The organism is Streptomyces sp. NPDC058335 (genome assembly GCF_042723915.1).
Lineage (GTDB): Bacteria > Actinomycetota > Actinomycetes > Streptomycetales > Streptomycetaceae > Streptomyces.
In genome coordinates this window covers 235,676-290,047 of the sequence record NZ_JBHXHX010000007.1, presented here as the reverse complement: position 1 = coordinate 290,047, position 54,372 = coordinate 235,676, and the positions used below count along the sequence as shown (strand labels likewise).

56 protein-coding genes and 3 tRNA genes (1 of these 59 running past the window's edge) are annotated in these 54,372 nt (G+C 70.9%); 29 read left to right on the top strand and 30 right to left on the bottom strand.

Annotated features, from left to right (window positions below):
* Positions 1-273 precede the first annotated feature (273 nt).
* Positions 274-1,617, top strand: coding sequence for a transcriptional regulator (locus ACFWJX_RS16140; protein WP_383242643.1), 1,344 nt, complete (start codon positions 274-276; stop codon positions 1,615-1,617).
* An 82-nt stretch (positions 1,618-1,699) separates the two neighbouring features.
* Here ACFWJX_RS16140 and ACFWJX_RS16135 read toward each other — a convergent pair whose 3' ends face one another.
* Positions 1,700-1,912 carry a DUF397 domain-containing protein gene (locus ACFWJX_RS16135; protein WP_383242640.1) on the bottom strand — a complete coding sequence of 71 codons (213 nt, stop codon included), beginning with the start codon at positions 1,910-1,912 and terminating at the stop codon, positions 1,700-1,702.
* Positions 1,913-2,758 (bottom strand): helix-turn-helix domain-containing protein, encoded by an 846-nt coding sequence (locus tag ACFWJX_RS16130; RefSeq protein ID WP_383242637.1) that lies wholly within the window; start codon positions 2,756-2,758, stop codon positions 1,913-1,915.
* A 218-nt stretch (positions 2,759-2,976) separates the two neighbouring features.
* On the opposite strand from ACFWJX_RS16130, the gene ACFWJX_RS16125 reads away from it, so the two are divergent.
* Positions 2,977-3,609, top strand: a complete 633-nt coding sequence (locus ACFWJX_RS16125) for an ATP-binding protein (protein ID WP_383242635.1) — start codon at positions 2,977-2,979, stop codon at positions 3,607-3,609.
* Here ACFWJX_RS16125 and ACFWJX_RS16120 read toward each other — a convergent pair.
* Positions 3,606-4,355, bottom strand: a complete 750-nt coding sequence (locus tag ACFWJX_RS16120) for an HNH endonuclease (RefSeq protein WP_383242632.1) — start codon at positions 4,353-4,355, stop codon at positions 3,606-3,608. The two genes, ACFWJX_RS16125 and ACFWJX_RS16120, sit on opposite strands and share 4 nt — an antisense overlap.
* Before the next feature lie 161 nt (positions 4,356-4,516).
* Between ACFWJX_RS16120 and ACFWJX_RS16115 the strand changes: the two genes are divergently transcribed.
* Complete coding sequence (locus tag ACFWJX_RS16115) at positions 4,517-5,740, top strand: DNA cytosine methyltransferase (protein ID WP_383242629.1); 1,224 nt, start codon at positions 4,517-4,519, stop codon at positions 5,738-5,740.
* On the opposite strand, the gene ACFWJX_RS16110 is transcribed toward ACFWJX_RS16115, so the two are convergent.
* From ACFWJX_RS16110 to ACFWJX_RS16090, 5 genes are all read right to left on the bottom strand, one after another.
* The gene (locus ACFWJX_RS16110) at positions 5,741-6,202 is read right to left on the bottom strand and encodes a very short patch repair endonuclease (RefSeq protein WP_383242626.1); all 462 of its coding nucleotides are present in this window, start codon (positions 6,200-6,202) and stop codon (positions 5,741-5,743) included.
* A 21-nt stretch (positions 6,203-6,223) separates the two neighbouring features.
* A complete protein-coding gene (locus ACFWJX_RS16105) occupies positions 6,224-7,186 on the bottom strand; it encodes a NaeI family type II restriction endonuclease (protein WP_383242623.1) in 963 nt (320 codons plus the stop codon).
* Positions 7,187-7,218: 32 nt separating this feature from the next.
* A complete protein-coding gene (locus ACFWJX_RS16100; RefSeq protein WP_383242620.1) occupies positions 7,219-7,788 on the bottom strand; it encodes a HEPN domain-containing protein in 570 nt (189 codons plus the stop codon).
* A complete protein-coding gene (locus ACFWJX_RS16095) occupies positions 7,785-8,951 on the bottom strand; it encodes a DUF262 domain-containing protein (RefSeq protein WP_383242618.1) in 1,167 nt (388 codons plus the stop codon). The genes ACFWJX_RS16100 and ACFWJX_RS16095 overlap by 4 nt, the downstream gene beginning before the upstream one ends.
* Before the next feature lie 114 nt (positions 8,952-9,065).
* The gene (locus ACFWJX_RS16090; protein WP_383242615.1) at positions 9,066-10,091 is read right to left on the bottom strand and encodes a hypothetical protein; all 1,026 of its coding nucleotides are present in this window, start codon (positions 10,089-10,091) and stop codon (positions 9,066-9,068) included.
* Here ACFWJX_RS16090 and ACFWJX_RS16085 point away from each other — a divergent pair.
* Positions 10,090-10,254 carry a hypothetical protein gene (locus ACFWJX_RS16085; protein ID WP_383242612.1) on the top strand — a complete coding sequence of 55 codons (165 nt, stop codon included), beginning with the start codon at positions 10,090-10,092 and terminating at the stop codon, positions 10,252-10,254. The two genes, ACFWJX_RS16090 and ACFWJX_RS16085, sit on opposite strands and share 2 nt — an antisense overlap.
* 5 nt (positions 10,255-10,259) lie before the next feature.
* Here ACFWJX_RS16085 and ACFWJX_RS16080 read toward each other — a convergent pair whose 3' ends face one another.
* Positions 10,260-11,735: a beta-1,6-galactanase gene (locus tag ACFWJX_RS16080; protein ID WP_383242609.1), complete on the bottom strand. Its 1,476-nt coding sequence runs from the start codon at positions 11,733-11,735 to the stop codon at positions 10,260-10,262.
* Between the two features lie 315 nt (positions 11,736-12,050).
* On the opposite strand from ACFWJX_RS16080, the gene ACFWJX_RS16075 reads away from it, so the two are divergent.
* The 5 genes from ACFWJX_RS16075 to ACFWJX_RS16055 all read left to right on the top strand — a co-directional run bounded on the left by ACFWJX_RS16075 (position 12,051) and on the right by ACFWJX_RS16055 (position 15,495).
* Positions 12,051-12,848 (top strand): class E sortase, encoded by a 798-nt coding sequence (locus tag ACFWJX_RS16075; RefSeq protein ID WP_383242606.1) that lies wholly within the window; start codon positions 12,051-12,053, stop codon positions 12,846-12,848.
* Positions 12,849-12,963: 115 nt separating this feature from the next.
* On the top strand, positions 12,964-13,278 hold the full coding sequence (locus ACFWJX_RS16070) for a DUF6412 domain-containing protein (RefSeq protein ID WP_383242979.1): 315 nt from the start codon (positions 12,964-12,966) through the stop codon (positions 13,276-13,278).
* A gap of 111 nt (positions 13,279-13,389) precedes the next feature.
* Positions 13,390-14,103 (top strand): YidC/Oxa1 family membrane protein insertase, encoded by a 714-nt coding sequence (locus ACFWJX_RS16065; protein ID WP_383242603.1) that lies wholly within the window; start codon positions 13,390-13,392, stop codon positions 14,101-14,103.
* A gap of 138 nt (positions 14,104-14,241) precedes the next feature.
* Positions 14,242-15,099, top strand: a complete 858-nt coding sequence (locus tag ACFWJX_RS16060) for a fumarylacetoacetate hydrolase family protein (protein WP_383242600.1) — start codon at positions 14,242-14,244, stop codon at positions 15,097-15,099.
* Positions 15,100-15,366: 267 nt separating this feature from the next.
* Positions 15,367-15,495: a hypothetical protein gene (locus ACFWJX_RS16055; protein WP_383242597.1), complete on the top strand. Its 129-nt coding sequence runs from the start codon at positions 15,367-15,369 to the stop codon at positions 15,493-15,495.
* A gap of 18 nt (positions 15,496-15,513) precedes the next feature.
* Here the strand turns inward: ACFWJX_RS16055 and ACFWJX_RS16050 are convergent, their stop codons facing one another.
* Both ACFWJX_RS16050 and ACFWJX_RS16045 read right to left on the bottom strand, forming a co-directional pair.
* A complete protein-coding gene (locus ACFWJX_RS16050; RefSeq protein ID WP_383242594.1) occupies positions 15,514-16,026 on the bottom strand; it encodes a heme-degrading domain-containing protein in 513 nt (170 codons plus the stop codon).
* Positions 16,023-17,090 (bottom strand): Gfo/Idh/MocA family oxidoreductase, encoded by a 1,068-nt coding sequence (locus tag ACFWJX_RS16045; protein WP_383242592.1) that lies wholly within the window; start codon positions 17,088-17,090, stop codon positions 16,023-16,025. The genes ACFWJX_RS16050 and ACFWJX_RS16045 overlap by 4 nt, the downstream gene beginning before the upstream one ends.
* A 48-nt stretch (positions 17,091-17,138) precedes the next feature.
* Between ACFWJX_RS16045 and ACFWJX_RS16040 the strand changes: the two genes are divergently transcribed.
* From ACFWJX_RS16040 to ACFWJX_RS16020, 5 genes are all read left to right on the top strand, one after another.
* Positions 17,139-18,308 (top strand): ROK family protein, encoded by a 1,170-nt coding sequence (locus tag ACFWJX_RS16040; protein ID WP_383242589.1) that lies wholly within the window; start codon positions 17,139-17,141, stop codon positions 18,306-18,308.
* Positions 18,309-18,437: 129 nt separating this feature from the next.
* On the top strand, positions 18,438-19,244 hold the full coding sequence (locus ACFWJX_RS16035; protein ID WP_383242586.1) for a hypothetical protein: 807 nt from the start codon (positions 18,438-18,440) through the stop codon (positions 19,242-19,244).
* A gap of 176 nt (positions 19,245-19,420) precedes the next feature.
* A complete protein-coding gene (locus ACFWJX_RS16030; protein ID WP_319182556.1) occupies positions 19,421-20,200 on the top strand; it encodes an HAD-IIA family hydrolase in 780 nt (259 codons plus the stop codon).
* Positions 20,201-20,303: 103 nt separating this feature from the next.
* A complete protein-coding gene (locus ACFWJX_RS16025) occupies positions 20,304-20,840 on the top strand; it encodes a hypothetical protein (RefSeq protein WP_383242583.1) in 537 nt (178 codons plus the stop codon).
* Between the two features lie 2 nt (positions 20,841-20,842).
* The gene (locus tag ACFWJX_RS16020) at positions 20,843-21,502 is read left to right on the top strand and encodes a class F sortase (RefSeq protein WP_383242580.1); all 660 of its coding nucleotides are present in this window, start codon (positions 20,843-20,845) and stop codon (positions 21,500-21,502) included.
* Positions 21,503-21,570: 68 nt separating this feature from the next.
* On the opposite strand, the gene ACFWJX_RS16015 is transcribed toward ACFWJX_RS16020, so the two are convergent.
* Positions 21,571-21,644, bottom strand: a tRNA-Lys gene (locus ACFWJX_RS16015).
* Between the two features lie 223 nt (positions 21,645-21,867).
* Here ACFWJX_RS16015 and ACFWJX_RS16010 point away from each other — a divergent pair.
* The 4 genes from ACFWJX_RS16010 (at position 21,868) to ACFWJX_RS15995 (ending at position 26,967) form a co-directional block, all read left to right on the top strand.
* Positions 21,868-23,235 carry a peptidoglycan-binding protein gene (locus tag ACFWJX_RS16010; RefSeq protein ID WP_383242577.1) on the top strand — a complete coding sequence of 456 codons (1,368 nt, stop codon included), beginning with the start codon at positions 21,868-21,870 and terminating at the stop codon, positions 23,233-23,235.
* A gap of 105 nt (positions 23,236-23,340) precedes the next feature.
* A complete protein-coding gene (locus tag ACFWJX_RS16005) occupies positions 23,341-24,450 on the top strand; it encodes an SPFH domain-containing protein (protein ID WP_383242574.1) in 1,110 nt (369 codons plus the stop codon).
* A gap of 133 nt (positions 24,451-24,583) precedes the next feature.
* Positions 24,584-25,189 (top strand): lytic polysaccharide monooxygenase, encoded by a 606-nt coding sequence (locus ACFWJX_RS16000; RefSeq protein ID WP_383242571.1) that lies wholly within the window; start codon positions 24,584-24,586, stop codon positions 25,187-25,189.
* Between the two features lie 122 nt (positions 25,190-25,311).
* Positions 25,312-26,967 carry an AMP-binding protein gene (locus ACFWJX_RS15995; protein ID WP_383242568.1) on the top strand — a complete coding sequence of 552 codons (1,656 nt, stop codon included), beginning with the start codon at positions 25,312-25,314 and terminating at the stop codon, positions 26,965-26,967.
* On the opposite strand, the gene ACFWJX_RS15990 is transcribed toward ACFWJX_RS15995, so the two are convergent.
* The 6 genes from ACFWJX_RS15990 to ehuB form a co-directional block, all read right to left on the bottom strand.
* Positions 26,930-27,006 (bottom strand) — tRNA-Lys (locus ACFWJX_RS15990). The two genes, ACFWJX_RS15995 and ACFWJX_RS15990, sit on opposite strands and share 38 nt — an antisense overlap.
* 92 nt (positions 27,007-27,098) lie before the next feature.
* A complete protein-coding gene (locus tag ACFWJX_RS15985; RefSeq protein ID WP_383242565.1) occupies positions 27,099-27,857 on the bottom strand; it encodes an IclR family transcriptional regulator in 759 nt (252 codons plus the stop codon).
* Between the two features lie 214 nt (positions 27,858-28,071).
* Positions 28,072-28,896, bottom strand: coding sequence for an ectoine/hydroxyectoine ABC transporter ATP-binding protein EhuA (gene ehuA / locus ACFWJX_RS15980; protein ID WP_383242562.1), 825 nt, complete (start codon positions 28,894-28,896; stop codon positions 28,072-28,074).
* Positions 28,886-29,533 (bottom strand): ectoine/hydroxyectoine ABC transporter permease subunit EhuD, encoded by a 648-nt coding sequence (ehuD, locus tag ACFWJX_RS15975; RefSeq protein WP_383242559.1) that lies wholly within the window; start codon positions 29,531-29,533, stop codon positions 28,886-28,888. The genes ehuA and ehuD overlap by 11 nt, the downstream gene beginning before the upstream one ends.
* The gene (gene ehuC / locus ACFWJX_RS15970) at positions 29,530-30,270 is read right to left on the bottom strand and encodes an ectoine/hydroxyectoine ABC transporter permease subunit EhuC (RefSeq protein ID WP_383242556.1); all 741 of its coding nucleotides are present in this window, start codon (positions 30,268-30,270) and stop codon (positions 29,530-29,532) included. Before ehuC ends, ehuD begins: the two co-directional genes overlap by 4 nt.
* Positions 30,270-31,196 (bottom strand): ectoine/hydroxyectoine ABC transporter substrate-binding protein EhuB, encoded by a 927-nt coding sequence (gene ehuB, locus ACFWJX_RS15965; protein ID WP_383242553.1) that lies wholly within the window; start codon positions 31,194-31,196, stop codon positions 30,270-30,272. Before ehuB ends, ehuC begins: the two co-directional genes overlap by 1 nt.
* 96 nt (positions 31,197-31,292) lie before the next feature.
* Here ehuB and ACFWJX_RS15960 point away from each other — a divergent pair, with 96 nt between their 5' ends.
* Positions 31,293-31,787 (top strand): DUF3830 family protein, encoded by a 495-nt coding sequence (locus tag ACFWJX_RS15960; RefSeq protein ID WP_383242550.1) that lies wholly within the window; start codon positions 31,293-31,295, stop codon positions 31,785-31,787.
* On the opposite strand, the gene ACFWJX_RS15955 is transcribed toward ACFWJX_RS15960, so the two are convergent.
* Complete coding sequence (locus ACFWJX_RS15955) at positions 31,768-33,159, bottom strand: amidase (protein WP_383242548.1); 1,392 nt, start codon at positions 33,157-33,159, stop codon at positions 31,768-31,770. The two genes, ACFWJX_RS15960 and ACFWJX_RS15955, sit on opposite strands and share 20 nt — an antisense overlap.
* Before the next feature lie 18 nt (positions 33,160-33,177).
* Positions 33,178-34,128 carry a D-2-hydroxyacid dehydrogenase gene (locus tag ACFWJX_RS15950; protein ID WP_383242545.1) on the bottom strand — a complete coding sequence of 317 codons (951 nt, stop codon included), beginning with the start codon at positions 34,126-34,128 and terminating at the stop codon, positions 33,178-33,180.
* Positions 34,129-34,270: 142 nt separating this feature from the next.
* Between ACFWJX_RS15950 and ACFWJX_RS15945 the strand changes: the two genes are divergently transcribed.
* The 3 genes from ACFWJX_RS15945 to ACFWJX_RS15935 all read left to right on the top strand — a co-directional run bounded on the left by ACFWJX_RS15945 (position 34,271) and on the right by ACFWJX_RS15935 (position 37,044).
* A complete protein-coding gene (locus ACFWJX_RS15945; RefSeq protein WP_383242543.1) occupies positions 34,271-35,059 on the top strand; it encodes a decarboxylase in 789 nt (262 codons plus the stop codon).
* Positions 35,056-35,787 carry an aspartate/glutamate racemase family protein gene (locus ACFWJX_RS15940; protein WP_383242540.1) on the top strand — a complete coding sequence of 244 codons (732 nt, stop codon included), beginning with the start codon at positions 35,056-35,058 and terminating at the stop codon, positions 35,785-35,787. Before ACFWJX_RS15945 ends, ACFWJX_RS15940 begins: the two co-directional genes overlap by 4 nt.
* Positions 35,788-35,880: 93 nt before the next feature.
* Positions 35,881-37,044 carry an LLM class flavin-dependent oxidoreductase gene (locus tag ACFWJX_RS15935; RefSeq protein WP_383242537.1) on the top strand — a complete coding sequence of 388 codons (1,164 nt, stop codon included), beginning with the start codon at positions 35,881-35,883 and terminating at the stop codon, positions 37,042-37,044.
* Here ACFWJX_RS15935 and ACFWJX_RS15930 read toward each other — a convergent pair.
* Positions 37,023-38,870, bottom strand: a complete 1,848-nt coding sequence (locus tag ACFWJX_RS15930) for a putative bifunctional diguanylate cyclase/phosphodiesterase (RefSeq protein WP_383242535.1) — start codon at positions 38,868-38,870, stop codon at positions 37,023-37,025. The two genes, ACFWJX_RS15935 and ACFWJX_RS15930, sit on opposite strands and share 22 nt — an antisense overlap.
* 363 nt (positions 38,871-39,233) lie before the next feature.
* On the opposite strand from ACFWJX_RS15930, the gene ACFWJX_RS15925 reads away from it, so the two are divergent.
* Entirely contained in the window at positions 39,234-40,445 is a 1,212-nt protein-coding gene (locus tag ACFWJX_RS15925) for a M6 family metalloprotease domain-containing protein (RefSeq protein WP_383242532.1), read from the top strand.
* Between the two features lie 51 nt (positions 40,446-40,496).
* Here ACFWJX_RS15925 and ACFWJX_RS15920 read toward each other — a convergent pair.
* The 7 genes from ACFWJX_RS15920 to ACFWJX_RS15890 all read right to left on the bottom strand — a co-directional run bounded on the left by ACFWJX_RS15920 (position 40,497) and on the right by ACFWJX_RS15890 (position 46,970).
* Positions 40,497-40,570: transfer RNA gene (locus ACFWJX_RS15920), tRNA-Lys, on the bottom strand.
* The gene (locus ACFWJX_RS15915; protein ID WP_383242529.1) at positions 40,561-41,172 is read right to left on the bottom strand and encodes a bifunctional DNA primase/polymerase; all 612 of its coding nucleotides are present in this window, start codon (positions 41,170-41,172) and stop codon (positions 40,561-40,563) included. Before ACFWJX_RS15915 ends, ACFWJX_RS15920 begins: the two co-directional genes overlap by 10 nt.
* Before the next feature lie 146 nt (positions 41,173-41,318).
* On the bottom strand, positions 41,319-41,687 hold the full coding sequence (locus tag ACFWJX_RS15910; protein ID WP_383242526.1) for a hypothetical protein: 369 nt from the start codon (positions 41,685-41,687) through the stop codon (positions 41,319-41,321).
* A 316-nt stretch (positions 41,688-42,003) separates the two neighbouring features.
* A complete protein-coding gene (locus ACFWJX_RS15905; RefSeq protein ID WP_383242523.1) occupies positions 42,004-43,344 on the bottom strand; it encodes an AAA domain-containing protein in 1,341 nt (446 codons plus the stop codon).
* The gene (locus ACFWJX_RS15900) at positions 43,341-44,957 is read right to left on the bottom strand and encodes a hypothetical protein (protein WP_383242520.1); all 1,617 of its coding nucleotides are present in this window, start codon (positions 44,955-44,957) and stop codon (positions 43,341-43,343) included. Before ACFWJX_RS15900 ends, ACFWJX_RS15905 begins: the two co-directional genes overlap by 4 nt.
* Positions 44,948-46,069 (bottom strand): hypothetical protein, encoded by a 1,122-nt coding sequence (locus ACFWJX_RS15895; protein WP_383242517.1) that lies wholly within the window; start codon positions 46,067-46,069, stop codon positions 44,948-44,950. Before ACFWJX_RS15895 ends, ACFWJX_RS15900 begins: the two co-directional genes overlap by 10 nt.
* Positions 46,020-46,970, bottom strand: coding sequence for a phosphatase PAP2 family protein (locus ACFWJX_RS15890; RefSeq protein WP_383242514.1), 951 nt, complete (start codon positions 46,968-46,970; stop codon positions 46,020-46,022). The genes ACFWJX_RS15895 and ACFWJX_RS15890 overlap by 50 nt, the downstream gene beginning before the upstream one ends.
* A 189-nt stretch (positions 46,971-47,159) precedes the next feature.
* On the opposite strand from ACFWJX_RS15890, the gene ACFWJX_RS15885 reads away from it, so the two are divergent.
* Complete coding sequence (locus ACFWJX_RS15885; protein WP_383242511.1) at positions 47,160-47,756, top strand: histidine phosphatase family protein; 597 nt, start codon at positions 47,160-47,162, stop codon at positions 47,754-47,756.
* A gap of 28 nt (positions 47,757-47,784) precedes the next feature.
* Here the strand turns inward: ACFWJX_RS15885 and ACFWJX_RS15880 are convergent, their stop codons facing one another.
* A complete protein-coding gene (locus ACFWJX_RS15880; protein WP_383242509.1) occupies positions 47,785-49,242 on the bottom strand; it encodes a tetratricopeptide repeat protein in 1,458 nt (485 codons plus the stop codon).
* A 267-nt stretch (positions 49,243-49,509) separates the two neighbouring features.
* Here ACFWJX_RS15880 and ACFWJX_RS15875 point away from each other — a divergent pair, with 267 nt between their 5' ends.
* Both ACFWJX_RS15875 and ACFWJX_RS15870 read left to right on the top strand, forming a co-directional pair.
* Positions 49,510-49,896, top strand: coding sequence for a hypothetical protein (locus tag ACFWJX_RS15875; RefSeq protein ID WP_383242506.1), 387 nt, complete (start codon positions 49,510-49,512; stop codon positions 49,894-49,896).
* A gap of 64 nt (positions 49,897-49,960) precedes the next feature.
* Positions 49,961-50,830: a spermidine synthase gene (locus ACFWJX_RS15870; protein ID WP_383242503.1), complete on the top strand. Its 870-nt coding sequence runs from the start codon at positions 49,961-49,963 to the stop codon at positions 50,828-50,830.
* 25 nt (positions 50,831-50,855) lie between these two features.
* Here ACFWJX_RS15870 and ACFWJX_RS15865 read toward each other — a convergent pair whose 3' ends face one another.
* On the bottom strand, positions 50,856-51,350 hold the full coding sequence (locus ACFWJX_RS15865) for a hypothetical protein (protein ID WP_383242500.1): 495 nt from the start codon (positions 51,348-51,350) through the stop codon (positions 50,856-50,858).
* Positions 51,351-51,472: 122 nt separating this feature from the next.
* Here ACFWJX_RS15865 and ACFWJX_RS15860 point away from each other — a divergent pair, with 122 nt between their 5' ends.
* From ACFWJX_RS15860 to ACFWJX_RS15850, 3 genes are all read left to right on the top strand, one after another.
* Positions 51,473-52,189 (top strand): response regulator transcription factor, encoded by a 717-nt coding sequence (locus ACFWJX_RS15860; RefSeq protein WP_383242497.1) that lies wholly within the window; start codon positions 51,473-51,475, stop codon positions 52,187-52,189.
* Positions 52,186-53,586: an ATP-binding protein gene (locus ACFWJX_RS15855; RefSeq protein ID WP_383242495.1), complete on the top strand. Its 1,401-nt coding sequence runs from the start codon at positions 52,186-52,188 to the stop codon at positions 53,584-53,586. Before ACFWJX_RS15860 ends, ACFWJX_RS15855 begins: the two co-directional genes overlap by 4 nt.
* 110 nt (positions 53,587-53,696) lie before the next feature.
* Positions 53,697-54,372, top strand: the 5' portion of a protein-coding gene (locus ACFWJX_RS15850; RefSeq protein WP_383242492.1) for a cellulose binding domain-containing protein. The gene runs 776 nt beyond the window's last position; 676 of the gene's 1,452 nt are visible here — the first part of the coding sequence; the start codon lies at positions 53,697-53,699; the stop codon falls past the right edge of the window.

Here is a 54,372-nt window from a genome sequence, read left to right as displayed (position 1 = left end):
GCTCTCTACCACCTCGTGCTCCTTCCTCTTCGGGGTCTTTGAAGCCCGAGGGCGTACGACATGCGAAGTGCTCGGCTGAGTCGGAAGCGGAGCAACTCCCATGAGGCGCGGCGCTCGGACGGTTCACCGGGAACCGCACTCAGTCAACGGCCGTTTGGCGCGGGTTCGGAACGTTTCTGAGGGGTTTCTCTTGCCGAACGACGCTCAGCTGGATGCCCATACGGCGAGTAGCCTCCTGACTACGCCCTGCTGGAGATCGACAGGAGTGATGATGTGTCTGGTCAGCCGTTAGCAGTCCATCCGCTGGCGTTTCTTCGTCACCTGAACGGATGGGGGAAGGCTGAACTCGCCCGACTTATGCGAGCGCGAGGCCTGTTGCTCGGTGTCCCGCTGGCGACCAACCGCACGACTGTGTGGAAGTGGGAGCAGGGGCAGGAACCTGACGCGGACGCTCAGCGTGTGCTCGGCGACCTGCTATGTCTCCCGTACGAGCAGGTACTTGCAGCGGGTTGGCCGCGGTGGCTCCCCGTCTGGGAGGTGAAAGGAATTGCCGCTCCCTGGACCGAGGCCGGTACCGTTGAGGCATTGGCTGATCTGGTTGGGAGTGGCCGCATGGACCGTCGGGGATTTCTCACCATCACTGGCGCCGCACTCGCGGGCCTTGCTGCGGACTGGGCCGAAGCGCCATCAGCGTTCGCCTCAGCGCTCGACGGCGACCGTGTCACGGACCAGATGGTCACAACCATTGAGCTGCGCATCGGCACACTTCGCACGCTCGATGACCAGCTTGGCGGAGCCCGGCTTCTGGAACAGGCGCGGGGCGACCTCGCTTTGATCTCTGGTCTCCTCGCTGCCGGCCGATACACGGAACAAACCAGAAGTCGTCTGTATGGCCTGGCGGCCCAGGTGTCCCATCTGACGGGGTGGATGGCCTACGACGCCGGCTTGCGGTCCGCCGGTCAGCAGTACTACGTAGGCGCCCTCCGTAGCGCCCGAACCGCAGGAGACGATGCCTTCGGAGCTTTCGTCCTAGCGGAAATGGGCGTTCACGTCTCCGAGGCTGGGAGGACAGCGGAGCGGGTCGAACTCATCTCGACTGCCATCGACAATGCTCCCCGGGCCCTGCCTGAGTACACCCAGTCATTCCTCTACCTACACCAAGCTGAGGCGCTCTCACGAGACGGCGATCACCAGAAGGCTGGATCGGCGCTGAATTACGCCGTTTCCCTCTGGGACCGCCGCACGGAAGACGAATCCCCTGACTGGCTCGACTGGTACGGCGAAGCCCAGCTGAAGTCGACAGAGGGCAAGGTCATGCTGCGTTCGGGCCAGGTGGAACGCGCTACCAGCTCGCTGGAGAACTCCGTCAAGAACGCTGCGCCACGAGACAAGGCCGTCCGATCCAGCCGCCTGGCCGAGGCTCGCCTTGCTGGCAACGATCTGGAAGGAGCCCTCGACGCCGCGAACTATGGCGCGGAGCTTCTCGAAGGCAAGGTCAGCTCCATGCGGGCTGTCGACCGGCTGAAGGAGTTCTCCGAACGGCTCGGGCCGCATCAGTCGGTGCCGGCCGTCCGGGAGTTCCAGGAACGGCTGCGGGCGTTGCCCCTCGCGGCCTGAGCTGCTCATGGATGCGCCAACAGTGAAGGTCAAGGGCTCGACCTTCACGTCACCAAACTGGACCGATCGACACAACCCTCGTCTACGATCCCGCGTCGCACCGCACGGAGACACCCACGAACCTTCGCCACGCCTCGGTCGACACCGCGACATGAGGACCGCCAGGAGACTTCGAGTCCCGTACGAGCACACCTGCGGGCAGGAATGCCGTCTCCACGCACTCCGTCGCGTTACCGCCGCTGTACGAGGACTTGAACCAGGCAGGGTCGAAGTCGGGCTGACGACTGAGGGACATTCACAGCTCCTTGCGGGCGCGGTGGATCAAGGACGAGGAGGCCTCCATGTCCAACGCTTGTGCCTGGAGGTACTCGAACGCAAGTCTGTATCGCTTGAGTTCCTCGTCCTTTTCTAGGAAGAGCGAACCTGTGTGGAAGTCGACGTAAACCACGTCGAGGGCCGGTTCGGCTCCGCCGATGATGACGAAGCTTCCCAGCGCGGCGGCGTGGGCGCCCTTGGCGAAGGGCAGAACCTGGAGCGTGATGTGAGGGGACTCGTTCGCCTCAAGCAGCCGGTCGAGCTGATCCCGCATGACCAGAGGTGATCCGACCACACGCCTGATCACCGACTCGTCGAGGATCGCCCACATTCGAAGTGGCTTCGGGCGGGTGAGGACCTCCTGCCTCTTCATGCGGATGTCGACCAGGCGGTCGATCTCCGATGCCTCCAGGGGGATTTCGTTGGCCTTCTGCAGTGCAGTGCTGTAGGCGCGGGTCTGCAAGAGCCCAGGGACGTAGACACAGGCGAAGTGGCTCTCGCGCACGGCCTCGTCTTCCAGCGTCAGCAACAGGTTCATGCTCTCCGGAATGGAGTCGGAGAAGGAACTCCACCAGCCTTGTTGCTTGGCGTTCTTGGCGATGGCGACAACCGCCCGGCGCTCGGCTTCGGTTGCGTCGTACTCGCGGCACAGGGCGTCGACTACGAGCCACTTGACCGGGCCGGCTTGCGTCTCATACCGGCTGACCGTTGCTTTGGAGACACCGACGAGACGCCCGGCCTCCTCAAGAGTGAGCCCCTTGCGAGCACGCAACTTACGCATCATCGCGCCCAGTTGACGGCGGCGGGTAGTGGTCCGGTCGGACATGCGGCTCCTTCGCCATGGGCCGGGCGACAGAGGCCCGGAGATCCCCATCAGGCTAGGCAGCGGGAGGAGGGCCGGCCATCAGATTCACTCGATGGATTCTCGTGAGAAGTTACACTGCGAGAGTTCTCTGTGCCATGCTCCATCCATCGAAAGTCACTCAGAGCATTCGCGTGGATACGGATGGTGTAGTCCTGCGTGACATGGAGGAAGGAGTGGCTATGCCCGGCTACGAATTCGCCGAACCACGGCTTCGATGCGTTCTGCCCTTCGAGGCAGCGCCAGCGGAAGTGGGCCTGTTACGGCGGGCGGCATCCAAGCAACTGAGTCAATGGGGCATGCCCGTAGCGTTCGACGAGGCAGAACTGCTGGTAACGGAGCTGGCTAGCAACGTCGTCAAGCATGTCGGCGAGGGTGTGTCAGCGACGTTGATCCTCGAATGGCGGGGAGAACGGCTACGGCTCGAAGTTCACGACAAGAGTCAGGCACTGCCATCACAAAAGGTCGCGGACTGCGACGAGGTGTGTGGCCGCGGGCTGCACATAGTGGCTTCGTTGGCAGTGGACTGGGGCACGGTTATCACGGCGGCGGGCAAGGCGGTCTGGTGTGAGATCGCCACTAGCTTGGGGTCCGCCTGCCAACGCCTCGAGCGGGCTGCGGCGGCACTGGAGAACTACCAAGGTGTGAGTGGGATCACGGCTCCACAGGCGAGAGGGCATAGTGGAGGACAAGCGGAGTCCGCGGTGGCCCTGATCGCAGACTTGCTCCACTGGACTGCCGCCAGGGGGCACGATCCGGACGACATCCTCGACCGTGCGCAGATGCACTACGAAGCCGAAGTGGATGGCGCCTAGTGAGCATGTTCCTTAACGGGCCTGCGCATCCACTCCCGGAGAGCGGTCGGTGTGCGCCAGGATTCTCCGGGACGGTACCTGTGGCACATGCGGTGGCAATTAGCGCACAGGCATGCCAGGTCGTCGAGCTTGGTTTCCCGCCTTCCCGAGATGTGGAGAGGGGTGACGTGATGCACCTCGATGTAGCCCTCGCCCAGATCTCCGTAGGCACGAGCGAAGTCGAAGTCACACACCTCGCACTGGAGGGAGCCGCCGCGACGCAGTACCTGGTCAATCTTGCGCGCGCGGAGCTTTGGGTCCCGCTCACGAGCGAGCGCACGCCGGACGAGGAGACGCCCTTCGATGGCACTGAGGCCGGTCTCGTCGACTTCGTCGGGCTGCGGGGGAATGAGATGCAGCTCGCCCGTGCCAATGGCGTCTTCGATGGCTTGCGCGGCCTCGAGCATCTCGCTCTCACGCTGGGTGAAGGCTTCGATCATGAGCAGACTGGGCTTGCCGCACCGGGTGGCCTTGCCAGCGTAGTGCTTGTGGTTGGTCATGAAGTCGGTTGTCTTGCGGCTGACGCTGTCGGGAGACCGGAAGCCGGGCAGCGCAAGGGCCTCCGGCCCGTGGAGCGGCAACGAGCGGAGCAGCCCCGACAGCTCGTGTACCTGCGGGTTACTGGTCCGCAGCTCTCGCCAGCCGTTCTTCACAACGAGCGCCCCGGCGAGCAGCAGCTCGTCCTCGGTCCAGGAAGGTATCCGCATGAGTCATATCGTATGAGCGTTCGGTGTGGCGGAGGGGGTGTCCAGCGAACCGCGAGGCGTGCTGCACACTTGGGGGAGTCTCGTTGTCAGTGGGGTCTGTCACCCTCAGTGTTGGCGGATGGCAAAATGTGTCCGCCGCTGTACGGCTGTAAGGAGGGGGCATGACCCGCACCAACCAACCCAACGACCCGGAGCAGGGAATCGAGGAGCCTGAGTTCACCTCGATCGAGATCTGCGCCGGAGCGGGTGGGCAGGCGATTGGACTGCATCAGGCGGGGTTCGGTCACCTTGCCCTGGTGGAGATCGATCCTTATGCAGCCAAGACACTGGAGACGAACGTCGCGATCCACCCTGAGTGGGTCTGGGAGAAGGAAAACTGCGACGTTCTGCCGCCGACGGACGTCAACGACTTCAGCCGAGACGAACATCTGCGGAAGAGCGCGGAACTGCTCCAGCGGCGCGGCCTGGATCTCCTGGCAGGCGGCGTTCCCTGCCCGCCTTTCTCGCACGCGGGCAAGCAGCTAGGCAAGGCCGACGAGCGCGACCTCTTCCCGCGGATGCTGGCCCTCATTGACGAGCTGAAGCCAAGGGCCGTGATGATCGAGAACGTACGGGGGATCATGGACCCGAAGTTCGACGACTACCGCGACTTCATCAAGGCGAAGATCCAGGGAGGCTCGTACCGAGGCGACGATGGCCAGGTGGTCCATGAGGACGGCCTTGGGTACAAGGTGTGCGAGTGGGCCGTTCTGGAGGCCAGCGACTTCGGAGTTCCGCAGCTTCGCCCCCGTGCCATCCTGGTTGCTTTCCACGAAGACGTCTTGAAGGACGTCAAGTACGAGTGGCCAGCTCGAACGCATGATGAACACGTCAGCGTTGCTGAGGCGCTAGAGGTGTCCATGCGCGCCAGGTACAAGCCGTACCTCAACGGTGCTCACGCTGAGCGGGCTCGTACGGCATATGACCGTTGGTTCCGAACGGCGCAGGGCCGTCATCAGGAGCTCCTTGAAAAGGGCGGCGGTATCGCGCCGACGCTGGTCGGTGGATCCAAGAAGCATGGTGGCGCAGATCTTGGTCCCAGCCGAGCAAAGGCGGCGTGGAAGCACCTTGGGGTCAACGGCCTTGGTGTGGCCAACGATCCCGAAACCTGCCTGAAGAAGGGCACCGAGGAGCGTGACCTTTTTAGCGCAGAGGGGCCGATGCTCACGGTGCAGCAGGCTGCAATCATTCAGGGCTTCCCGCCGGAGTGGCAGTTTGCGGGTGGCAAGACAGCGCAGTACCGGCAGGTCGGCAACGCTTTCCCGCCGCCCGTAGCCAAAGCGGTGGGTAAGTCAATCGCAGAGGTCTTGAGGGCCGCACGCGAGAGGGACAACAAGAAGGACTGATTACTGTTCCTGCTTGCTAGTTGAGGGACGCCGCTTGGCAACCTCTGCAGCGATCCTGGCTGCACACTCTGTGGCCGGTTCGTGCTCCCAGAACCGGAGCACCGTCCAGCCGGCTTCCTTCAGCCGCTGGTCGGTGTCCCGGTCGCGGGCGATGTTTCGGGCGACCTTGTCGGACCAGTAGCCTGGGTTGGTCCTTGGTGGCACATAGTGCTCCGGGCAGCCATGCCAGTAACAGCCGTCGATGAAGACTGCGACCTTCGCTGGGCGAAACACCATGTCAGCGGTTCGGCGGAGGTCGGGTAGCGGCCTTGCGGCTACCCGGTAACGCAGCCCCTGGGCATGAACGAGTCGCCGGATCAGCCGCTCAGGCGCGGTGTCGCGGCTGCGGATTGCCTGCATGTTCCGGCGCCTGGCTGCTGATGAAGCCCAAGACCCAGTCGGCGGCTGCCACTCGACTTCCATGAGGTTCCTCGCGCGTTTCGACTACCGGGAGGGCAGCATGGGGGCCGGCCGGTCTGCCTCCTCGTCTGGGCCTACGGCCACCCACCTGCGACCATCGAGTTCGGCCGATGGCCGATCGCCGTGGTGGGGCTGTGCCACGGCAACCCTAAAACTTACAAACTCGCCCCTTTCCGGAACGGGCCCTCCGAGCGCCTCTGCGACAGCTTGGTGGTTGCGAGAGTCACCCGGGATTATATATCCCTCCTCACGCAAAGCTGGGCGGGCTCGGATGCGGTTTTTGTCATCCCGTACCCTGGCCATGTAGTCATGTTGTTGCGCCAACGTTCTGACTACATTGCGATCAATTCTCCGCTGCTGGACTCGGCGGAACAGCTCGTTGACGCGCTTCTGTCCAGACTTGGGGGCGTATAGCGCTTCACGTGTCTCATCGTCCAGATGCAGCAGGAGGTTTTCCTTCAGCGGCTGGAGGTGCCAAAGCCAGTTGACCAGATGCAGATTGGATTTATTGAGCCGGTATTTGTGGTCGCGATTCCCTTTTCGCGTCACAAGGCCGTTGCGGGTGAGTTTTTCCTCGTCAGCGCGAATGAGGCCTGCACTCCACTTACTGGCTCGATCATCTGCCCAGACGACCAGGCAAATTTCACCCATGGCCTCGGGGGGGATCATCCACCCGCCTAGATCCTGCGAAAATTTACAGTCAACGTCTATGCCGGCGATCTCGTAATCCATGTCGCGTCCCTCATCGAACTCAAACCTGCGCTGGAGGTTGATCTCGACAAGAGTTCCTGCGTGAGTCTTCTCTGTCTTATGGAGTTGGCGCCAATCGTAACGACCTGTATTTTCGCCGTCCAGTAGTTGATCAATGGTGTGGCGCAGAACGGCGGCGAACTCTTGTCCGTAAGGATCCATCGCCAGAATGTGCTCGCGAACCTTCTTCAGCTCCACATCGCTGGCAGTCACGCTTATTGCCGTGGTATCAGACATGTCGAAAGGAAGAGTCTCGTCCTGATGAGTTGTCAACGGGGACCTCGCGTGGCGGCGGTTATTTGATCACTGGCGTCGGCTGAAACGCGTAGCAGGCGAGGGAGTTCATCTACGAAAGCAGACCCTTTACGGTAGAGCTCATAGACTTCCTCGAGAGTCTTATTGAGGGTATAGGTTGCGTAGTTGCTGTGAACGAGTTCGTTCCTGACGGACCCCACCTCTAGAAAAGATTGTAGACCCTCACGGATGGGCTCCTTAGCGGCTATCTCAACCTCGATCTCCTTTTTCTGATCCTTGCCAAAGAGCGCCCAGAAAGGGCCAGCTTTTTTGTTGGGCCAGTCAAAGTAGGTGTGGTATTGTCGGTTGATAGCCTTGCGGTCCACCAGGGAAACTATCCCCGGAGCAGTGACATGATCTCGCACGTAGTCCCGTAGATGTAGACATACGTAGTATTCAAATTCACTCGCGGCGGCGAGCAAGAGGACCTTCGGCAGCATCGTTTGCAGAGTTGAGTGGAATGAGGGCTCACGGACCTGGAGCTCAGCCAGCATCTGCTGCTGGTCGTCGTATAGGAGCGCCACTGGTTTCGCGGGCAGGCTCACCGTGACACCTCTTCGATCAGCGTTCGCATGAGACCGTAGGTTGCAGCAAGGCGGCCCCTCACGTTCGCTGTCTTCGTTGACCCCTCTTGCGAGAAAGCGGAAAAGTCATCACTGCGTCCGAAGGCTGCCACTTTTTCGTGATTCAGACTGCTGACATCGTGGCCTTCCGAGCGAAGCTGCTGCGCTGCGCAGTAGACCGACTCGAAAAATAGAGCACTGAACTTCTTACGGCCCGGCCAAAAAGTCCACTCATCCCAGTCTTCGATCATTCTGAGGAACCATTCCCAGTCCCCAGTGATTTGCGTGACCTGGTCGTCAGTGAAGCCTTGGGCCTCTTTGCAGTACGCATTGATGAAGCTGGTCATCGAGCCCGAGTATGAATCCGTGCCCTGGTTCAGTGACAAGGCGCGAAGGATAATTTCAATGTCCCGCATACGGAAATCGGGGTCGGTTGTGCCGAGGATGGCCCTCCACGCCTTGTGCTCATTAAGTGAAAACAAGTTTTCGAAGAATTTCGAGTGGTACAGGCTAGCTCGGATCTCTTGGGTGTTGAGGTTGACACCCCCAGTGTTCAGACGGTTGAACATCTCGAAGATTGATGAGTCGCCGTCTTTTGGGTTGATTTGCTTCACGATTACATTTCGAATCGTTCGAAGGTTGAACTGATTCTGATAGTCGTCAAGAGTGTCGTACGTGAGACGCGAGAATCGGTTTGGTGTTCCATTGGGCAGCTTTGGCAGTTGGAGTTTGAAAGGAGTGAAGAACTCGTCGTCTGCCAGCAGTTCAGGGGTCAGCCCTTTGCCTGAATTTAGTACTTTCCTGAGTTCGCCGCGCTTTTCTTTTCTGGGGAACCGGCCTTTCATGAAGAAATGAACTGTCAGGAGCCGCTGCTGTCCATCTATGACGAGGAAACTGTTCCGGTTTTCCTCGTATAGGAATACCTGAGGTACTGGCAGTCCGAGGATGAGTGACTCAATTAGCTTGGATGCCCGCTTGATGTCCCAAACGTAGTTGCGCTGGAAGCCGGGTGTTTGGATTGCCCCCTGGTCGATGAAGCTATTGATAGTCAGGGTGTTGAAGTCGTTAGGGGACGAGACTATGTCGTACTCGCTGATTTGCTCTTGCTCGTCGTCAGCGTCTGGTTCATCGACAGAGAAATCCATGGACATTACTTGGCGCCCCCTCGATAATTGCGGCCCGCAACCTCTTGATGATATGGCGTCAGGGCGCGACTAGCCTACGTTTTCCAGACCTTGAACTGAAGTGTGGATCAGTGGTCAGCGTCCAGTGGATGGGTGACCGTGACACCCCCCATAAACCACCCCCGATCCACACCAACAAGCACCCCCCCGCCCCGGCGGCCAACCCACCGCCCTCCCCCTCGCCGCCAGCGTCGTCGCGTACTGGGGCAGGAGGTCGGAGTCCCCGGGGGACATGCCCTCCGACGCGGCGAAGGCCTCGTACGAGGGCACCGTTCCCGTCACGATGCCGAGGTTGCCCGTGCCGGAGGCGGCCAGCTCTCGCAGCGACGCTTCTATCACCGCGAGGTGGGTCTCGTGGGACGGGTACTCGTCCGCCAGGGCGGGGTAGGCCGACACCAGCTCCGCCAGTTCGCCCGCCGGCCAGTGCAGGACGGCCACCGGGAAGGGGCGGGAGAGGGCCTCGCGGAAGGTGCCCAGTTCGGCGCGGAGGCGGGAGATCTCGGCCTCCAGCTCCGCCGGGTTCTCCGAGCCGAGGGACCAGACCCGCTTCGGGTCGTGGAGTTCGTCGAGGGAGACCGGGGACGTGTTCAGGGTGTCGGCGAGGGTGTCCCAGTCGTCGTGGGCCGCGCCCAGCATGCGGCGGACACGGTGGCGGCCGAAGAGGAGGGGATGCGTGGCGTACGGCGGCTCCGGTACGTCCGTCAGCAGCAGCCGGGCCGCTTCCGTGAACGTCGCCTCCGCCGCCTCCAGCTCGTCGTGGGACTCCAGGGACTCCGCGACGATCACCCAGGGGGCCGGGTCGCGCGGGGCGGCGGCGCGGATGCCGTCGATGATCGCGCGGGCCTCGGCCTCGTGGCCGTACTCCCACAGGTTCGAGGCCTTCAGGGCGCGGACCAGGTGCGGGGCGTCCAGGACGGCCGGGGACGACAGCAGGCGGTCGTAGAGGGTCGTCGCGGCGGGGCGGTCGCCGGACAGTTCCAGGTGGGCCGCGGCCTGGAGCAGCAGGGCCTCGGCGTCCTCGGGATACAGGCCGGCGGTCCGCTCCAGGCGTGCCGCTTCGGCGGTGTGGTCGACGTTCTCGGCAGGCGTGTCGGGGCGCATGGGTGACACCGTACTGCCGACCGGTGACGAAGAGGAGATAGCCGCAGGCCAGGGGATGGGGACGGGCGGGGAGCCCGGCCTGCGGCCCGAGGGCGTGTGGGGGCGCCCCCTGCACGCCCTCGGCCCGAGGGCGCTGAGCCGGGCGCCCCTACACGCCGCCTAGACCCCCTAGATCGTCACTCCGTCGATCTGCAGCGTCTGCACCGCGCCCGCCGCGAACGGCACGCTCACCGTCTTGCCGGAGAGATACGTGTCCGAGCGGGCCGTGTAGAGGTCGCCGCCGCCCGACGTCGCCGTGTTCCAGCGCGGGACCAGGCCGCCGGAGCCGCCGGTCACGGTGGCGAAGCGGGAGAGGTCGAGGGTCAGGGTCTGGGCCGACGTCGCCGTGTTCGCGGCGACGATGACCAGGCGGCGCGCCGTCCTGTCGTAGGCGGCGACGGCGTAGCTGACGCCGGTGTCGAGGATCGTCATGCCGGGGCGGATGTGGCGGCTGAACTGGGCCATCACGTAGTACTTCGTGGTGACGGCGCCGGGCTGGAGGGTGGCCGCGTCGTACGCGATCATCGCCCAGTTCGTCGACGGGTCCATGACCTGCCAGTACACCCAGGCCGTGGGGTGCAGCCAGCGGAAGTCGTAGAGCAGGTTCTTCGCCATGGAGAGGCCGGTGCCGTCGTTGTCGCCGGTCTCGGAGTTCCACAAGGGCTTGCCGGACGTTGTCACGACGTCCGTGTACAGCAGGTCCCGGCGGCCGCCCGAGCCCTGGTAGCCGTGCACGTTGACCCGGTTCACCAGGGCCTTCGTGGACGCGCTGAAGGAGTTCCAGGTCGTGCGCGAGAGGTCGTAGCTCGTCTCGTCCGACGCGGAGATACGGGTGCCGGTCAGGCCGCGCTTGTCCAACTCGCTGCGCATGTAGGGCAGTACGGCCGCCTGGACCGTGGAGTCCATGTGGCAGCCCTCCTGCGTGCCGGTCGCCGTCCACCAGGACGAGGAGGGTTCGTTGAAGGGGTCGACCGTCGCGAAGTTCACGCCCCAGTTGTTCTTGGCGTGGAGGGCGACGGCGGCCAGGTGGGAGGCGTGCTGGCGGTAGTTCCACGTCTGGAGGTTGTTGCCGCCGTCCGCCGCGCCCGAGGGGTTGTGGTTCTGGCACATCCACCACATGGGGGAGTTGGCGAACAGCTCGGTCGTGGCGCCCCGCGATGTCGCCTTCGTCAGCATCGCCCGCTGCTTGGCGTCCACCGACCAGTTCCACGCGGAGGAGGTGGGGTCCTCGTTGTTCCAGTCCTGCCAGAAGCCCTCGATCTGCTTGAACGCGGGGATGTTGGGGGAGACCGCCATCGACTGGCCGCCGACGCTGTTCCAGCTGCACGCGCCCAGGTTGTAGCGGGCGATGTTCATGCCGAGGCCGGGAAGCGTCCTGCCGCCGTACGCGACCGACTTGGTGGTGAAGAAGATGTCGGCGAAGTCGTCGCGGGCGCCGAAGACGTTCGCCCACCAGGCGAGGGAGGTGCCCCATCCCTCCCAACTGCCGAAGGTGGTCGACGGGTTGACGCCGATCGTCGCGTCGGCGTGGGCCGTGCCTGCGGCCAGGCCCGTGCCGAGGAGGGCGCCGCCGGTGGCCGCCAGCAGGGTTCTGCGTCGGATCATGACTTCTCCGCTTCACTCGACTGAGGACGGGCCGGCCGTCCCGACCGGCGGCGTCCGTGACCGAGTACGGGCCGGCCGTCCCGGGCCGGGTCCGCCACTCGTATCTCGTGCGGGAACGTGAGTTCCTGAGCGCGTCACGAAGCATCGGGGGCGGCGCGTGGTCTTGTCGAGAGTTCTGACACCCCTTTCTCAAACCTGTGGAGGAAGGTTCGAGGGGACGAACAGAAGGACTCCTGGGCGATCGGCCGGGCACGGGTCTGGAGACCTCGCCGCCGCGCGCTTATGGTGCGGGCGGCCCCGGTGAAGGAGGCGCCCGTGCGGGAACCCGTCGTGCACCACGGCGTACGGCGGCGTCGCGAACGGCGTCGCCTACGGCATCGGCGCGCACTGTGGACCGGAGCCGAACTGCTCGTCACGGCGGGGCTGTTGGGTCTGCTCCTCGTCGTCCACCAGTTGTGGTGGACCAACCGCGAGGCCCGCGAGGGCGCCGAGCGGAGAGTGGAGGCCCTGGAGCGGCAGTGGGGCGCGGGCACGGGCGGCGACTCCGGGGCGGCCACGCCGGAATCCGGCCCTCCCGAGCAGGTCACCGGGCGGCCGGAGACGCCGTCGTCCCGCGTCACCTCCGGCCCGCGACCTTCCGTGGCGCGGCCCTCGCCCTCCCAGGCGTACGCCGTCCTCGTCATCCCCCGCCTCCGCGTCCGCGCGCCCGTCGCCGAGGGCACCAGCAAGCGGAAGGTTCTCGACAACGGTTACGTCGGCCATTACGCCCACACCCAACAGCCCGGCCAGCAAGGCAACTTCGCTCTCGCCGGCCACCGCAACACGCACGGCGAGCCCTTCCGCCACCTCGACCGGCTCGAGCCGCGGGACACGGTCGTCGTCGAGACGGCGGACGCGACCTACACGTACGCCGTCGACGTCGTCCTCGCCCAGACCTCACCCCGCGACACCGGCGTGATCCGGCCGGTCCCCCGCTCCCTCACCGTCCCCGGCTACGGCTACGACGACCCCGGCCACTACCTCACCCTCACCACCTGCACCCCCGAATACACCTCCCGCTACCGCCTGGTGGTGTGGGGGAAGCTGGTGGAGGTGCGCGGCCGGACGGCGTAGGGCGGGGCCTTCTCCCCACGCCCCGGTCCGTTCGGGTATAACCGAACAAGGACAGCGGCAACCACACACGGCACACGGCGCCATGCACAGGGAGGGGGCCAGAGTGATCCGCACCATGCTCCGCACCCCCCTCCTCCGCAGATGGCCCGGCCTCGCCCTGCTCCTCGCCGTCCTCGGCCTCGCCCTGCTCGACGCGGGCAGCCTCTCCGCGACCGTCGCCCTCGCCGCGACCACCGCCGCCGGTGCCGCCCTCGCCGTCTGCTCGCTCGCCGCCGCCCGCTGCGCCCCCGCCGTGCCGCGCACCCGGGTGCGTACGGCCATCCGCGACCGGGACCGCCGTACGGCCTTCCTGCCGCAGCGCGATCCCGACGCCTCCGGACGGCCCCGGCCCAGGGCGCCGGGACGCGCCCTGCCGACGGCCGTCGCGTAGGGCACACCAGCCACACGAGCAACCGACATCAACTCCGTGCTCCCGCGCGGGGCCGTCATGCCGCCGTATCCACGTCCCGGCACGACGAGACCCCCGGAGGGCTCCTCACCCATGTCCGTCTTCTCTCTCTTCGTCCACCTCGTCGAGCGGTTCGCCGACCTGCTCGAACCCCTCTTCCACGCCTCCGCGGCCGCCGCCGCGATCATCCTGTTCACCGCGCTCGTACGGCTGCTCGTCCACCCCCTGTCACGGGCCGCCGCACGCGGCCAGAAGGCGCGGGCCGCGCTCCAGCCGCGGATCGCCGAACTGCGCGGCAAGCACGCCCGCGACCCGGAGAGGCTCCAGCGGGCCGTGCTGGAACTGCACGCCCAGGAGAAGGTGTCCCCGCTGTCCGGCTGCCTGCCCAGCCTGCTCCAGGCGCCCGCCTTCCTCCTCCTCTACTACGTCTTCTCGCACTCCACGATCGGCGGCGAGACCAACGGCCTGCTCACCCACCGGCTCCTCGACGCGCCTCTCGGCGACCGCTGGACCGACGCCCTCGCCGCGGGCGGGATGTTCGGCGGGGCCGGGCTCGTCCACCTCGTGCTGTTCGCCGTCGTCGCGGCCGTCGCCACCTTCGGCTACCGCCTCTCCCGGCGCACGACGGCCGCGAACGCGGCGACGGTCGGGGAGGAGACGCCCGGCCTGGGCGCGGTCACCAAGGTGATGCCGTTCCTGTCCTTCTTCACCCTCGTCACCGTCGCCGTCGTGCCGCTGGCCGCCGCCCTGTATGTCGTCACCAGCACGGCCTGGGGCGTGGTCGAGCGCGCGGTGCTCTACCGGTGACGAGGCGATGAGGGCCGTGATGACGGTCCAGTACGTGAACCGGGTCTTGCGGCGTGGACGCCCAGATCGGAGGATCGACCAGTCCTCCGATGGCTGCACCCGTCGGCGGGCGCGCCGCGATCGAGGGAGATTGTGATCATGAAGCTGCTGCGAGTCGGTACGGCGGGTGCGGAGCGTCCCGCGCTGCTCGACGCCCAGGGGACCCTGCGGGACCTGTCGGGCCTGGTCGACGACATCGACGGTGCGCTGCTCGCCGACGTCGAGGCGCTCGGCCGGATCCGCGCCGCCGGTGAGTCCGGCGAGCTGCCCGCGCTGGACGCGACCGGGCTGCGCGTCGGCCCGCCGGTCGCCCGGATCGGCAAGGTCGTGTGCATCGGGCTGAACTACCACGACCATGCCCGCGAGACGGGGTCCGCGGCGCCCGCCGAGCCCGTCGTCTTCTTCAAGGCGGCGGACACGGTCGTCGGGCCGTACGACACCGTGCTCGTGCCGCGCGGGTCCACGAAGACCGACTGGGAGGTCGAGCTGGCGGTCGTCATCGGCCGTACCGCCCGCTACCTGGAGTCGGCGGAGGAGGGGCTCGCGCATGTCGCCGGGTACGCCGTCGCGCACGACGTCTCCGAGCGGGAGTTCCAGATGGACCGGGGCGGCACGTGGGACAAGGGGAAGAACTGCGAGACGTTCAACCCGCTCGGCCCCTGGCTCGTGACGGCCGACGAGGTGCCCGACCCCCAGGCGCTGGGGCTACGACTCCGGGTCAACGGCGAACTGAAGCAGGACGGGACGACCGCCGACCAGATCTTCCCCGTGGGCGAAGTCGTGCGCTACGTCAGCCAGTTCATGGTCCTCCACCCCGGTGACGTCATCAACACCGGGACACCGGCGGGCGTCGCCTTCGGGCAGCCCGAGCCGAAGCCGTACCTGCGGGCGGGGGACGTGGTCGAGCTGGAGATCGAGGGGCTGGGACGGCAGCGGCAGGAACTGAAGCCGGCGTAACGCTCGGCCGGGCGCCGCTGTGCGTGGCCGGACGGCGCTCCGAGAGCAACTGGTGTGCTCCGGAGGGTAGTTGGCGCCACCTGTTCGTCCGATACTGGGGGTGTGCCGAACAACAGCGGAGGGTGGCGGCCACCGGGGTATCGCGGGCCCGGCTGGGAACCTCCCGATGAGCCGCCCTCGGGCCCGCCCCCGCCGCCGCGCCCGCCCGGGAGCGGCGGGCCGGGTCCCGAGGGGCGGTCCCGCTGGAGTGTGCCGGGGATCGTCGCGGTGATCGTGGCCGTGATCTGGACGCTCCTGGCCTACCAGTGGACTCGGCAGAACGACTGCGAGCTGGTCGAGTCGTACGGCCTGGTCCTCTCCCACGGCACACCGGACTTCTGGGAGCGGTGCGGGTGACAGGGCCTCAGCGGCCTCTCAGCGCAAACCCTGGTGCTTCTCCAGGAACTGTTCCAGAGCCTCCACCACGAACCTGTGGTCCTCCAGCTGGGGCAGGCCCGAGACCGTCACCGCGCCGATCACGCCGACGCCCTCGACGTTGATCGGGAAGGAGCCGCCGTGGGCCGCGTACTCGTCCGGGTCCAGGCGCGAGGACTCCTCGAACGTCGTGCCCTTGGCCCGGTGGCGGGAGCCCACCAGGTAGGACGAGGCGCCGTAGCGCTCCACCACCCGGCGCTTGCGGGCGATCCAGGCGTCGTTGTCGGGGGCCGAGCCGGGCAGGGCCGCGTGGAAGAGCTGCTGGCCGGCCCGGTGGATGTCGATCGCCACCGGCGCCTGCCGTTCCCGGGCCAGCTCCACCAGCAGCGAGCCGAGCGCCCAGGCGTCGTCAAACGTGAACTGGCGGAAGACCAGGCGCCGTTCCTGCGCCTGCAACTCCTCCAGGGGCGGGGTGATCTCCGGGGTGAACCTGGGGGTGAACTCGTGCGTCACAGCGACACCGCCATTCCGTCTCGTGCCGAACGGCGGGCCGCCTCCAGGACATCCAGCGCGGCGGCCGCCTCCGCGGCGGTCACCGGATTGGGGCCGCCGTCGGCCAGTGCCTTCGCCACCGCAGCGTAATAGGCCGGGTAGTCGCCGGGCAGGGTCCGTACGGGTCGTCCCCCGCCGGTCAGCGGCGACTCGCCGGAGCCGACGTGCCCCCACAGCTCCTCGGGCTCCGTGCCCCAGCCGGGGCCGGGCCGCTCGCCGTCCCGCAGCGCCGCCTCCTGCGGGTCCAGGCCGTACTTCACATAGCCGGCCTTCGAGCCCAGCACCCGGAAACGCGGGCCGAGCTGGGCGGTCGTAGCGGAGGCGTAGAGGTGGGAGCGGACACCGTTCGCGTGGGTGAGCGCGAGGAACGTGTCGTCGTCGGTCTCCGCGCCGGCGCGGCGGACGACGGACTCGGCGTAGACCTGCGTGACCGGGCCGAAGAGGACCAGCGCCTGGTCGACGACATGGCTGCCGAGGTCGTACAGCAGACCTCCGATCTCCGCCGGATCGCCGGACTCCCGCCAGCCGCCCTTCGGCTGCGGCCGCCACCGCTCGAACCGGGACTCGAAACGCCATACGTCGCCCAGCGCGCCCTCGGCCAGGAGGCCGCGCAGAGTCAGGAAGTCGTTGTCCCAGCGGCGGTTCTGGAAGACGGACAGGAACAGTCCGCGCTTCTCGGCCAGGCCGGCCAGCTCCCGTGCCTCGGCGGCCGTACCGGCGACCGGCTTGTCGACGACGACCGCGAGGCCCGCTTCGAGGGCGGTCCTGGCGAGCGGCACGTGCGTCTTGTTCGGGGAGGCGATGACGATCAGGTCAAGGTCCCCGGAGCGGGCGAACAGCTCGTCGGGGGTGCCGGCGACGCGTACGTCCGGGAACCCGGCGCGGGCCTGCTCCTGCCGCTCTGGGTTCGAGGTGACCACCGTGTCGAGGACGAGGCCCTCGGTGGCGGCGATCAGCGGGGCGTGGAAGACGGAGCCCGCGAGGCCGTAGCCGATCAGGCCCACGCGGAGGGGAGTACCAGTCATGCGACCTACTTTCGCAACGCTGTTGCCAAAGTGCAAGCGCAGGGGAGAATGGGGCGCGTGAACAGGACGAACGGCGGCCCGGTGAGCGGCAAGGACGGCGCGAGCGGCGGGACGGGCGGTGCCGTCGGCGCGAATCTCCTGGCCGTGCGCAGTCACAACGCCGCGCTCGTGCTCGACCTCCTGCGCACGGCCGGACCGGACGGCATCAGCCGGCTCGAACTCGCCGAGCGCACCGGCCTCACCCCGCAGGCCGTCAGCAAGATCACCGCCCGGCTGCGCGAGGAGGGCCTCGCGGCGGAGGCGGGCCGCCGCGCCTCCACGGGCGGCAAGCCGCGCACGGTGTTGCGGCTGGTGCCCGGAGCCGCCCACGCGGTCGGCGTCCACCTCGACCGCGACGCACTGCGGATCGTCCTCACCGACCTCGACGGGAGCGTGGTGGGGGAGCGGCGGGGGCCCCTCGACCTGGGGGCCGGGGCGGATGCGGTGCTGGGGGCCGTCGAAAGCGGGGTCGGCGAGGTGGTGGGGCAGGCGCGGGCCGGGCGTCCCCTCGCCTCACGGCTGCTCGGAGTCGGGGTCGCCCTGCCCGGCCCGCTCGACCACACCCACGGCGTGCTGCACCGCGTCACCGGCTTCCCCGAATGGGACGGCTTCCCCCTGCGGGACGCCCTCGCGCGGCGGCTCGGCGTGCCGGTCGTGGTCGACAAGGACACCAACGCCGCCGCCCTCGGCCTCGCCGTCGGCGGCGAACGCGGCTCCTTCGCCTACCTCCACCTCGGTACGGGACTCGGCGCCGGTCTGGTCATCGGCGGCAGGGTGCACCGCGGCGCCCGCACCGGCGCCGGGGAGTTCGGCCACCAGGTCATCCAGCTGGACGGACCGCCCTGCCCCTGCGGCAACCGCGGCTGCGTCGAGGCGCTCTGCCTCGCGGCCATCGACCGGGGTGACACGGCCGAGGCGGCACGGGTGCTGGGCGCCGCCGCCGCGAACCTCGCCGGACTGCTCGACATCGACCAGATCCTCCTCGGCGGCCGCACGATCACCGCCACGCCGGACCCCTTCGTCCGAGGAGTCGCCGCGGTCCTCGCCGCCCGAGCCGCCCGAGAGGGCTCCCCGGAGCCGGCCGTACCGGTACGACTCGCCAGTGGCGGGGGTGCGAGCGTGGCGGAGGGCGCGGCCCACCTGCTGCTGGGGCCGGTGTTCGGGCGGACGGACGTATGAGGGGAGTAGGAGAGCAGGAGCGTTCTCACCCGGGGGAAGCCCCGCCCCTCCGCCGAACGAATGGATTCGCACGGCCGTGCGGTGCGGCACTCCCCGCCCGGCCACCCCCTCCGGCAGGCTCACGTGGTCATGCGACTGTGCACACCCGTTTCCCTCTGCCTTGCCGCAGCCGCCGTTCTGCTGCCCGTGCCCGCCTTCGCGGAAGCCGGGCCGAGTTGTGCCGGGGCGGACGCCGGGGACTTCCCGCTCACCACCCGTCTGCACGGCGGGCCCGACTCCTACCGGGCCGGGGGCGGCCACGGCACCTGGTTCCTCGACCTCATCAACACCACCCGCGGCACCTGTGCGGGCGTGCACCCGGTCGTCGTCCTCGTCGACTCCGCGCACGCCCTGAAGCCGTCCCAGTTCCACCTGGAGTTCTACGCCGACGGCCGCCCCCACCCCGTCCGCCTGGAGACGACCGACGCGGACGAACTCGTCGGAGCGCTCGCGGACGCCCCCGAGGAACCGGCGGAACCCGCCGAGCCCACGGACCGGTCCACCCCCTTCCCCGGCTTCACCGTCCCCGCGGGCCGGACCCTCACCGTCAAGCTGCGCCTCTCGCTCACCTCGGACGCCGTCCCCAACCAGATCACCGCCAACGCGGCGGTCGTCCAGCGGCAGGGCGACGACGGCGAATGGGTCGGACAGTCGAACGACTACCGCTTCTCCGTCGAGACAGGCGACGAGGACGAGGGCCGGTCCGAGTCCGAGCCCGCCCCCCGTCCTACCTCCGTTCCCTCTCCCGCCCCCACGCCCGACGGCTCCCCCTCCCTCGCCGACGAGGCCCAGGAACTGGCCCTCACCGGTCTCTCCTCACCGGTCGGTGTCCTCGCCGTCACCGCCGCTCTCCTGGCGACGGGCGCCGCCCTCGTACTGGCCCGCAAGCGCCGCTGAGGCGTACGGAGCCCGGCTGCGGCGGCCCCGCGACGGACCCCCGGGCCCACCGCCGTATCGGCTGCTGACCGACGGGTTCCGGATCACGCGGTGCTGATTAGGCTGGGGGCGTCGGTACGCCGTGGTTCCGGCGCCCCCGCCCCTGCCCGTACGACGCACGCCTGGAGACGCACCACATGGCAGACCGCAAGCCCATCGAGTCGTGGCTCACCGACATGGACGGGGTGCTCATCCACGAGGGCGTCCCGATCCCCGGCGCAGACTCCTTCCTGAAGAAGCTGCGCGAGTCGGGCCGGCCGTTCCTCGTGCTGACGAACAACTCGATCTACACCCCGCGCGACCTGCACGCCCGGCTGCGCCGCATGGGACTGGACGTGCCGATCGAGAACATCTGGACCTCGGCCCTGGCCACCGCCCAGTTCCTGGACGACCAGCGGCCCGACGGTTCGGCGTACGTCATCGGCGAGGCCGGTCTGACCACGGCGCTGCACGACATCGGCTACGTCCTCACCGACCACGAGCCGGACTACGTCGTCCTGGGCGAGACCCGCACCTACTCCTTCGAGGCGATGACGAAGGCGGTCCGGCTGATCAACGACGGCGCCCGGTTCATCGCCACGAACCCCGACGAGACCGGACCCTCCACCGAGGGCGCGCTTCCCGCCACCGGCGCGGTCGCGGCGCTGATCACCAAGGCGACCGGCAAGCAGCCCTACTTCGCGGGCAAGCCCAACCCGCTGATGATGCGCACCGGGCTGAACGCGATCGGCGCCCACTCCGAGACGAGCGCGATGATCGGCGACCGCATGGACACCGACGTACTGGCCGGCATGGAGGCCGGGATGCAGACGTTCCTGGTGCTCACCGGCCTGACCCGGCCCTCGGACGTGGAAGGCTTCCCGTACCGCCCCTCGAAGGTGGTCGACTCGATCGCGGACCTCGTCGACCGGATCTGAAACCTGCCGACGGCGAAACGTGCCCCGGACGGAGTAGCGGTGCCCCGCTGGAGATGCGGGGCACCGGTGCGCGGGGGAGCCTCCAGGTACTGGGAGGTTCACGATGGGTCAACTGAAAGTCACACTGTGTGCGGGTGTCGCGGCCGTCACCGCGACACTCACCCCGACGGCGTACGCCGCGGAACCGGCGGGCGGATTCTCGGTGACCCCGTCGACCCCGGCCCCCGGCGACGAGGTCACCCTCAAGGTCACCGGCTGCTCGGTCAAGAAGGCCACGGCGGCGTCGAAGGCGTTCGTCTCCGACGCGCACCTGGTCGGCTCGGGCGGCTCCCTGTCCGGTGAGGCCCGGGTCCGCACCCGGATCGACCCCGGCTCCCACGACGTGACGATCACCTGCGCCGACTTCAGGGTCCAGGGCGCCGTCAAGGTCGTCGCGGCCTCGGCCCGGCCGTCCACGCCCGCGTCCCCGGTCGCCCCGGTGCGGGCGGGCGGCGGAGGCGCGGCACCGCTGGCCGCCGGCGACGAGTCCCGCGTGGAGGGCCCCGGCGTCGCCCACGCGGTCACCGGTCTGCTCCTGGCGGGCGCCGCCGCCGTCGCCGTGGTGCTGCGAAGGACTCGGCGGCACCGTGGGACGGACTGACCATGTCCGAACGCGAACGTTCCTCCGGGCGCCTCCTCGCCGGCCTGGCCTGGGCGCTGCTGCTGCTCGGCCTGTGGCTGTGGGGGCGCGAGGTGACCGACGTACCGCCCGGCGTGTCCGGCACCGCCACGGGTGACGTGGCCGCGGTGGGCCGGCCCGCCGACGCCGAGCTGCCGGCCGCCGCCCGACCGCTGGGGGCCGCGCTGCCGCAGCGCGTGGACATCCCGCAGCTGGGAGTGCAGGCCCCGGTCGTGGCCCGCGGCCTCGACGCGCAGGGCGCGATCGCCGCGCCGCCCTACGACCAGGCGGGCGTCGTCGGCTGGTACGCGGCCGGTGTGCGGCCCGGCGCCGCCGGTACCGCGCTGATGGTCGGCCATGTCGACACCGAGACCCGCCCCGCCGTCTTCTACAGGCTGAGCACGCTCAGGGCGGGCGAGACGATCCGCGTGGTCCGCGACGACGGCCGGGTCGCCGAGTTCACCGTCGACGAGGTCGAGGTGGTCCAGCGCGACGACTTCGACGCCCGTCAGGCCTACGGCCCCCGCGAGTCCGGCCGCGCCGAGCTGCGGCTGATCACCTGCGGCGGCACCTTCGACCGGGCGAGCCGCAGCTACACGGCCAACGTGATCGTGTCGGCGTATCTGACCGGCGCCACCCGGTGACGGCATCCCCGGGAAACCGTCCGGAACAGCAGAAAGCCCCTTGCTCGCGCGAGGGGCTTTCTCGTCTGTGCGCCGCCAGGGACTCGAACCCCGGACCCGCTGATTAAGAGTCAGCTGCTCTAACCAACTGAGCTAGCGGCGCCTGCTTGACGACGTTAACTCTACATGACCTCCAGAGGTGCTTCGGACCCCCGTGCGGCCGCCATGCGGCCCCCGGACGGCCGTCCGGACCTGCCCCGCACCCCCCGGGAGGGGGCCGCGTACATCATTCGGACCGTCAGCAGGCGCGTCGGCAAGAGAGTTGGGAAAGACTGACGAACGTGCACAGTCACGGACATTTCCATCTGGAGTGTGAGGGGAATCGCATGGTGGCTCCGGTATTCGAGGAATTCGAACCCGAGAGCGACTGCGAATGCCCCGGATGCGTCGACCGGAGGCGAGCCGCACCGGCTTCCCCGGCCGCCGGAATCATCGGCCACCCGGCCGCCCATCGCACCGTCGTCATCGCGGCCGCGGCCTCCGCGGTCCTCGGAGCCGGCCACGCGGTCCCCGCCCTCGCCGCCCCGCAGCAGGCCCCCGACCGGCCGGGGGTCCCCGCGGACGACGGGCCCCAGACGCCGCAGGGCAGCAAGGCGCCCCTGCACGGGCCCGGCGGCAAGCCCGCCGACACGGTCAAACTGCCGACGACCACCCGAACGGAGATCATCGACCGCGCCAAGAAATGGGTCGCGGCCAAGGTGCCGTACAGCATGAGCGCGTACTGGTCGGACGGCTACCGGCAGGACTGCTCCGGCTTTGTCTCCATGGCCTGGAAGCTGCCCGGGAACGAGTGGACGGGCAGCCTCCACCAGTACGCGACCCGGATCACCAAGGAGCAGCTCCAGCCGGGCGACATGCTGCTGTTCCACAATCTGACCGACCCGACGAACGGCTCCCACGTCGTCCTCTTCGGCGGCTGGACGGACCACACGCACGGCTACTACATCGCGTACGAGCAGACCCGCCCGAACACCCGCCGGCTCGCCACCCCGTACGCCTACTGGACCAATGCGTCCAAATACGTCCCCTACCGCTACAAGGGCCTGGTCGCCGAGCCGGCGGATCCGAGCGTCCCGGCGGTCCCGGGCAAGGAGGGCGGCGGGGACAGCGCCAATCCAGGCCCCGGCGCCCAGGCGCCCCCGTATCCGGGGCGGGCGGCCTTCGGGCCCGGCGCGGACAACAAGCACGTCACCCTGCTCGGCCGGCTCCTCGTCGAGCGCGGCGCGAAGCGGTTCTACACCTCGGGGCCCGGCTCGCGCTGGTCGGACGCCGACCGGCGGGCCACCCAGGCCTTCCAGCAGGCCCAGGGCTGGCGCGGGGCCGACGCCGACGGCCTGCCCGGCCCGCTGACCTGGTCACTGCTGACCAACGGCAAGGGCAAGAACATCGTGGCGGGAGCGTCGGGAAGCTCCGGTGGCTCGGGATCGGCGGGCGCCCCCGCCCAGCCGCCGCGCGTCCCCGCCTATCCCGGCCGCGGCATGTTCCGGCCCGGCGCCGACAACGCGTACGTCACCCAGCTGGGGAGGCAGCTGGTGAAGAAGGGCTTCGGCACGTACTACACGAAGGGGCCCGGACCGCGCTGGGGCGAGGCGGACCGGCGGGGCGTCGAGGCCTTCCAGCGCACCCAGGGCTGGCGCGGCGGGGCGGCCGACGGCTACCCGGGGCCGGAGACCTGGCGGCGGCTGTTCTCGTAGGCCGGACCGCTCACGGCGACCCGGGCCGTCCCAGGAGATCCCGGGTCGTCCGGGGTCATCCCATCCACTGTCATGGCGTATCTGGCGCGGAGGCTGGAGGCACGCATGAGCACGACCACTTCTCAGACGCCCGAATCGGAGGGGCCGTCACGGCCCGCCCGGCTGATCCAGAACGAGGCGACCACCGAGATCCCCGTCCATCTGCTGTTCCGCGACGAACCCGAGCCGAGGCCGGTGCCGCTCGGGCCCACCGTCGTGGGCAGCCGGGCGGGCACCGGCGAGCAGCCGAGGTTCCGCCGGCCGACGCCGGCGAAGGCCCGGCCGGTCGCGCAGGTCGACCCCGCGCTCGTCGAGCGGCCCGGCCGGGTGCTGCCCGGCGCGGTCGGGGTGGCCGCCGGCGTGTGCGGGGCGGCGGGCTGCGCGGCCACCTCCTGGTGGGCGGGCATCCTGCCGCCGCTGGTGGTGGAGGCGCTCCGACTGCCCGCGTCGGCCGGAGCCGGGCTCGGTCCGGTGCAGTGGGCGGCGTACGCGGGGGCGGGCGCCCTCGGCCTGTTCGGCTTCGGCGGGCTGGCGCGCGGCGGGACCGGCCGGGCCTGGGTGCTCGGCCTGTTCGGCCGCTACCGGGGGACGGTCCGGCGCACCGGCCTGCTCTGGGTGAACCCGCTGCTGCTGCGCCGCCGGGTCGACGTACGGCTGCGGCACTGGCGCAGCGAGGCGATGCCCGCTGCCGACGGCAACGGGGTCGCGCTGCGGGTGGTGGCGCTCGTGGTGTGGCGGGTGCGGGACACTGCGCGGGCGACGCTCGGCGTCGAGGACCACGAGACGTATCTGCGCGAGTGCGTCGAGGCGGCGCTCGCCCGTGTCCCGGTGGAGACGCCGGGCGCCGGGCGGGGTGCGGTCGAGGCGGCCGGGGAGGCGCTGACCCGGCGGGTGGCGCGGGACGCGGGCGCGATCGGCCTGGAGGTGTTCTCGGTGCAGCCGCTGCGGATCGAGTACGCCCCGGAGGTGGCCGCCGCGATGCACCGGCGCCGGATCGCCGCGCTGGACGCCCAGCAGCGGGCGTCGGTGCTGACCTCGGTGGTCGACTCGGTGGAGGACACGGTGACCCGGCTGACCATGCGCGGGCTGGTGGAACTCGACGACTACGAGCGCAAGGCGCTGGTGAAGGACCTGACGGTGGCGTTCTGCTCGGGACGGGGGGAGCAGTCGCCCTGACGACCCGTCGAACATGTCCCCCATCCCGGCCTTCGATTGGTATGGACATGTTCAACGATCAGCAATAATCTCGAACTTGGTCTAGACCTGCACGGCTCACGGAACTTCCCCCACGTTCTTCAGGAGCGGCAGCATGCGCAAAAAGACCAAGCTGTACGCCGCAGCCCTCGGCCTCACCACGGCGGGAGCCCTCGTGCTCACCGCCGGAGGAGCGAGCGGCCACGGCTACACCGACCTCCCCATCAGCAGGCAGAAGCTCTGCCAGAACGGCACCGTCGCCAACTGCGGCAACATCCAGTGGGAGCCGCAGAGCGTCGAGGGCCCCAAGGGCTTCCCGGCCGCCGGACCGGCCGACGGACGGATCTGCTCGGCGGGCAACACCCCGTTCGCCCAGCTCGACAGCCCGAAGACCCCCTCGGGCGCGGCCTGGCCGACCACCCGGGTGTCCGGCGGCCAGTCGTACTCGTTCCGCTGGCAGTTCACCGCCATGCACGCCACGTCCGACTTCAAGTACTACGTCACGAAGCCGGGCTGGAACCAGAACCACAACCTGGCCCGCTCCGACCTCAACCTCACTCCGTTCCTGACGGTGCCCTACGGCGGTCAGCGCCCGCCGCAGACCCTCTCCCACAGCGGCACCCTGCCGTCCGGGCTGAGCGGGCGCCATGTGATCCTCGCGGTCTGGACGGTCGCCGACACGGCCAACGCGTTCTACGCCTGCTCCGACGTCACCTTCTGAGTGCCGCCGAGCGGGACGGGGTGCGTGCGCCGGACCGGGAGACCGGCACCGGCGCACGTGCCCGCACCTCGTGACGTCACGGCCATCCACATCTGACGGCTGGTCAATTACCGTGCCCGCCCATGGAGTCCAACCCGGGCACTGTCGCGGAACTCGTCCACGCCCGCTGGGGCGACCACCGTCCTGGCCTGTGGTGCGGGGAGCGGACGCTCACCCATCACGAGGTCGCGGGCGGGGCCGCCGCCCGCGCCGCACTGCTGGCGGACCTGGTGCCGCCCGGTGCGCACCTCGGGATCCTGCTCGACAACACTCCCGAATACCCGCTGTGGCTGAGCGCCGCCGCCCTCGCCCGCACGGCCGTCGCCGGGATCAACCCCACCCGGCGCGGCGCCGAACTCGCCCGCGACATCCTGCACACCGAGTGCCGCCTGCTGATCACCGACCGGACCCGCCTGCCCCTGCTCGACGGCCTCGACCTGCCCGGACCGCGACTCCTGGTGACGGACACGGAGGAGTACGACGCCCTCCTCGCCCCCTACGCCGACGCCCGCCCCGACCCCTCCCGCGCCACCCCCGCCGACCGTCTCCTCCTCTACTTCACCTCGGGTTCGACCGGCGCCCCCAAGGCCGCGATCTGCACCCAGGGCAGGCTGGCCGCCGCGGGCCGCTCCCTGGCCGGCCAGTTCTCCGTACGCCCCGACGACGTGCACTACGTCTGCATGCCGATGTTCCACGGCAACGCGGTGATCGCCGACTGGGCGCCCGCCCTGGTCGCCGGTGCGGGCGTGGCGCTGCGGCGCCGCTTCTCGGCGTCGGCCTTCCTGACGGACGTGCGGCGGTACCGGGCGACGTACTTCACCTATGTCGGCCGGGCGATCCAGTACGTCCTGGCCACCGAGGCGGGCCCGGACGACCGGGAGCACCGGCTGAGGCTCGGGTTCGGCACCGAGGCGGGGGCGGTGGACGCGGCGGCGTTCGAGCGGCGGTTCGGCGTGCGGCTGGTGGAGGGGTACGGGTCGTCGGAGGGCGGCGCGGCGATCCAGTGGAGGCCGGGCACCCCGTCCGGCGCGGTCGGACCGGCGACACCCGGCCTGGTCGTCCTGCACCCCGAGACGCGCGAGGAGTGCCCGCCGGCCGTCCTCGACCCGGCGGGGCGGCTGCTGAACGGCGACGAGGCGATCGGCGAGCTGGTCAACCGCGGCCCGAGCCCCTTCGAGGGCTACTGGCGCAACCCGGAGGCCGAGTCCGAGCGACTGCGTGGGGGAGGGGAGTACTGGACCGGCGACCTCTTCTACCGGGACACCGACGGGTTCCTCTACTTCGCGGGCCGCACCGACGACCGGCTCCGCGTCGACGGCGAGAACCTGGCCGCCGCGATGATCGAGAACATCCTCGCCCGGTACGAGGGCGCCGAGGCGGTCGCCGTGTACGCGGTGCCGGACCCGGTGACCGGGGACCAGGTGATGGCGGCGATGGCGGGCGCCTTCGACCCCGGGGGCTTCGCGGAGTTCCTGCGCGCCCAGCCGGACCTCGGGACGAAGATGGCGCCCCGGTTCGTGCGGGTGGTGCCGCGGATGCCGGTCACGGCCACGAACAAGATCCACCGGGCGCTGCTCAGACGGGAGGGCGTGCGGTGCGCCGACCCGCTGTGGTGGCGGCCGCCGGGAGAGGAGGCCTACCGGAGACTGACCGCGGAGGACGCCGAAGGGCCCCTCGTGTCTCCACGAGGGGCCCTCGACATGGTGCGCCGCCAGGGACTCGAACCCCGGACCCGCTGATTAAGAGTCAGCTGCTCTAACCAACTGAGCTAGCGGCGCATGACTCCCGCCCTCCGCCTTCGGCGGCTGACGACGAAGAAAATACTACCTGGTCCGCAGGAGTGCTCCGGACCAGGTGGGGAGGCCGCCCTTCAGATGGCCAGCGAGAGCAGAACCTGCGTCGCGCTCCTGTTCAGGGTGTCGGCGGCCTGGCGCAGCCGGTGGGCGTGTTCGACGGGCAGGGACAGGGCCAGGCAGCCCGCGGTGGAGCCGGCCGTGATCGGGACGGCCGCGCAGACCGTGCCGACGGCGTACTCCTGGAGGTCGAGAACCGGGGCCGTGGGCGGCTGGGACTCCAGGCGGGAGAGCAGCAGCTTGTCGCTGGTGATGGTGCGCGAGGTGAGGCGGGCCATCTTGTGCCGGGAGAGGTGGTCGCGCCGGCCGTCGTGGTCGAGCTGGCCGAGGAGGCTCTTGCCGAGCGCGGTGGCGTGGGCGCAGGAGCGGAAGTCGACCCACTCGTTGACCGCGGGCGTGGCCGGGCCGTCGGCGTACTGGGTGACGGTGACCTCTCCGTCGACGTAACGGCTGATGTAGACGGCGGCGCCGACGGTGTCGCGCAGTCGGTCCAGGGTCTGCTGGAGCTGGTCCCGGAGGGCCTCCTCGTGGTGGTGTGCGGACGCCAGACGGGTCAGGGCGTCACCGGTGACGTACGCCCCGTCGGCGACCTGCTCGACGTATCCCTCGCGGCGGAGCATCCGCAGGAGCGTGGTCAGCCGCTCCGTGCCGAGGCCGGTCTCGCGGGTGATGTCGGCGTCGGTGACGCCTGTGGTGTGCCGGGCCACCGTCTCCAGGACGCGCAGGGCGTCCTGGGCCGGGTGGTGCGGAGTTTTCGGCTCGTTCTTCAGCGCCACGGTTTCCCCCCGGTCGCTTTTTCCTGGCCGTGATCCGGACGGTGAATCCCGACCACGATAACCGGCGAGTAGCCATCGGGGAGAGGGGGTTGACGAGATTGCGGGCCTCTCATCAGGGGAATTGTTCCACCGTCATATGCCGGGCGGCCTGTGGCCCGGTCGGGCCGCCCGGATGCGGAGGCGCGGGGCGCCACGCGGAGTGGCGCCCCGGGGCTCACAGCACGGCGCTCAGGAACTCCCGCGTCCGCTCCTGCTCCGGCTCGCTGAAGATCTTCTCCGGCGGGCCCGACTCGATGACGCGGCCCGAGTCGAACATCAGGACCTGGTCCGAGATGTCCCGGGCGAAGTTCATCTCGTGCGTCACACAGAGCATCGTGATGTCGGTCGTGCGGGCGATGTCCCGCAGCACGTCCAGGACGCCGGCCACCAGCTCCGGGTCCAGCGCGGAGGTCACCTCGTCCAGGAGCAGGACCTGCGGCCGCATCGCCAGTGCGCGGGCGATCGCCACCCGCTGCTGCTGGCCGCCGGACAGCTGGGTCGGGTACTTGTCGATGTGCTCGGTCAGCCCCACCAGTTCGAGCAGGTCGCGGGCCCGCTGCTCGGCCTCGTCCCTGGACAGGCCGAGGACGGTGACCGGGGCCTCGGTGATGTTGCGCAGCACCTTCATGTTCGGGAAGAGGTTGAACTGCTGGAAGACCATCCCGATGTTCTTGCGGACCTCGCGGACGTGCTTCTCGCCGGCCCGGACCAGCTTGCCGTTGCGCTCCTCGTGGGTCAGATAGTCCCCGCCCACCCGGATCGTGCCCTCGTCGGGCTCGGCCAGGGTCATCAGCAGTCTCAGGATCGTCGTCTTGCCGGAACCCGACGGGCCGATCAGCGTGACGTGTTTGCCGGAGTCGACGGAGAAGTCGAGCCGGTCGAGGACGGTGTTGTCGCCGAACCGCTTGGTGACCTTGTCGAAGCGGATCAGTTCGCTGCCGTCCACCGGCGGGTTGACCAGGGCGGGGCTGTTCTCTGCGGGATCGGTGTCAGCGGACAAGACGTCGCTCCAGGGCTCGGATCAGGAGGGAGGCGGGGTAGGCGATGACGATGAAGGCCACCCCCACGACGGTGAGCGCCTCCGTGGTGAAGGTTTCGTTGCTGAAGGACTGGGCCTCGCCGAGCATGTCGAAGGCGCCGATGGTCGCGATCATCGGGGAGTCCTTGAGCATGGCGACGACGTAGTTGCCCAGCGGTGGGACGACCCGGCGGATCGCCTGCGGAAGGATCACCGCCCGCCAGGTGCGGCCCTTGGACAGGCTGAGCGCCGTCGCCGCCTCCCACTGGCCGGCGGGGACGCCGTCGATGCCCGCTCGGTAGACCTCGGCGGTGTAGGTGGAGTAGTGCAGCCCGAGGCCGACGATGCCGGTGGCGAGCGGTGACATCGACGGACCGAAGTTGGGGACCACGTAGAAGAGGAAGAACAGCTGCACCAGCAGCGGTGTGTTGCGGATGAACTCCGTGACGGCGACGACCGGCCAGCGCACCCAGACCCGCGTGGAGCGCTGTGCCAGCGCCCACACCAGGCCCAGCGCGAAGGCGATCAGCGTGCCGACGGCCAGGGCCTGAAGGGTGACGAGTACGCCGTCCCAGAACCGCGGCATGAAGTCGTCCACGACGTTCCAGTCCCAGCTCATCGCATACCTCCTGCGGACTGCGAACCGGCCTGGAGGCTCTCGCCGCGGGCGCCGAGCTTCCTGGTGATCCCGGGGGTCCTCGCCGGCCGCTGTCCGATCCCGGCCTTCGCCCTGCGCTCCAGCAGCCGCATGCCGCGGGTGATGAGGAAGGCGAGAACGAAGTAGAGGACCAGCAGCAGGGTGTAGACGGGGGTGGTCTCGTTGGTGCCGAGCCGGAGCAGATTGCCGGCGAACGTCATGTCGGCCACCGTGATGACCGAGACCAGGGCGGTGCCCTTCAGCAGCTCGATCAGCAGATTGTTGAACGGCGGGACCATCTCGGGCCACGCCTGGGGCAGCTCGATCAGGCGCAGCCGCTGCCACCGGGTGAAGTTGAGCGCGATGCCCGCTTCCTTCTGCGCCGGGGTGACGGCGGCCAGGGAACCGCGGACGATCTCGGAGCCGTAGGCGCCGTAGGTCAGGCCCAGTGCGCTGACGCCGGCCCACATGGGCACCAGCTGCCAGCCGAGGAGGGGCAGCGCGAAGAACATCCAGAACATCAGCACCAGGGCCGACATGCCCCGGAAGACCTCGAAGTAGATCCCGGCGAGGAAGCGGACGATCCAGTACCGCGAACCGCGGGCGAGACCGATCCCGAACGAGATGGCGGCGCCGAGGGCCGCGGCGTACACCGTCACCTGGACGGTGACCCAGACACCCGGCAGGAACCAGGTGGTGAAGAACTCCGAACTCATCATCAGCCGCACAGCTCCTTCGCTGTGAGGTCCGTCATGTCGTCCATGCCGAAACCGAACGGGCCGACGATCTCCAGCATCTCCTCGTAGTCGTTCTCCTTGAGCTTCAGCAGCTCCTTGTTGAAGGCGTCACGGAAGTTCTTCTCGGACAGCCGGAAGGCGAATCCGCCCGCTCCGTAGGCGGGCTTGCCGTCCATCACGGGCTGGAACGGCTCGGTCGCCGACACGCGTCCGGAATCCTCCACCGCCGACGTGACCGTGATGCGGGTGCCCGCGAAGGCGTCCACCCGTCCCTGGGCCACCGCGTCGATGCCGGCCACCTGGTCCGGCAGGACCAGGACGTCCCCGATGCCCGCGGCCTTGGCGTAGTCGATCTGGGCGTAGGCCTTGCCGGAGGCGAGCCTGAGCCCCTTCTTCCTGACGTCCTCATAGGTCCTGATGCCGTGCGGATTTCCCTTCCTGACGATGAAGGAGTCCAGCATCAGGTAATCCGGGTCGGCGAACAGCACCTGTTCGCACCGGATCGGATTGATGTACATCCCGGCGGACACCACATCGAACTGCCGGGCCTTCAGCCCGGGTATCAGGGCACCGAAATCCACCGGCACCGGCTCGACCTCGTCGATGCCGAGCCTTTTGAAGATCACCTCCGCGATCGCGGGTGCTTCTCCGGTGGCCTGTCCGTCGTCTCCGACATATCCGAAAGGGGGCTCACTGGCGATGCCGATCTTCACGGACCCCTGATCCCGCAGGGTCTCCAGGAGGCTGCCTCCCAGTACCTTTCCGTCATCCGGGACGCGGCTGCAGCCGGCCGCCCCGAGGGCTCCCGCCGCGCTCAGCGACACCGCTCCGGCGAGCAGTGAGCGGCGGCTGAGTCCTTTATGGGGTCTGTCGTGGGTTCCGGATCGATGTGCTTGTGGTCGAGCCATGGGCGCGCGGCTACCCGGCTTCATGCGAGTCATGCGGATCGTTTCCGGCCCCGCCACAGCCGACGCCCCCTTGACCGCGGGTGGACCATGGAACGCATGGCTGACCGATATATCGACGTCTCGCTGGCCAAACGCGGAATCACCGCCACGGCGAAGCTGCTCGACGATCGCGCGCCGATCACCTGCGCGGCCGTCTGGGATTCCCTTCCGCTCGCCGGAGACGTCTATCACGCCAAATACGCGCGCAACGAGATCTACGCCCTCTTCCCGCCTTTCGCGACATCGGAACCACCGCTGGAGAATCCGACAGTGACCCCCATCCCGGGAGATCTCTGCTATTTCTCCTTCGCGGGAACGGAACTCGGCACCCAGGCCTACGGCTACGACCGCGAGGTCCGCGCCGGCACCACGGTCGTCGACCTGGCCCTGTTCTACGAGCGCAACAACCTGCTCCTGAACGGCGACGTCGGCTGGGTCCCCGGCATCGTCTGGGGGCAGGTCGTCGAGGGCCTGGAGGCGATGGCCGAGGCCTGCAACGACCTGTGGCGGACCGGGGCGGCGGGGGAGACGCTCAGCTTCCGCCGGACGTGACCCCCGCCTCGTGGAGCGCGTGCGCCGCCCGCAGCACCAGGTCGTCGCGGTGCCGGGCGGCCACGATCTGGAGGCCCACCGGCAGCCCGTCGCCGTCCGTGCCCACCGGGACCGTAGCGGCCGGCTGCTGGGTGAGGTTGAACGGATAGGTGAACGGCGTCCAGCCCGTCCAGCGCCGGTGCCCCGACCCCTTCGGCACCTCCGCGCCCGCCTCGAACGCGGTGATCGGCAGGGTCGGGGTGAGCAGCAGGTCGTAGGAGTCGTGGAAGCGGCCCATGCGGCGGCCCAGATCCATCCGGACGTCCACGGCCGCCAGATAGTCCAGGGCGCTGAACCGGGCCCCCCGCGCGCTGATCTCGCGCAGCCCCGGATCCAGCGACTCCCGCTGGTACGGCCCGAGATGCTGGGTCACCCGGGCCGCGCCCGCGAACCACAGGGTGTGGAAGGCGTCCACCGGATCGCTGAAGTCCGGGTCGGCCTCCTCGACGTACGCGCCGAGCTCCGCCAGCCGCTCCACGGCCCGCCGGACCGCCGCCGCGACCGCCGGGCGCACGGCGACCTGACCGCCCAGCGACGGTGAGTACGCCACCCGCAGCCCGCGCACACCCCCGCCCAGCGCCTCCGTGAACGACCCGCCGGCCGGGCCCAGCGCCGACCAGTCGCGGGAGTCGGGCACCCCGATCACGTCCAGCAGCAGCGCCGCGTCCGCCGCGTCCCGTGTCATCGGACCGACGTGCGCGAGCGTCCCGAAGGCACTGGCCGGATACAGCGGCACCCGGCCGTACGTCGGCTTCAGCGCGAAGATCCCGCAGAACGCGGCCGGGATGCGCACACTGCCCCCGCCGTCCGTGCCCAGGGACAGCGGGCCCGCGCCGAGCGCCACGGCGGCCGCGCTGCCCCCGCTGGAGCCGCCCGCGGTACGGGACGGGTCGTGCGGGTTGCGGGTGACCCCGGTGAGCGGCGAGTCGGTGACGCCCTTCCAGCCGTACTCGGGCGTCGTCGTCTTCCCGAGGAACACCGCGCCCGCCTCCCGCAGCCGGGCCACGGACGGCGCGTCCTCCTCCCACCGCCCGCCCGGATCGACCGACCGGGAGCCGCGCAGGGTGGGATGGCCCTTCAGCAGCAGGATGTCCTTCACGGTGACCGGTACGCCGTCCAGGGCGCCCCGCGGCTCCCCGCGCCGCCACCGCTCCTGCGCGTCACGCGCCTGCGCGAGGGCCTCCTCGGCCAGGATGCGCACGAACGCGTTCACCTCGGGCTGGATCCGCTCGGCCCGCTCCAGGGCCGCCCGGGTCGCCTCCACCGGGCCGAACTCGCCCTTGCGGTAGCCGTCGAGGAGCCGGACCGCGGTCAAGGTGGTCAGGTCCGTCATGCGGTCCTCCAGAGGACGTCAGTGTCCGGGCACGTAGCCGCGCTGCTTGTCGACCACGTTCCGCAGGGGCCGGCCCGCCGCCCACCGCTCGAACAACTCCACGAACTGCGCGCCGAGTTCGTCCCGCCAGCCGACCGTGTCCCCGCTCATGTGCGGGGACACCAGCAGCCCCGGCACCCGCCACAACGGGCTGTCCGCGGCGAGGGGTTCGGTGGTGAGGACGTCCAGCGCGGCCCCCGCGATCCACCGCCTCTCCAGCGCCTGCACGAGCGCGTCCTCGACGACGAGCTGCCCCCGGCCGACGTTCACGAAGCACGCGGAGGGCTGCATCACGCCGAACCGGTGCCGGTCGAACATGCCGTGCGTCCGCTCGGTGAGCGGGGCCGCGGCGATCACCCAGTCGGCGCGGGCGAGCAGCCGGTCCAGGTCGTCGGGGCCGTGGATGCCGGTGCGCGGGACCCGGCCGACCACCGCCGCGGTCACGCCGAGCGCCTTCAGCGTGCGGGCGATCTCCCGGCCGATCGGCCCCGAGCCGACGACGACCGCGCGCGTCCCGGCCACCCGCCGGCTCTCCCGGTGCCGCCACTCCCGCTCCCGCTGGAGCTGCCAGGTGCGCGGCAGGTCCTTCGCCATCGCCAGCACCAGGGCGGCGACGTACTCGGCGATCGGCGCGTCGAAGATCCCGCGCGCGTTCGTCACCACGGTGTCCGACGCGGCCAGCTCCGGGCACATCAGATGGTCCACACCCGCGCTCGCCGTGTGCACCCAGCCGGGCCGCGGACCCGCGCCCGGCCAGGCGGACCGCACCGCGTGCGAGGTGAAGTCCCACACCAGCAGGACGTCGGCCTCGGGCAACCGGCCGGCCAGGCCCGCCTCGTCGGTGTGCACCACGCGGGCCCGCCCGGTGAGCCTGCCGAGGCGGGGCGGCGGCTCGGCGTCGAGGACGAGGAGCGTGGGAAGCGCGGTCATCCGGTGCCCCTTCCCCGGCCGGTCGTGACCAAGGGTCTGACGTGCACGGATTGACCACGTTCGCACCCGAACCTACCGTCGTCAACACGGCCGTCGGCACGGCCGGTTGCGCCATCCTGTCTCCCGGTGAGGGCGGTGCCCCATGGACGTCACCTTTCTCGGCGGCCCTCGGGGCCAGCGCGGCCTCGGCGTGGTCGCGCCGTTCGACTTCGCCCTGGACCGCGAGCTGTGGCGCTGGGTCCCCGACGACGTGTCCCTCCACCTCACGCGCACGCCGTACGTGCCCGTCGAGGTGAGCCTGGACCTCGCCCGCCGGGTCAGCGAGCACGAGACGCTCGGTGACGCCGTCCGCACCCTGATCGCCGTCGCCCCCGAGGTCGTCGCCTACGCCTGCACCTCCGGCAGCTTCGTCGCCGGGATCGCCGGGGAGCGCGCCCTGTGCGAGGCCATGACCCGGGCCGGCGCGACGCCCTCCGTGACCACCTCCGGGGCGCTCCTGGAGGCCCTGGCGGAGCTGGGCGCCCACCGCGTGGCCCTGGTCACCCCGTACACCGAGTCGGTCACCCACGCCCTGCGGGAGTACGTCGGGCAGGCGGGCGTCATGGTCACCGGCTGCGCGTTCATGGGCCTCACCCGGCACATCTGGAAGGTGCCGTACCGGGACGTCGCCGACATGGCCCGGCAGGCGGTGAGCAGCACGGCCGCCGAGGTCCTCTTCATCTCCTGCACCAACCTCCCGACGTACGACGTCATCCCCCAACTCGAGGCGGAACTACGCATACCCGTCATCTCGGCCAACCAGGTGACGATGTGGGCGGCACTGCGCCGACTGGGTACCCGAGCCGTGGGGCCGTACCAGGCTCTGCTGGACGAGGGGGCGCGGAACCGGCCCCCCGCACGGCCGGAAGAACAGCAGGAAGGCTGGACATGACCGCACTCGGATTCCTCTACCCGGGCCACTCCGCCGAGGACGACTACCCCCGCATCGAGCAGCTCCTGGGCAGTGACATCCGGGTGGACCTGGTCCACACGGACATCGGCGAGGACGCGCACCGCGTCGAGGCCCTACGGCAGATGGGCGCGCCCGAACGGCTCGCGGCGGGTGTCGAGCAGCTGCGGCTGGCCGGCGTGGAGGCGGTGGTGTGGGCCTGCACCAGCGGCGGCTTCGTGCACGGCTGGCAGGGCGCCCACGAGCAGGTGCGCGCGCTGGCCCGCTCCGCCGGGATGCCCGCCTCCTCCACGTCCTTCGGCTTCGTCCACGCGGCGAAGGAGATCGGCGCGGCCCGGGTCGCGGTCGGCGCGACCTACCCCGACGACATCGCCGGACTCTTCGCCGAGTTCCTGCGGGCGGGCGGCGTCGAGGTGACGGCGCTGCGCGGCTCCGGCATCGTCACGGCCGCCGAGGTCGGCACCTGGGGCGAGGCGGAGGTGTTCGCCCTGGCCCGCGAGGCCGACACCCCGGACGCGGACGCGGTCCTCCTCCCCGACACCGCGCTGCACACGGCCGCCTACCTCCCCGGCCTCGAGAAGGACCTGGGCAAGCCGGTCCTCACCGCCAACCAGGTCACCGTCTGGGAGGCCCTCCGCCTCACGGACCGCCGGGTCAACGCGCCGGGCCTGGGCGCGCTGTTCACCCGGGAGCCGATCGTGCAGGTGTGAGGGGCCGAGGCCCCGGCCCGTCGGCCCCCGTGACCGGCCGGGAATAACCGGGGACACCCTCCTGTTAGCGCCCGAAGGACAGCGGACGCCCAGATGCAGGAGGAACACGTGGCGGCAGACGAGACGGCGGCAGGCGAGAACAGGACAGGCGAAGCGGCGGCCGGTGACGCGTCGGCCGACGGGATCCACGGTGCGGCTCACGGCACCGCCCCCGTCCCGCTCTCCGTACTGGACCTGGTCACCGTCGGTTCCGGGCACACCGCCACCGACGCCCTGCGCACCAGCGTCGACCTCGCCCGGCTCGCCGAGGCCCGAGGCTTCCACCGCTACTGGGTCGCCGAGCACCACTCCATGCCGGGCGTCGCCTCCTCCTCGCCCGCGGTGATCCTCGCCCACCTCGCCGCCCACACCGACCGCATCCGGCTCGGCTCGGGCGGCGTCATGCTGCCCAACCACGCCCCGCTGGTGATCGCCGAACAGTTCGGCACCCTGGAGGCCCTCGCCCCCGGACGCGTCGACCTCGGCCTCGGCCGTGCCCCCGGCACCGACGGCGCCACCGCGGCGGCCCTGCGCCGCACCGACCGGCTCAACGAGGGCGCCGACGACTTCCCCGAGCAGCTCGCCGAGCTGACCCGGTTCCTCGACGACGACTTCCCCGACGGGCACCCCTACCGCCGTATCCACGCGGTCCCGGGCCCGGCCCAGGCCACCTCCCCCGGCGGCGTGCAGTCCCGGCACCGACCGCCGGTCTGGCTGCTCGGCTCCTCCGGGTTCAGCGCCCGGCTGGCCGGCCTGCTGGGCCTGCCGTTCGCCTTCGCGCACCACTTCTCCGCGCAGAACACCGTCCCGGCCCTCGACCTCTACCGGGAGTCCTTCCGGCCGTCGGCGGTCCTCGACGAGCCGTACGCCCTCATCGGCGTGTCGGTGCTCGCCGCCGACGACGAGCGGGAAGCACGCCGCCAGATCCTGGCCACCGGCCTGAACATGGTCAGGCTGCGCGGCGGCCGGCCCGGCCTGTTCCCCTCCCCGCAGGAGGCGGAGGCCCATGAATTCACGCCGCTGGAGCGGGAGTTCGTCGACTCCTGGACCGCGAACATCATTCACGGCACGGCCGACGAGGTCCGCTCGGGACTCGACGACCTGCACAAGCGCACCGGCGCCGACGAGCTGATGCTCACCAGTCACGCCCACCGCGGCGACCTGCGCCTGCGTTCCTACGCACTCGTCGCGGACGCCTACGGGTTGCCGACGGCGTAGGACGCGCCGGCCATCAGCTCGGAGATGCGGTCCGGCGGCACCGGGCGGGAGTAGAGCCACCCCTGTCCGGTGTCGCAGCCGATCCGGCGCAGCCGGGTGGCCTGCGCCGACGTCTCCACGCACTCCGCGGTCACGGTCAGCCCGAGGCGGTGCGCGAGGTCGATCATCGCCTCGACGACGACCTCGTCGGCCGGGTTCGGCGGCGCCCCCGTGCCCTCGTACTGGAAGCCGCGCACGAACGACCCGTCCAGCTTCAGCACCGACACCGGCAGCCGGCTCAGATACGCCAGGTTGGAGTAGCCGGTGCCGAAGTCGTCGATGGCGATGTTCACGCCCATGTCGCTGAGCGCCTGGAGCGCCTGCAACGGCCGCCCGGCCGAGCCCATCACCGCGGACTCCGTCAGCTCCAACTGAAGCAGTGCCGGGTCGAGTTGGGTCTCGGCGAGGATCTCCGCGACATCGGCCACCAGGTCGGAGTCCCACACCTGACGGACCGCCACATTGACGCTCACGAACAGCGGTTGGTCGTCCGGATGCGCCAACTGCCAGTCCCGCGCCTGTCGGCAGGCGGTGGCCAGCACCCAGCGGCCCAGCGGCACGATCGAGCCGTCCTCCTCGGCCAGCGCGACGAACCGATTCGGCGGCAGCAGACCGAAACGGGGGTGATCCCAGCGCACCAGCGCCTCCACCCCCCGCAGCCGCCCGTCCGACATTCCCACCAGCGGCTGGTAGTCGAGCCGGAACTCGCCCCGCTCGATGGCCGGCCGGAGCGTGGAGGCCAGCGCCTGGCGGGTCATCAGATGCGCGTTGCGCTCCGGGTCGAACAGCGTCCAGCGGTCCTTGCCGTCCACCTTCGCCCAGTACAGCGTGGTGTCGGCGGCCTGCATCAGCCCGGTGGCCGTGGTACCGGCCGCGTGCCGCTCGACGACGCCGATCGACGCGGACACGTTCAGCCGCTGCCCCGAGAGGTCGAACGGCACCTGGAGCGCCTTCAGTACGGACTCGGCGAGATCCGCGAGCTGCTCGGTGCCCGTGGAGTCCTCCACCAGCAGCGCGAACTCGTCCCCGCCGAGCCGCGCCACCAGCGGCACGCTCGGCCGGGTCCGCCCGGCCTCCTCCGCGCACGCGGTCAGCCGCTCTGCGACGGCGGCCAGCAGCCGGTCGCCGACCCGGTGACCGAGCGTGTCGTTGACCGCCTTGAACCCGTCGAGGTCCAGATAGCACAGCCCGATCCGGCCGGTCCCGCTCTGCTCGTACGACTCCGCCTCCAGCGCGCCCGTCACCCGCTCGAAGAACAGGGTGCGGTTGGGCAGCCGGGTCACCGGATCGTGCATCTGGAGGTGCCGCAGCCGGGCCTGCAACTCCCGGTGACCGCTGACGTCGGTGACCGACAGCAGTACGCCGCCCGGACCGCCGTCCAGCGGAGCCACCGTGACCTGCGCCCACAGGGAGCGCCCGTCGGGCCGTTTCAGCCGCCGTGTGCAGCGCAGTTTCGCCTGGCGGCCGCGGAGCACCTCCCGGTACGCGTGCCAGGTGCGCGCGTCGGAGGCCAGGTCCAGCAGGTCGGCGGCGGACCGCCCGACCAGCCCCGCGGACCCGCCGCCGAGCAGCCCGCCGAGCGCCTCGTTGGCATCGGTGACCAGGCCCTCCCGGTCCACGACCGCCATGGCCAGGGGTGCGGCCGCGAAGACGGAACGGTAGGCCGGTGGCCCGCCGTCGGTGTCCTCGGCGGCAGCCCTACGAGTAGGCGCCTTGATGTCACTCACTGTGACGGCCGACCGGTCGAGGTCTGCCGCGGGCGTCGGCCCTTCGGACGTTCCGCTCACCGCTCGCTCCCGCAGTGCACTCGATCGCTGTCCGCGCAGGAAAAGTCTGCCGATCATAGAGGCTGCCCCCGGACGTGCGCAGCCACTGCCCAGTGTCCCGGAACAACCAGGGTTTCTGACAGATCGTTTCTGCCCCCAGGTGGACCGGTTCTGCGGGCGGGCGACCGCTTGTGACGTTCCGTGAGTATTCCGGGGGTGTCGGCAATGATGCCCCGTTTCCGCGTCCTCACTCGTCTGGGGCAGACAAACAGGGCGTAATGCGGCAAATTCCCACAGGCTGGGTGGCGGTGTCCCGTGAACCGCTCCCGGAGGTCTCCTGTGCCGCGACAGCTCCCGCGCCCCCGACTGCGCAGCACCGCGGCCATGTTCACCACCCTCACGGCACTCGCCGCGACCTGCCTCATCAGCGCCCCCGCGGCGGAACCCTTCTCGGCCACCCCCTGCGCCCTGAAACGCACGGACGCCCACCACTCCGAGGGCCTGGACACCTGGAACGCCGCCTACCCGCGGCCCGTCCGCGCCCTCGACGCCGTGATGATCTTCCTGTCGTTCCCGGACTGGACGCCGATGGTCCCCCCGGCCGAACTCGCCGCCGACCACTTCCCGGCCACCAGCCGCTACTTCCAGCAGGCCTCCTACGGCAAGTTCACCCTGCGCGCACACCCCCTGGAACGCTGGATCCGGATGCCGAAGCCGTCCACCGCCTACGCCATACAGCGGGACTGGAACGCCGAGCGCCGCGGCACCTACCTGCGCGACGCCCTCGCCGCGGCCGACGGGCAGGTCGACTTCTCCCGCTACGACGTCGTCTACTTCGTGGCCGACCCGGACGCCCCCGGCGTGGACTCCGACGCCACCAAGGTCGTCAACATGGACACCCCGCTGCGCGCCGACGGCACCGACATCCGGCGGATCGTCACCGTCTTCGAGCAGCATCCGCCGGACCGGCTCGTCCTCGCCCATGAGACCGGGCACGTGTTCGACCTGCCCGATCTCTACCACCGCCCCACGGACGGCAAGGGCGACTGGGACACCCACGTCGGCGACTGGGACCTGATGGGCAGCCAGTTCGGCCTCGCCCCCGACCTGTTCGCCTGGCACAAATGGAAGCTGGGCTGGCTGGAACCGCGCCAGGTGGTGTGCGTGCCCCGCGGGACACCCACACGGCTGACGCTGGAGCCGCTGGGGGCCGGACCGGACGTCCCGGTGAGCCGGGCCTCCGGTTCACCGGCCTTCGGACTCGGCAACGGCACCAAACTCGCGGTCGTCCGCACCGGCGCCGGCAGCGCGCTCGCCTTCGAGGCCCGCGCCCGGATCGGCAGCGACCGCTCGTCCTGCCGTTCCGGCGTGCTCGTCTACCGCGTCCAGAGCGGCGCGGAGTCCGGCCGCGGCCCGGTCGAGGTGGTCGACGCACACCCGAGCACCGACGCCTGCTGGGGCGACTCGGTCTACCCGCCCCTCGCCGACGCCCCGGTCGGCGCCGGCGAGAGCTTCACGGTGCCGGGGGAGGACGTGAGGGTGGACGTGGAAGGGCGCACGGCGGCGGGGGCCTGGACGGTGCGGATCACGGCGTAGCGTGCGGCAACGCGAAAGGCCCCCCGCTTTCGCGAGGGGCCTTGCTGTCTGTGCGCCGCCAGGGACTCGAACCCCGGACCCGCTGATTAAGAGTCAGCTGCTCTAACCAACTGAGCTAGCGGCGCCTGCTGACGTCGTAGACCTTAGCATCCGGATCCGAGGCCTGAGAAATCGATATCCGCACGGCGGCTCGGGCCGCCCGGACGGCCGCCCAGAGCAGGATCTCCGGGCCCGGCAGCCAGGGGTGGCGGGTGTCCGGGGCGGTGACCCAGCGGGTGGCGCCGCCGGTTCCCTCCGAGGTGAGCGGGGCCGGCACGGTGACCGCGTCCCCGTTCCCGTGGCACAACAGCGGAGGCACCGTTCCCGTACGGCCGTCCCGGCGGCCGTCGGCGCTCCACTCCTCCCACTCCAGCAGCGAGGGCAGCCGCTGGGCGGTGCCGGGAGCGGCGAACAGCAGCATCCGCCCGCGGAACGCGGCCACCGGCCCCGAGCCCGGCCCCTCCTCCCACAGCCGGTCCAGCATCAGCCGCCCGAACATCGCGGGCGCGCTCACGACGTCGAAGACGGCACCGCAGGGCAGGACGACCGGGGCGTGCGGGCGCTCCTCCCAGAGCGCGAGCGTGCTGCGGGGATACGTGCCGGCGGACGCCAGCCAGGCGGCGCCGTCCGCGGTGATTCCGGCGGCTTCGCGGTGGTCGGTGTCAGGGGCGTCCCATGCGCTGCTCATGTCGCCAAGATCTACACCGCGTGAGTGGTCGATTCCACAGGGTTGCGGGAAACGGGGACAGGAGGTGGAGAGAGGGAGTATTTTGCCCACCTGGCATATGCCGGAGAGCCTGACGCGGAGTGATCGGCGCCGGTTCTGCGGCTGGGTCAGACGGGGTCGGCGTGCCCGAGTCCCTCGATGTCGCCCCGCATCAGGTCCCGCCCGAACTCGACCATCTTCTTCGCGTAGTCCTCGGTCCACTCGGCCCGGTCGGCAATGTCCGCCGCCGTCAGCCGGTCGAACCGGCGCGGGTCGGCGAGCTGGGCCGCCGCCATGGCCTGGAACTCCATCGCCCGGTCCGCCGCCGCCCGGAAGGCCTGCGTCAGCTCCGTGGCGCGCGTCAGCAGTGCCCCGGGATCGTCTATCGACTCCAGGTCGAAGAAGTGCTCCGGATCACCGGCCGCCTCGGCGGGCTCGAAGAGCAGGGGCGCGGGGCGTAGCCGCGGTTCGTTCCGACCCGGCGTGGGCTCCGCCATGTCTTCTCCTCCTCGTACGGTCGTGATGGCACCACCGGCAAGCGGACCACCCTCCATTGTCCCCCGACGACGCAAGGGGGCCGGGCCCCCGGCCTTCTCAAGCCATCCGCCCCCGGCGATGTTCCCCAGCCATGAGCGCATCCAAGCCACCTGGACCGTCCAGAGTTCGTCCCGGCCCGTCTGGGGGAGTTTGAGCACGAGGCCCGTTCAGGGCCGAAGCGGGGGTCTGGCGGGGGCGCCCCCGGGGGGGGCGGGACGGGAAGGGCCGGCGGGGGTGAGAAAAAACGCCCTCCCGGCCGGCGGCGGCGCCGGCCCCTCACGGCGTCCAGGCCACCCGGTGCTCCGCCAGGTGGGCCAGGACCGCGTGGTTCGCCTCCCAGCCGTCCGGGAACTTCACCGCCGTGCCCAGCTGGACCGGTTCGGTCGACGGGTAGGCGTCCAGCAGGTCGGTGACCCCTGCTCGGCAGACGACGATGCAGGCGTGGCGGTGGCGGGACGCCAGGACGCACAGGCGGCCCGTCTCCAGGTGGAAGGCGGTGGCGTCGGGTCGGCCGGACAGGGGATGCAGGATCACCGTGACGTCGTACTCCCGGCCCTGGAGCCGGTTCGCCGTGTCGACGGTGACGTCCGTGACGCCCAGTTCGGCCAGCGCCGCGCGGACCGCCGCCGCCTGGTCGCGGTGGGCCGTACCGACGGCGACCCGGTCGGTGGTCAGCCGCGTCGGGTCGGGGGAGCGCTCGGAGGTGGCCGCACCGCCCCGGTCCAGGAGGCGCCGGACGACCGTGGCGACCGCTCGCACCGCCTCGGGGTCGGTGCGGGGCGTGTGCCGGGCGGGCAGCTCAAGCAGGCCCCAGCCGGACTCGGCCGCCTCGTCGATCACCCGGTCGGGCCCGGAGCCGTCGGAGCGGACGCCGAAGGACAGCGCGCGGTCGCCGTGGTCCGTGCCGCTGCGGAACGGCGTGTACGGGTAGAAGGCGTCCGAGACCAGCGGGGCCGCCGACGCCGGCAGCCGCCAGGACACCGGCAGCCGGTGCTGCGGCAGGTCCGGATTGTGCGCCAGCAGCGTCGACACCGCCGAGGCCGACGGATCGTACGACAGACCGGCCCACTGCTCGCTGCCCACGATCGCGAACGGGTCCAGCTGCCCCGGGTCGCCCACGAACAGCGCCCGCTCGAACAGCCCGGCCACGGCCAGCAGCCCGTCCGAGCGCATCTGGTAGGCCTCGTCCACGATCGCGTGCCGCCACGGCTCGTCGGCCTTGACATGCGCCCACTTCGCCGCCGTGGAGATGACGACCGGCAGCCCGGCCAGGTCACCGGCCTTCGCCGACTTCCGTACGTTCGGCAGGTCGTCCAGCGTTTTGTCGTACGCGTCGGTGTCACTGCTGTGCAGGCGGCCCACCGGCAGCTCGGGGTTCTTCTCGGCGAGCCGCAGCACCAGGTCGTCGACCTGCGCGTTGGTCTGCGCGACCACCATCAGCGGGCGCCCCGCGTCCGCCAGCTCCAGCGCGGCGCGGACGACGAGCGTGGACTTTCCGGCGCCGGGCGGGGAGTCGACGACGACCCCGCGCGCGGTGCCGTGCAGTGTGTCGCGGAGGATCGCGTCGGTGGCGCGGGTGGCGGCCGTACCGGCGTCGAAGACGGCCTCGGTGGTCACAGGGTGTCCTCCTCGGTGACGGAGTCGGCGGTCTCGGGCACCGGCTCCCCGGGCGGCCCGCCGTGCGTCCACGGCGTGTCCTCCGGGTCGGGCAGCTTCGCGCCGCCGCGCTGCTCGTGCTCGAACAGGGTGAAGCACACCCGGTCGCCCTTCTCGGGCACGGAGCCTTCCTCCGGCTCCTTGCCGCGGCCCATCCTGTCGACGATCCGCAGCACCAGCAGACCCTCCTCCTCCGGGCCGTCCGACCCGTCGGGGCCGACCCGCCCCACGAACTCCGCCGCCTGCGGCTTCCCGCCCAGCGACCGGAACACCCTGACCCGCTCCCCGAGATGCGGCCGGTCGTCCGTGCGGACGGTGACCAGCGGGCGCGGGCTGGGCCGCTTGCCCTCGCTGTACGTCATGACCACGTCGACGACCTCGCCCGCGAACGCCTCCCCGGCCAGCCGCCGCCCCGCCATCACCAGCGGGTCGTCGAGCGCCTCCTGCGCGTCCAGCCGCCCCTGTTCCCGCTCACGCGTGGCCAGCTTGTTGGCGGCGGTCACCGCGTCGTCGCGGCGCGGCTGCGGGGGCTCACCCGCCACGACCCGGTCGCGGTGGCCGGTGAACGACCAGCGGTCGCGCGTCCACCGCTCCTCGACATGCGCCCCCTCGGGCAGCTCCCGCAGCAGGTCGAGGCCCTGCCACACCTTCTCCCAGGTGGGCAGGGTCCGGCTCAGCACGAGCTCGTGGATCGCCCGCTCGGCGGCGGTCAGCTCGCCCAGCCGGTCGTCGGCCTGGAGACCGTCCTCGGCGGCGGCCAGGGCGGTCCGCGCGCGGTCGTAGCGTTCGATGGCCGGGGCGAGCAGCTTGTTGTCGAACGCCGGGTCGGTCGCCGGACCGGCCGGCGGGCACAGCAGCTGGCCCTTGCCGTCGCGGGCCAGCTCGGCGCGCAGCGCGGCCTCGGCGCCGGTCTCACCCTCGGGCGGGGCGATCCAGGCGAGCAGCGCCCCCAGGTGCTGGTCCTCCAGGCTGGACTGGCCGGTCGCCCAGTGCCGGCCCAGCACCTCCGTGAGTGCCAGCAGCAGCGAGGAGCCGGGCACCCGGGACCGCTCCCCGAAGTGCGTCAGCCACCGCCCGAGCAACGGCACGCGCGGCGGCGCGGGATACGGCGTCTCCGGGTCCTGCTCCGCCGTACGGCGGAAGCGCATGGAGCGGCCCAGGAGGCGGACGTACTCGACGCCCGCGCGGCTCGGGACGATGAGCTGGGGCGCGTCGGAGCACAGCTCGACCTCGACCTTGACGCGCTTGCCGGTCTCGGGGTCGGTCTCGCTGCGCTCGGCGGCCTCGACGGCGTCGGCGTACGAGTCGACGTAGGGCAGGACGATGTCGGCCAGCTCGGCGAGGAACGCGAACCGCAGATCGCGGTCGCGCGGCTGCGCCACGACGAGCAGCCGGGGCGCGTCCCGGTCGGTGCCGACGAGGGCGCCGAGCGGGGCGCCGGCCTCACCGGCGGTGGTCAGCGGCACGAACACCAGAGGCCGTTCGGACAGATGCCGGTGGCGGACCGTGGCGGCGGGCCGGGCGCGGCCGGTGGTGACGGCCTCGAGGCGGGCGAGGGTGGCGATCAGTGACACATCGCCCCCAGGGCCTCGTCGCGCAGTCGGGCCGCCCGGCGCAGGGCCGCCACCGCGGGGTCGTCGGGGTCACCGGCCTCGCCGCGCGCGGCGGCCAGCACGTCCCCGACCGTCGTGAGCCCGCCCAGCTCGGCGCGGACGGGGCGGCCGAGGGCGGTGACCGCGCCGGCCGCGCGGGAGCGGTTCCGGCAGTGGAACGCCAGCTCGCAGGCGGCCAGGCACTCGGGCGCGTACGCCGCGGGGACGGCCTCGACGGCTGCCGTGAGCTGCTCGGGGGGCAGCTCGGGAGAGAAGCAGGTGCCGTCCGGGAGGGCGTCGGCGATCTCCTCGATCCGGGTGAGCCGGGCCAGCTGCCGGTGGGTGACCGCGCGCTGCTTGCGGATGTCCACGGCGGACGCGGCGGGCAGGTTGGAGAAGTCCTTGGGGCAGACGAGCAGGACGCGGTGGCGCACCCGCGGCACGGGGTCGAGACGGGCGGCGACCGCCTCCAGCGCCAGCACGTACACCGCGGCCTGCCGGGCGGCCGCGCCGACCTTCGCCGGGTCCGCCGAGCCGTCCAGCAGGGGGAACGACTTGATCTCCACGACCGACCAACTGCCGTCCGGATGCACCACGACCGCGTCCGGCTCCAGGAACGCCGGGGAGCCCGCGACGTCCAGTGCGAGCATCGGATGGTCGAGGAGGGTCCAGGTGCCGGGCGCCTGCCCGGCTTCGCGCAGCGCCAGCGAGGTCCGCGCCGTACGGCCCTCGGGGCCGATCGCCGACAGGTCCGGGACGCTCGCCCCGGTGGGGGGCTCCGCGCGCGGGTCGAGCCTCTCGTGCACCAGGCGCAGCAGGTCGGCGCCGCCGTCGGCCTTCACCTTCGCCTCGAACGCGTTGCCCCGGGTGAGGGCGAACTGGGACTGGCCGAACGCCGAGGGCGAGCCCAGGGCGTCGGCCAGTGCCGCCTTGTCCACCCCGGCGCCGTCGAGGATCGCGCGCCGGCTGCATCCCGGGTTCGCGGCGAGCGCCGCGAGGGACCGGGCGTCCAGCGCCTTGGCCGGTACGTCGGGCCCGCGCAGGTCAGCGAGCCGCTGCCGGAGCGCCGTCCCCCGCGTCCGAGGGGGTGGCACCCGGCTCGGCTCCGGGCCCGAACCGTGACTCGCGCTGCCGTGGAATTCGCTCACCCGGGGAAGTCTGGCATCCGGCACTGACAATCGAGGTCTCTGCGCCCCGAGCGGCCACCGGGACGATCGGGAACCGCCCCGCCATCCAGCCCGCGACCCGGTCCGCGCGGCGTGTCACCAGGGGTGCCAGCAGCAGTCCCGCGCCCATCACGGCCGCGCCCGCCACCGCGTCGAGGAAGTAGTGGTTCGCGGTGCCCATCACCACGATCGTCGTCACCAGCGGGTAGACCACGCCGGCCGTCTTCGCCGCCCGGGTGCCGCCGTGCCGCCACAGCATCACCCCGCACCACAACGCCCATCCGACGTGCAGACTCGGCATGGCCGCGTACTGGTTGGTCATGCCGCCGAGCCCGCGCGGGGCGCTCGCCTCGCCGCCCCACCAGCCGTACGAGCTGTACTGGGCCATCGTGTCCACGAAGCCGTGGTCCGCCGACAGCAGCCGGGGCGGGCAGGTGGGCAGCAGGGTGAAGCCGATCAGACCGATGAACGTCGACGTCATCAGCCAGGTGCGGGCCGCCCGGTACTGCACGGCCCGGGTGCGGAACAGCCAGACCAGGATCACTGGGGTGACCATGTAGTGCAGCGACGCGTACCAGAAGTCGGCCGGCACCCCGATCCACGCCTCGGTCCTGAACAGCCGGTTCAGCGGGTGCTCGGCGTTGATGTGGAGGAACTTCTCGATCCGCAGGATCGCCAGCCCGTGGTCGACGGCACTGGTGACGTCGCCCCGCGCGAGCAGCCGGCCCGCGGAGTAGCAGGCGTACACCAGCACGATCAGGGGCAGTTCCGTCCACCAGCGCAGCCTGGGCGGAGCCGCCTCGGTGCCTGGTGTCTCGGTCTGCGGCATCCGATCGCCTCCCCCTTCGTGTAGCTGCGGCGCCGATGGCACGGAGGTGCCACTTTACGGCCTGTGCAGGCGCCCGATTCCGTACGCCCCCGGCAGTCAAAGACGCTGAGATCGCCCCCCGGGTTGCCCCTGTGCAGGGTGCGCGATGATGGAGGTGTTCCGCCCCCGAATTCCCCCGGAAGGGTTCTCATGGCACCGCGCATCCTGCTGGCCCGGCACGGACAGACGGAGTGGTCGCTGTCCGGCAAGCACACCGGCAGGACCGACGTGCCCCTGCTGGAAGAGGGCCGGCGCGGCGCCAAGCTGCTCGGCGAGCGGCTGCACCGGCCGCCGTTCGACGGCCTTCCCGGCGTCGAGGTCCGCACCAGCCCGCTGGCACGCGCGCGTGAGACCTGCGAACTCGCCGGCTTCGGCGAGCGGGCCACGCCGTGGGACACGCTCATGGAGTTCCACTACGGCGCCTACGAGGGCATGACCCCCGCCGAGATCCAGGCCGCCCGGCCGGGGTGGCTCATCTGGCGCGACGGCGTGCCGGAGGGGGAGAGCCTCGCGGAGGTCACCGCCCGCGCGGACGAGGTCGTCGCATGGGCGCGGTCGGCGGACCGTGACGTGCTGGTGTTCGCCCACGGGCACATCCTGCGCTCGATCGGGGCACGGTGGCTGGGCCTCCCGCTGGACTTCGCGGCCCGCATACGCCTCAATCCGACATCACTGTCCATATTGGGCTGGGCGTACGGAGACCCGGCGATCGAGAGCTGGAACGACCTGGGGCACCTGGCGGGCTAGCGCGCGACAGGGCCGCCCGCGCTGGTCACTACTTGCGCGGCGCCGACGCGTGTCGCTCCAGGAACTCCGACACTCCGGAGGCCCGGCGGTGGGGGAGCAGCACCCGGGCCGTGCCCGCGAGCATCGTCTGGATCCGCGACGACTGCACCTGGTCCAGCAGATCCAGCACCCGCATCCCGGCCGTCGCCGCCTCGTCGGGCCGCCCCCCGCGCGCGAGGTCGTCCGCCAGCTCGGCGGTGTACAGCGCGATGTTCCGCGTGAAGTGGGGGTCCTGGAGCTGCGCGGCCCGCCGCGCGTGCCGTGCCGCCCGCGGCCAGTCCCCGAGCGTGGACCAGCACTGCGCCTCCAGCCCTTCCAGCTCGGCCTCGCCGTAGAAGCTCATCCACTCGGGGTCGGCGTCCGAAGGGCCTCGCTCGTACAGGGCGTGGGCGCGCGCGAGGGCCTGCTCGCAGCCGGTGCGGTCGGCGAGCCCCGCCCAGCCGCCCGCCTCGCGCAGTGCGAGCAGCGACATCAGCCGGTCGGAGCCGAGCGGGCGGGCGACCCGCTGTGCGGCCTGGGCCGCCCGGACGGCCTCGCGCGGGCGGCCCGCGTCGCGCGCGAGGAACGCCGTGTTGCAGAAGGCGTGCGCCTCCAGTGCGTGGTCACCGGTCATCCGGGCGGTCGCGAGCGCCTCCGCGTAGTGCGAGCGGGCGTCGTCGAACCGGCCCGAGTCGTGGGCCAGCCAGCCCACGGAGATGGCCAGTTCGCCCGCGCCCGAGTGCAGCCGGTCGGCGGTCGCCTGCCGTACCGCTCCGGCGTCCAGCAGCGCGTACGCGGCGCGCAGTGGTGTCGCCGCGCGCCGGTAGAGCCCGTCGGCGCCGTGCCGGTCGTCCAGCAGCCGGATCCTGCGGACCGCTTCTTCCAGGGCGCTCGCCTCGCCCGTCCCGGCGCGCCGCACGGGGCGTTCCGCCGCGGACGCGTCCAGGGCGAGCGCCAGCGGGCCCATCGAGGCGGCGGCCACGGTGGCGCCCCCGCCGGTCATGAATGCGCGACGCAGCACGTCGCTCTCCTCGTCGTTGTGGTGCGTGTCGTACGGGTCCTGCGTGTCATACGGCTCGTACGCCCCGCGCGTCTCACCGGCGTCCGGCGCGTCACCCGTCGGGCGCTCCCCGATCGTGGAGTGGGCGTCCGGCGCGTCCTCGGGTGCGCGCGCCCCCCGCCCGCGGACGGACGAGCGGGGCGCGAACCCGAGATCGGTGAGCGTGCGGCCGGGGAACATGTGCAGGAACACCCGCTCGTACGCGTAGTTGGGGCAGCGGATCTCCCCCGCCTCGACGCGGCCGACATAGCGCGCGTCGCAGCTCACCCGCTCCCCGATCTCGCGCGCGGCCCGCCGCACCAGCGCGGCGAACTCGGCCGGCGAGCGCTGTCCGCGCAACCGCCGGAAGGCGAGATTGGGCCGTGCCGGCCGGTCGGGCCGAGGTGGGGTCACCAGTGACGACGCCATGGCCGGGTCCTCTCGTGCGAACCGTCGAACCATGCCGGAACCAGTATGAGTTGACCGATTCGTCGGTGTGGTCGCCCTGTTTCCGGCGGGCATGAACGTACCTTCTGTGGTCGGCCCGCCACGCAGTGTTTGGCTACAAAACCGGATATCTCATCCGCGATCTGCCATGAACTGCCATCCTTTGCGGCGGACTTCCGCGTAGCCGTTGACGGTCTGCCGCGTTGAACCCGGTGGACTTGCACAGTGACTGCGTGAGGGAGGCCGGGAGTGGAGACAAGCCGGAGCAACGATCCCCTCGTGTCGTCGGGGACGGCATGCGATCTCGTGACCGTGCCGACCCGGCAGGGGCTGGAGGCGGTCGACATCCTGCGCCGCGGAGCCGGGGACGTGGTGGGGCCCGTACTCCACGACGACGGACACGACACCCTCGCCTTCCTGGTCCCGCCGGGCACGGCCGCCGCCTGGAACGTCCCGGGCAGCACCTGTACGGAGACCGACGGACGGGGACTGAGACTCGCCCCCGAGCCGCCCGTCGAGGGCTCGGACTGGCTGCTCCCGCCCGGCGAGGCCGACCTCGCGACGGACCCGGCCGTGCTCCAGCGGGCGTTGGGCGAAGCGGCACGGCTCATCGAGGCGGCGGACAGCTGCCGGTAGCCGGCGCGTCCCACGGAGCGGATGCCGGTGAGCGGCACGGATCGCCCCCTGCGAAAATGCCTTCATGGCACGGTCCAGGAACTCCCGGCGCGAACGCGACAGCGACGCGACCGTCAGCGAGGCCGTCGACGGCGGGCTCGCCCAGCTCCTCCCGGACCGCGACCGGACACGGGCCTGGACGCTGCTCATCGACGGGGCACCCCAGTCGCACGTGGACCTCGACGACCCCGGCTACCTCTCCTTCGAGTACCAGCGCCGGCTCGGCCACGTCATCGACCTCGCCGCCCCGGCCGGCAGACCGCTGCACGTCCTCCACCTCGGCGGCGGCGCCTTCACCCTCGCCCGGTACGTCGCCGCCACCCGCCCCCGCTCCACCCAGCAGATCGTCGAACGCGACGCGCGCCTCGTCCAACTGGTCCGCCGCGAACTGCCCCTGGACCCCGGCGCCCGCATCCGGGTGCGCTCCACCGACGCGCGCGAAGGGCTCGCCAAGGTGCCGGACGGATGGGCCGACCTCGTCATCGCCGATGTGTTCAGCGGCGCCCGCACCCCCGCGCACCTGACCTCCACCGAGTTCCTCGACGAGGTCCGCAGGGCCCTCGGGCCCGGCGGCGTCTACGCCGCCAACCTCGCCGACGGCCCGCCGCTCGCGCATCTGCGCGGCCAGATCGCCACCGCCGCCGCCCGCTTCCCCGAACTCGCCCTGGTCGCCGACCCCACCGTGCTGCGCGGCAAGCGGTTCGGCAACGCCGTCCTCGTCGCCTCCGACCTGCCGCTGCCGACCGCCGAACTGACCCGCAGGGCCGCCTCCGACCCGCACCCCGGCCGCGTCGAGCACGGCAAGGACCTCACCGACTTCACCGGCGGGGCCGTGGCGGTCGTCGACGCCTCGGCGGTGGCATCACCGGCCCCGCCACCGTCGGTCTTCCGCTAGGGCCTCTCGTTCGGATCAGGCCCGCTCAGTAGTTGCCGACCTCCACCCGCGGCGGCCCGTCGTGCCAGGTGCAGAACACCGACACGCGGTCCGCGCCCGAGGCGAACTCCACCCGGATCCACGACTCCGTCTTCCACACCTGCATCGACCAGCCCGCGCCCGGCGTGGCCGAGACGAGCGACGCCGAGGTCTTCCCCAGGTCGAACACCACCCGCCCGCCGTCGGTGTCGTAGCTCTTGACCCGGCCGGACGGGACGGCGGGGGCAGTCGACGAGGAGGGGGACGAGGCCGCCGGACCGCCGGGCCCGCGGCTGTCGGTGGTGCGGGAGGGGGAGGGTGAGGAGGACGTCCGGGACGGCGTCGGCGTGGGCCGGCTGGTGGCCGAGGCCGTCAGCGGCAGGGCACGCGGCGGGTCGTACGCCGTGCCCGCCATGACCGTGTGGACACCCCACCACGACAGCGTGACCGCCGCGCCCGTGGCGAGCGTCCAGGCCAGTACATGTACGAGTCCTCTGCGCATCGCGGGCCATCCTGCCTCACCCGCCACACCGATGTCGCACGGATCTCCCACCGGTTGTCCACAGACACGGAGTTGTCCACAGGCCCGAATCGGCCTCCGCCGCATGGCGTAGGTTGCGGCGCATGGCAAGTGTTCTCGTGGTCGAGGACGACCAGTTCGTCCGCTCGGCGCTCATCCGGCACCTCACCGACGCCTCGCACACCGTGCGCAGCGTCGGTACGGCCCTGGAGGCGCTGCGCGAGGTCGCCCACTTCCGGTTCGACGTGGTCGTCCTGGACCTCGGACTGCCGGACCTGGACGGCTCCGAGGCCCTGAAGATGCTGCGCGGCATCACCGACGTACCCGTCATCATCGCCACCGCCCGCGACGACGAGACGGAGATCGTCCGGCTGCTCAACGCGGGCGCGGACGACTACCTGACGAAGCCGTTCTCGGTGGAACACCTCTCCGCGCGCATGGCGGCCGTCCTGCGCCGCTCCCGCTCCGGCGCCGGTGAGGCACCGCCGTCCAGCGTGCTGCGCGTCGGCGGCCTGACCGTCGACCCGCTGCGCCGCCAGGCCGAACTGGACGGCGCCCGCCTCGACCTCACCCGCCGCGAGTTCGACCTGCTCGCCTTTCTCGCCGGCCGCCCCGGCGTCGTCGTCCCGCGCCGCGAACTGCTCGCCGAGGTCTGGCAGCAGTCCTACGGCGACGACCAGACCATCGACGTCCATCTGTCCTGGCTGCGCCGCAAACTGGGCGAGACGGCGGCCCACCCTCGCTATCTGCACACCCTGCGCGGCGTCGGCGTGAAGCTGGAGCCGCCCGCCGCGCCCGCTTCCGGGGAGCCGCCGCGATGAGGTGGGCCCTGGTCAAGGTGTGCCTGGCGGTCACCACGATGGTCGTGGTCGCCTTCGCCGTACCGCTCGGTCTGGTCATCAAGGAGATGGCCCGCGACCGCGCCTTCTCCAACGCCGAGCGGGAGGCCGCCGTCGTGGTCCCCGCCCTGTCCATCACCACCGACCGCGACCAGTTGGAGCGGGTCGTCGCCGCCGCCGGCTCCGACGACGGCATGGCCGTGCACATCCCGGCCAACGGCGGCCGGCAGGCCCTCGACCTCGGCAGGCAGCGGGCCACCGCCGCCGACATCGCGGCCGTCCGCGAACTGGGCCGCGCCTCCACCGCCGAGGTCCCCGGCGGCTCCGCCCTGCTCCAGCCCGTCGCGCTGAGCCTCGGCACCGTCGTCGTCGAGGTGTACGTCCCCGAGTCCGAGGTCAGCAACGGCGTGGGGACGGCCTGGGCGGTGCTCGCCGCGGTCGGCGCCGCACTGGTCGTCGGCTCGGTGGCCGTCGCCGACCGGCTGGGCGTGCGCATGGTGCAGCCCGCCCGGCGGCTGGTCGAGGGCGCGCACGAACTGGGGGAGGGAAAGCTGGGCGCACGCGTACCCGAGGAGGGGCCGAACGAACTGCGGCTCGCGGCCGCCGCGTTCAACTCCATGGCCGACCAGGTCGTCCAACTGCTGGCGAACGAGCGGGAGCTGGCCGCCGACCTCTCCCACCGGCTGCGCACACCGCTGACCGTGCTGCGGCTCAACGCGGCCTCCCTCGGCGACTCACCGGCCGCCGAGCAGACCCGTGCCGCGGTCGCCCAGCTGGAGCGCGAGGTCGACACCATCATCCGCACCGCCCGCGAGGCCAAGCCGCAGACCGCGGCCGCCGGACCGGGCGCGGGATGCGACGCCGCCGAGGTGGTCCGGGAGCGGATGACGTTCTGGTCGGCGCTCGCCGAGGACGAGGGCCGCAAGGTGCGGGTGGCCGGTGCCGACCGGCCGGTGCGCATACCCGTGGTCCGCGCCGACCTCGTCGCCGCCCTCGACGCCCTGCTGGGCAACGTCTTCCGGCACACCCCCGAGGGCACCGCCTTCGCCGTCGACCTGCACAACGGCGAGGACGCCGTGATCGTCCTCGTCTCGGACGCGGGCCCCGGCATACCCGACCCCCAGGCGGCGATGGCCCGCGGCCGGGGTTCCGGGAACGCCGGATCGACCGGGCTCGGGCTGGACATCGTGCGCCGGCTCGCCGAGTCGACGGGTGGGGACGTACGCATCGGCTCGTCCGTGCTGGGCGGCACCGAGGTGCGGATCTGGATCCAGCTCGACGGGCGGGAGCCGGAGCGCAGGGGGCACCGGGGCGCGGTCCGAAGACGCCGGCAGGGCAGACGGGCCGTCACCTTTAACCGGTCCCGATCCCTTCCTTAAGCGCTCCCTAAGATCCCCAACCCCCGTCCCTGTCAGGCGTTTTGCCCGATTCGGGAGCGCTAGCGTGCTGCCGCACCCCACCCCCGTGAGCAGTGAAGGCAGGGCATGTGATGAGCACGCACCGGCGCACCGTCGGAACCAGGACCAAGCTGATCGGGGGCGTGGTCGCCGCGGCGGCCGTGGGCGGTGGTGCCGTGTTCCTCACCGGCACCGCGCAGGCGGCCGGGACCGGAGCCGCGTACACCAGGACCAGCGACTGGTCGACCGGGTACACCGCGCAGTACGTCGTGACGAACAACAGCGGCGGCGCGAAGACGGACTGGACGCTGGAGTTCGACCTGCCGGCCGGGTCGAGGCTCAGCTCGCTGTGGAACGCCGAGTCGAGCGTCAGCGGACAGCACGTCACGGTGAAGCCGCCCGCCTGGGACAGGGACGGCCTGGCCGCCGGTGAGTCCGTCACCGTCGGCTTCGTCGTCGACGGCACCGCCGATCCGGCCGGTTGTCTCATCGACGACGCCACCTGCTCGGCGGACGGCGGCGCGACCCCCGAACCGAGCGGCCGCCCGACCCGGACCGCGACGCCCTCCCCGCCCCCGACGGCCACCGCGACCCCGAGCCCGACGGCCACCACCTCACCCTCACCGTCCGGGACCCCCGGCGCCGGCACCCCCACCTCCGCCGCCTTCGCCCCCTACGTCGACACCTCGCTCCACCCCGCCTTCGACCTCCTCGCCGCCGCGTCGGCGACCGGCGTGAAGGACTACAACCTCGCCTTCGTCACCGACG

Excerpts from the sequence above, each read along its gene's own strand:
- ACFWJX_RS16085 (WP_383242612.1), top strand. The coding sequence starts at position 10,090 with ATGGGTGACACCGTACTGCCGACCGGTGACGAAGAGGAGATAGCCGCA.
- ACFWJX_RS16020 (WP_383242580.1), top strand. The coding sequence starts at position 20,843 with ATGTCCGAACGCGAACGTTCCTCCGGGCGCCTCCTCGCCGGCCTGGCC.
- ACFWJX_RS15890 (WP_383242514.1), bottom strand. The coding sequence starts at position 46,970 with ATGCCGCAGACCGAGACACCAGGCACCGAGGCGGCTCCGCCCAGGCTG.
- ACFWJX_RS15910 (WP_383242526.1), bottom strand. The coding sequence starts at position 41,687 with ATGGCGGAGCCCACGCCGGGTCGGAACGAACCGCGGCTACGCCCCGCG.
- ACFWJX_RS15860 (WP_383242497.1), top strand. The coding sequence starts at position 51,473 with ATGGCAAGTGTTCTCGTGGTCGAGGACGACCAGTTCGTCCGCTCGGCG.
- ACFWJX_RS16010 (WP_383242577.1), top strand. The coding sequence starts at position 21,868 with ATGGTGGCTCCGGTATTCGAGGAATTCGAACCCGAGAGCGACTGCGAA.
- ACFWJX_RS16115 (WP_383242629.1), top strand. The coding sequence starts at position 4,517 with ATGACCCGCACCAACCAACCCAACGACCCGGAGCAGGGAATCGAGGAG.
- ACFWJX_RS16090 (WP_383242615.1), bottom strand. The coding sequence starts at position 10,091 with ATGCGCCCCGACACGCCTGCCGAGAACGTCGACCACACCGCCGAAGCG.
- ACFWJX_RS16060 (WP_383242600.1), top strand. The coding sequence starts at position 14,242 with ATGAAGCTGCTGCGAGTCGGTACGGCGGGTGCGGAGCGTCCCGCGCTG.
- ACFWJX_RS16040 (WP_383242589.1), top strand. The coding sequence starts at position 17,139 with ATGGGGCGCGTGAACAGGACGAACGGCGGCCCGGTGAGCGGCAAGGAC.
- ACFWJX_RS16125 (WP_383242635.1), top strand. The coding sequence starts at position 2,977 with ATGCCCGGCTACGAATTCGCCGAACCACGGCTTCGATGCGTTCTGCCC.
- ACFWJX_RS15945 (WP_383242543.1), top strand. The coding sequence starts at position 34,271 with ATGGACGTCACCTTTCTCGGCGGCCCTCGGGGCCAGCGCGGCCTCGGC.
- ehuC (WP_383242556.1), bottom strand. The coding sequence starts at position 30,270 with ATGATGAGTTCGGAGTTCTTCACCACCTGGTTCCTGCCGGGTGTCTGG.
- ACFWJX_RS15995 (WP_383242568.1), top strand. The coding sequence starts at position 25,312 with ATGGAGTCCAACCCGGGCACTGTCGCGGAACTCGTCCACGCCCGCTGG.
- ACFWJX_RS16005 (WP_383242574.1), top strand. The coding sequence starts at position 23,341 with ATGAGCACGACCACTTCTCAGACGCCCGAATCGGAGGGGCCGTCACGG.
- ACFWJX_RS15885 (WP_383242511.1), top strand. The coding sequence starts at position 47,160 with ATGGCACCGCGCATCCTGCTGGCCCGGCACGGACAGACGGAGTGGTCG.
- ACFWJX_RS16070 (WP_383242979.1), top strand. The coding sequence starts at position 12,964 with ATGCTCCGCACCCCCCTCCTCCGCAGATGGCCCGGCCTCGCCCTGCTC.
- ACFWJX_RS16080 (WP_383242609.1), bottom strand. The coding sequence starts at position 11,735 with ATGATCCGACGCAGAACCCTGCTGGCGGCCACCGGCGGCGCCCTCCTC.
- ACFWJX_RS15935 (WP_383242537.1), top strand. The coding sequence starts at position 35,881 with ATGCAGGAGGAACACGTGGCGGCAGACGAGACGGCGGCAGGCGAGAAC.
- ACFWJX_RS15870 (WP_383242503.1), top strand. The coding sequence starts at position 49,961 with ATGGCACGGTCCAGGAACTCCCGGCGCGAACGCGACAGCGACGCGACC.
- ACFWJX_RS16065 (WP_383242603.1), top strand. The coding sequence starts at position 13,390 with ATGTCCGTCTTCTCTCTCTTCGTCCACCTCGTCGAGCGGTTCGCCGAC.
- ACFWJX_RS15955 (WP_383242548.1), bottom strand. The coding sequence starts at position 33,159 with ATGACGGACCTGACCACCTTGACCGCGGTCCGGCTCCTCGACGGCTAC.
- ACFWJX_RS16120 (WP_383242632.1), bottom strand. The coding sequence starts at position 4,355 with ATGCGGATACCTTCCTGGACCGAGGACGAGCTGCTGCTCGCCGGGGCG.
- ACFWJX_RS16105 (WP_383242623.1), bottom strand. The coding sequence starts at position 7,186 with ATGTCTGATACCACGGCAATAAGCGTGACTGCCAGCGATGTGGAGCTG.
- ACFWJX_RS15925 (WP_383242532.1), top strand. The coding sequence starts at position 39,234 with ATGTTCACCACCCTCACGGCACTCGCCGCGACCTGCCTCATCAGCGCC.
- ACFWJX_RS15915 (WP_383242529.1), bottom strand. The coding sequence starts at position 41,172 with ATGAGCAGCGCATGGGACGCCCCTGACACCGACCACCGCGAAGCCGCC.
- ACFWJX_RS15855 (WP_383242495.1), top strand. The coding sequence starts at position 52,186 with ATGAGGTGGGCCCTGGTCAAGGTGTGCCTGGCGGTCACCACGATGGTC.
- ehuD (WP_383242559.1), bottom strand. The coding sequence starts at position 29,533 with ATGAGCTGGGACTGGAACGTCGTGGACGACTTCATGCCGCGGTTCTGG.
- ACFWJX_RS15865 (WP_383242500.1), bottom strand. The coding sequence starts at position 51,350 with ATGCGCAGAGGACTCGTACATGTACTGGCCTGGACGCTCGCCACGGGC.
- ACFWJX_RS16095 (WP_383242618.1), bottom strand. The coding sequence starts at position 8,951 with ATGGATTTCTCTGTCGATGAACCAGACGCTGACGACGAGCAAGAGCAA.
- ACFWJX_RS16035 (WP_383242586.1), top strand. The coding sequence starts at position 18,438 with ATGCGACTGTGCACACCCGTTTCCCTCTGCCTTGCCGCAGCCGCCGTT.
- ACFWJX_RS16025 (WP_383242583.1), top strand. The coding sequence starts at position 20,304 with ATGGGTCAACTGAAAGTCACACTGTGTGCGGGTGTCGCGGCCGTCACC.
- ACFWJX_RS15960 (WP_383242550.1), top strand. The coding sequence starts at position 31,293 with ATGGCTGACCGATATATCGACGTCTCGCTGGCCAAACGCGGAATCACC.
- ACFWJX_RS16110 (WP_383242626.1), bottom strand. The coding sequence starts at position 6,202 with ATGGAAGTCGAGTGGCAGCCGCCGACTGGGTCTTGGGCTTCATCAGCA.
- ACFWJX_RS16130 (WP_383242637.1), bottom strand. The coding sequence starts at position 2,758 with ATGTCCGACCGGACCACTACCCGCCGCCGTCAACTGGGCGCGATGATG.
- ACFWJX_RS15940 (WP_383242540.1), top strand. The coding sequence starts at position 35,056 with ATGACCGCACTCGGATTCCTCTACCCGGGCCACTCCGCCGAGGACGAC.
- ACFWJX_RS16000 (WP_383242571.1), top strand. The coding sequence starts at position 24,584 with ATGCGCAAAAAGACCAAGCTGTACGCCGCAGCCCTCGGCCTCACCACG.
- ACFWJX_RS16135 (WP_383242640.1), bottom strand. The coding sequence starts at position 1,912 with ATGTCCCTCAGTCGTCAGCCCGACTTCGACCCTGCCTGGTTCAAGTCC.
- ACFWJX_RS16030 (WP_319182556.1), top strand. The coding sequence starts at position 19,421 with ATGGCAGACCGCAAGCCCATCGAGTCGTGGCTCACCGACATGGACGGG.
- ACFWJX_RS16045 (WP_383242592.1), bottom strand. The coding sequence starts at position 17,090 with ATGACTGGTACTCCCCTCCGCGTGGGCCTGATCGGCTACGGCCTCGCG.
- ACFWJX_RS15950 (WP_383242545.1), bottom strand. The coding sequence starts at position 34,128 with ATGACCGCGCTTCCCACGCTCCTCGTCCTCGACGCCGAGCCGCCGCCC.
- ehuB (WP_383242553.1), bottom strand. The coding sequence starts at position 31,196 with ATGGCTCGACCACAAGCACATCGATCCGGAACCCACGACAGACCCCAT.
- ACFWJX_RS15880 (WP_383242509.1), bottom strand. The coding sequence starts at position 49,242 with ATGGCGTCGTCACTGGTGACCCCACCTCGGCCCGACCGGCCGGCACGG.